Annotated in this window: 43 protein-coding genes (2 of these 43 cut by a window edge); 17 read left to right on the top strand and 26 right to left on the bottom strand. The window is 40.5% G+C overall.

Annotation, left to right across the window (positions count from 1 at the left end):
• From ACN9MR_RS05685 to ACN9MR_RS05655, 7 genes are all read left to right on the top strand, one after another.
• A protein-coding gene (locus ACN9MR_RS05685) for an MBL fold metallo-hydrolase (protein ID WP_426328638.1) crosses the window boundary here: on the top strand, nucleotides 1-571 show its 3' portion. It extends 269 nt beyond the left edge of the window; 571 of the gene's 840 nt are visible here — the last part of the coding sequence; the start codon falls outside the window, past its left edge; it ends in the stop codon at nucleotides 569-571.
• Entirely contained in the window at nucleotides 572-1,132 is a 561-nt protein-coding gene (locus ACN9MR_RS05680; RefSeq protein WP_426328637.1) for a GNAT family N-acetyltransferase, read from the top strand.
• A 113-nt stretch (nucleotides 1,133-1,245) separates the two neighbouring features.
• Entirely contained in the window at nucleotides 1,246-1,605 is a 360-nt protein-coding gene (locus tag ACN9MR_RS05675; RefSeq protein WP_426328636.1) for a hypothetical protein, read from the top strand.
• A 909-nt stretch (nucleotides 1,606-2,514) separates the two neighbouring features.
• Nucleotides 2,515-3,042, top strand: a complete 528-nt coding sequence (locus ACN9MR_RS05670) for a ferritin (RefSeq protein WP_057934873.1) — start codon at nucleotides 2,515-2,517, stop codon at nucleotides 3,040-3,042.
• Nucleotides 3,043-3,692: 650 nt separating this feature from the next.
• Nucleotides 3,693-5,141, top strand: a complete 1,449-nt coding sequence (locus tag ACN9MR_RS05665; RefSeq protein WP_426328635.1) for a circularly permuted type 2 ATP-grasp protein — start codon at nucleotides 3,693-3,695, stop codon at nucleotides 5,139-5,141.
• 10 nt (nucleotides 5,142-5,151) lie between these two features.
• A complete protein-coding gene (locus ACN9MR_RS05660; protein ID WP_426328634.1) occupies nucleotides 5,152-6,087 on the top strand; it encodes an alpha-E domain-containing protein in 936 nt (311 codons plus the stop codon).
• An 89-nt stretch (nucleotides 6,088-6,176) separates the two neighbouring features.
• Nucleotides 6,177-7,169 (top strand): transglutaminase family protein, encoded by a 993-nt coding sequence (locus ACN9MR_RS05655; RefSeq protein WP_426328633.1) that lies wholly within the window; start codon nucleotides 6,177-6,179, stop codon nucleotides 7,167-7,169.
• A 58-nt stretch (nucleotides 7,170-7,227) separates the two neighbouring features.
• Here the strand turns inward: ACN9MR_RS05655 and ACN9MR_RS05650 are convergent, their stop codons facing one another.
• Nucleotides 7,228-8,559, bottom strand: a complete 1,332-nt coding sequence (locus ACN9MR_RS05650) for a MutS-related protein (protein ID WP_426328632.1) — start codon at nucleotides 8,557-8,559, stop codon at nucleotides 7,228-7,230.
• A gap of 201 nt (nucleotides 8,560-8,760) precedes the next feature.
• On the opposite strand from ACN9MR_RS05650, the gene asnS reads away from it, so the two are divergent.
• A complete protein-coding gene (asnS, locus tag ACN9MR_RS05645) occupies nucleotides 8,761-10,209 on the top strand; it encodes an asparagine--tRNA ligase (protein ID WP_426328631.1) in 1,449 nt (482 codons plus the stop codon).
• Nucleotides 10,210-10,736: 527 nt separating this feature from the next.
• Here asnS and ACN9MR_RS05640 read toward each other — a convergent pair.
• The 4 genes from ACN9MR_RS05640 to ACN9MR_RS05625 form a co-directional block, all read right to left on the bottom strand.
• A complete protein-coding gene (locus ACN9MR_RS05640) occupies nucleotides 10,737-11,030 on the bottom strand; it encodes a GIY-YIG nuclease family protein (protein ID WP_426328630.1) in 294 nt (97 codons plus the stop codon).
• A gap of 1,114 nt (nucleotides 11,031-12,144) precedes the next feature.
• The gene (locus tag ACN9MR_RS05635; protein WP_426328629.1) at nucleotides 12,145-13,806 is read right to left on the bottom strand and encodes an FMN-binding glutamate synthase family protein; all 1,662 of its coding nucleotides are present in this window, start codon (nucleotides 13,804-13,806) and stop codon (nucleotides 12,145-12,147) included.
• Between the two features lie 10 nt (nucleotides 13,807-13,816).
• On the bottom strand, nucleotides 13,817-14,071 hold the full coding sequence (locus tag ACN9MR_RS05630; RefSeq protein ID WP_029275821.1) for a Txe/YoeB family addiction module toxin: 255 nt from the start codon (nucleotides 14,069-14,071) through the stop codon (nucleotides 13,817-13,819).
• Entirely contained in the window at nucleotides 14,064-14,321 is a 258-nt protein-coding gene (locus ACN9MR_RS05625; RefSeq protein ID WP_426328628.1) for a type II toxin-antitoxin system Phd/YefM family antitoxin, read from the bottom strand. The genes ACN9MR_RS05630 and ACN9MR_RS05625 overlap by 8 nt, the downstream gene beginning before the upstream one ends.
• Nucleotides 14,322-14,447: 126 nt before the next feature.
• Between ACN9MR_RS05625 and ACN9MR_RS05620 the strand changes: the two genes are divergently transcribed.
• Nucleotides 14,448-15,068: an L-threonylcarbamoyladenylate synthase gene (locus tag ACN9MR_RS05620; protein WP_167293758.1), complete on the top strand. Its 621-nt coding sequence runs from the start codon at nucleotides 14,448-14,450 to the stop codon at nucleotides 15,066-15,068.
• A 1,115-nt stretch (nucleotides 15,069-16,183) separates the two neighbouring features.
• On the opposite strand, the gene ACN9MR_RS05615 is transcribed toward ACN9MR_RS05620, so the two are convergent.
• Nucleotides 16,184-16,411 carry a hypothetical protein gene (locus tag ACN9MR_RS05615; RefSeq protein ID WP_426328627.1) on the bottom strand — a complete coding sequence of 76 codons (228 nt, stop codon included), beginning with the start codon at nucleotides 16,409-16,411 and terminating at the stop codon, nucleotides 16,184-16,186.
• Nucleotides 16,412-17,308: 897 nt separating this feature from the next.
• Between ACN9MR_RS05615 and ACN9MR_RS05610 the strand changes: the two genes are divergently transcribed.
• The 3 genes from ACN9MR_RS05610 (at nucleotide 17,309) to nhaA (ending at nucleotide 25,310) form a co-directional block, all read left to right on the top strand.
• On the top strand, nucleotides 17,309-22,555 hold the full coding sequence (locus ACN9MR_RS05610) for a CehA/McbA family metallohydrolase (protein WP_426328626.1): 5,247 nt from the start codon (nucleotides 17,309-17,311) through the stop codon (nucleotides 22,553-22,555).
• Between the two features lie 8 nt (nucleotides 22,556-22,563).
• Nucleotides 22,564-23,484, top strand: a complete 921-nt coding sequence (locus tag ACN9MR_RS05605) for a PorP/SprF family type IX secretion system membrane protein (RefSeq protein ID WP_426328625.1) — start codon at nucleotides 22,564-22,566, stop codon at nucleotides 23,482-23,484.
• A gap of 659 nt (nucleotides 23,485-24,143) precedes the next feature.
• Entirely contained in the window at nucleotides 24,144-25,310 is a 1,167-nt protein-coding gene (gene nhaA / locus ACN9MR_RS05600) for a Na+/H+ antiporter NhaA (protein ID WP_426328624.1), read from the top strand.
• A 1,214-nt stretch (nucleotides 25,311-26,524) separates the two neighbouring features.
• Here nhaA and ACN9MR_RS05595 read toward each other — a convergent pair.
• On the bottom strand, nucleotides 26,525-26,887 hold the full coding sequence (locus tag ACN9MR_RS05595) for a winged helix-turn-helix transcriptional regulator (RefSeq protein ID WP_426328623.1): 363 nt from the start codon (nucleotides 26,885-26,887) through the stop codon (nucleotides 26,525-26,527).
• A gap of 99 nt (nucleotides 26,888-26,986) precedes the next feature.
• Between ACN9MR_RS05595 and ACN9MR_RS05590 the strand changes: the two genes are divergently transcribed.
• On the top strand, nucleotides 26,987-27,517 hold the full coding sequence (locus tag ACN9MR_RS05590) for an NAD(P)H-dependent oxidoreductase (protein ID WP_426328622.1): 531 nt from the start codon (nucleotides 26,987-26,989) through the stop codon (nucleotides 27,515-27,517).
• 655 nt (nucleotides 27,518-28,172) lie between these two features.
• On the opposite strand, the gene ACN9MR_RS05585 is transcribed toward ACN9MR_RS05590, so the two are convergent.
• Nucleotides 28,173-29,279 (bottom strand): Gfo/Idh/MocA family protein, encoded by a 1,107-nt coding sequence (locus ACN9MR_RS05585; RefSeq protein WP_426328621.1) that lies wholly within the window; start codon nucleotides 29,277-29,279, stop codon nucleotides 28,173-28,175.
• 1,646 nt (nucleotides 29,280-30,925) lie between these two features.
• The gene (locus ACN9MR_RS05580; protein ID WP_426328620.1) at nucleotides 30,926-32,230 is read right to left on the bottom strand and encodes a hypothetical protein; all 1,305 of its coding nucleotides are present in this window, start codon (nucleotides 32,228-32,230) and stop codon (nucleotides 30,926-30,928) included.
• A 319-nt stretch (nucleotides 32,231-32,549) separates the two neighbouring features.
• Between ACN9MR_RS05580 and ACN9MR_RS05575 the strand changes: the two genes are divergently transcribed.
• Nucleotides 32,550-32,774, top strand: coding sequence for a helix-turn-helix domain-containing protein (locus ACN9MR_RS05575; protein ID WP_426328619.1), 225 nt, complete (start codon nucleotides 32,550-32,552; stop codon nucleotides 32,772-32,774).
• 231 nt (nucleotides 32,775-33,005) lie between these two features.
• Here ACN9MR_RS05575 and ACN9MR_RS05570 read toward each other — a convergent pair whose 3' ends face one another.
• The 7 genes from ACN9MR_RS05570 to ACN9MR_RS05540 form a co-directional block, all read right to left on the bottom strand.
• Entirely contained in the window at nucleotides 33,006-33,515 is a 510-nt protein-coding gene (locus ACN9MR_RS05570) for a hypothetical protein (protein ID WP_426328618.1), read from the bottom strand.
• Nucleotides 33,516-33,542: 27 nt separating this feature from the next.
• The gene (locus ACN9MR_RS05565; RefSeq protein WP_426328617.1) at nucleotides 33,543-34,796 is read right to left on the bottom strand and encodes a RelA/SpoT domain-containing protein; all 1,254 of its coding nucleotides are present in this window, start codon (nucleotides 34,794-34,796) and stop codon (nucleotides 33,543-33,545) included.
• Between the two features lie 356 nt (nucleotides 34,797-35,152).
• Entirely contained in the window at nucleotides 35,153-37,324 is a 2,172-nt protein-coding gene (locus ACN9MR_RS05560; protein WP_426328616.1) for a hypothetical protein, read from the bottom strand.
• Nucleotides 37,325-37,341: 17 nt separating this feature from the next.
• Nucleotides 37,342-38,244, bottom strand: a complete 903-nt coding sequence (locus ACN9MR_RS05555; RefSeq protein WP_426328615.1) for a BRCT domain-containing protein — start codon at nucleotides 38,242-38,244, stop codon at nucleotides 37,342-37,344.
• A gap of 207 nt (nucleotides 38,245-38,451) precedes the next feature.
• On the bottom strand, nucleotides 38,452-38,661 hold the full coding sequence (locus ACN9MR_RS05550; protein WP_426328614.1) for a hypothetical protein: 210 nt from the start codon (nucleotides 38,659-38,661) through the stop codon (nucleotides 38,452-38,454).
• Between the two features lie 80 nt (nucleotides 38,662-38,741).
• Nucleotides 38,742-40,925, bottom strand: a complete 2,184-nt coding sequence (locus tag ACN9MR_RS05545) for a DNA/RNA helicase domain-containing protein (protein WP_426328613.1) — start codon at nucleotides 40,923-40,925, stop codon at nucleotides 38,742-38,744.
• Nucleotides 40,926-41,249, bottom strand: coding sequence for a nucleotide pyrophosphohydrolase (locus tag ACN9MR_RS05540; RefSeq protein ID WP_426328612.1), 324 nt, complete (start codon nucleotides 41,247-41,249; stop codon nucleotides 40,926-40,928).
• A 191-nt stretch (nucleotides 41,250-41,440) separates the two neighbouring features.
• Between ACN9MR_RS05540 and ACN9MR_RS05535 the strand changes: the two genes are divergently transcribed.
• Complete coding sequence (locus ACN9MR_RS05535) at nucleotides 41,441-42,184, top strand: hypothetical protein (RefSeq protein ID WP_426328611.1); 744 nt, start codon at nucleotides 41,441-41,443, stop codon at nucleotides 42,182-42,184.
• A 1,732-nt stretch (nucleotides 42,185-43,916) separates the two neighbouring features.
• On the opposite strand, the gene ACN9MR_RS05530 is transcribed toward ACN9MR_RS05535, so the two are convergent.
• From ACN9MR_RS05530 to ACN9MR_RS05515, 4 genes are all read right to left on the bottom strand, one after another.
• Entirely contained in the window at nucleotides 43,917-45,323 is a 1,407-nt protein-coding gene (locus ACN9MR_RS05530; RefSeq protein ID WP_426328610.1) for a TolC family protein, read from the bottom strand.
• Complete coding sequence (locus ACN9MR_RS05525) at nucleotides 45,310-48,510, bottom strand: efflux RND transporter permease subunit (RefSeq protein ID WP_426328609.1); 3,201 nt, start codon at nucleotides 48,508-48,510, stop codon at nucleotides 45,310-45,312. Before ACN9MR_RS05525 ends, ACN9MR_RS05530 begins: the two co-directional genes overlap by 14 nt.
• Nucleotides 48,511-48,533: 23 nt before the next feature.
• Nucleotides 48,534-49,736, bottom strand: coding sequence for an efflux RND transporter periplasmic adaptor subunit (locus ACN9MR_RS05520; protein ID WP_426328608.1), 1,203 nt, complete (start codon nucleotides 49,734-49,736; stop codon nucleotides 48,534-48,536).
• 68 nt (nucleotides 49,737-49,804) lie between these two features.
• Nucleotides 49,805-50,410: a TetR/AcrR family transcriptional regulator gene (locus ACN9MR_RS05515; protein ID WP_029277998.1), complete on the bottom strand. Its 606-nt coding sequence runs from the start codon at nucleotides 50,408-50,410 to the stop codon at nucleotides 49,805-49,807.
• Nucleotides 50,411-50,590: 180 nt separating this feature from the next.
• On the opposite strand from ACN9MR_RS05515, the gene ACN9MR_RS05510 reads away from it, so the two are divergent.
• Nucleotides 50,591-51,034, top strand: a complete 444-nt coding sequence (locus ACN9MR_RS05510; protein WP_426328607.1) for a GNAT family N-acetyltransferase — start codon at nucleotides 50,591-50,593, stop codon at nucleotides 51,032-51,034.
• A 164-nt stretch (nucleotides 51,035-51,198) separates the two neighbouring features.
• On the opposite strand, the gene ACN9MR_RS05505 is transcribed toward ACN9MR_RS05510, so the two are convergent.
• The 5 genes from ACN9MR_RS05505 to trpD form a co-directional block, all read right to left on the bottom strand.
• Complete coding sequence (locus ACN9MR_RS05505) at nucleotides 51,199-51,840, bottom strand: NAD(P)-dependent oxidoreductase (protein WP_426328606.1); 642 nt, start codon at nucleotides 51,838-51,840, stop codon at nucleotides 51,199-51,201.
• Between the two features lie 333 nt (nucleotides 51,841-52,173).
• Nucleotides 52,174-52,941, bottom strand: a complete 768-nt coding sequence (gene trpA / locus ACN9MR_RS05500; RefSeq protein ID WP_426328605.1) for a tryptophan synthase subunit alpha — start codon at nucleotides 52,939-52,941, stop codon at nucleotides 52,174-52,176.
• Nucleotides 52,942-53,046: 105 nt separating this feature from the next.
• Complete coding sequence (gene trpB / locus ACN9MR_RS05495) at nucleotides 53,047-54,228, bottom strand: tryptophan synthase subunit beta (RefSeq protein WP_426328604.1); 1,182 nt, start codon at nucleotides 54,226-54,228, stop codon at nucleotides 53,047-53,049.
• 160 nt (nucleotides 54,229-54,388) lie between these two features.
• The gene (locus tag ACN9MR_RS05490; protein ID WP_426328603.1) at nucleotides 54,389-55,018 is read right to left on the bottom strand and encodes a phosphoribosylanthranilate isomerase; all 630 of its coding nucleotides are present in this window, start codon (nucleotides 55,016-55,018) and stop codon (nucleotides 54,389-54,391) included.
• The gene (trpD, locus tag ACN9MR_RS05485; protein WP_426328602.1) at nucleotides 55,012-56,001 is read right to left on the bottom strand and encodes an anthranilate phosphoribosyltransferase; all 990 of its coding nucleotides are present in this window, start codon (nucleotides 55,999-56,001) and stop codon (nucleotides 55,012-55,014) included. Before trpD ends, ACN9MR_RS05490 begins: the two co-directional genes overlap by 7 nt.
• Nucleotides 56,002-56,328: 327 nt before the next feature.
• Between trpD and ACN9MR_RS05480 the strand changes: the two genes are divergently transcribed.
• Nucleotides 56,329-57,270: an ion channel gene (locus tag ACN9MR_RS05480; RefSeq protein WP_426328601.1), complete on the top strand. Its 942-nt coding sequence runs from the start codon at nucleotides 56,329-56,331 to the stop codon at nucleotides 57,268-57,270.
• Nucleotides 57,271-57,616: 346 nt separating this feature from the next.
• Here ACN9MR_RS05480 and ACN9MR_RS05475 read toward each other — a convergent pair whose 3' ends face one another.
• Nucleotides 57,617-57,671 carry the 3' end of an alpha/beta hydrolase gene (locus ACN9MR_RS05475; RefSeq protein WP_426328600.1) on the bottom strand. The gene runs 785 nt beyond the window's last position, so the window shows 55 of its 840 coding nt (coding positions 786-840); its start codon lies off the right edge, out of view; its stop codon occupies nucleotides 57,617-57,619.

The following is a 57,671-nucleotide window of genomic DNA, read 5'->3' as shown; positions in this document are numbered from 1 at the left end:
CAGTATGGCCGATATTACCGATGTTTTCCTCACACACCTTCATTTTGATCATGTGGGTGGGGCAATAGTAAGAGAAAACGACAAGCTGATCCCAGCCTTTAAAAATGCGCTTTATTGGAGTAATGAAAAACACTGGCAATGGGCAGTGGAGCCAAATGCGAGGGAAAAAGCTTCTTTCTTAAAAGAAAACATTCTGCCGATCCAGGAAAGCGGACAGCTTAAATTTATTGATGAAAAAGAAAATATCGAATGGCAGAAAAATATCAATATCGGCTTTGTTTACGGTCACACCGATGCCATGATGTTGCCCAAAATCAATTACAAAGGCAGAACCATCGTGTACATGGCCGATCTTTTACCTTCGGTTGGTCACCTTCCCCTGCCCTATGTAATGGCTTATGATATGTTTCCTTTAAAAACATTGACCGAGAAACAAGCCTTTTTAGAAGAAGCCGTTAACAACAACTATATATTATATCTGGAGCACGATCCTGTTAACGAATGCTGCACTTTACAAAGAACAGAAAAAGGTATCCGAGTTGCCGAAACCTTTAGCCTAAGCGATATTTAGATGATCAGACCAGCCAAACCTGCAGATACAGAAGAAGTTGCACCACTGATTATTCAGGCGATGGACAAACTGGCGAAGAAATTAACCAATGTTGAAGATGATGAAATAATTAATCAGATCTTTAAACACTTCTTTCAACAAAAGGACAACCAATACAGTTACCAAAACACCTTGGTTTTTGAAGATGAGGGTAAAATCCTGGGATCTTTAAATGCCTATGATGGCAGCAAACTCCTAAAGCTTCGCCAGCCCTTTTTAGCGTACCTGGCTGAGCATTACCAGGCCAATAACACCGATCAGGGCACCGAGACCCAAAGCGGGGAATTTTACCTCGATACCATTAGTGTTAATCCACTGGCCCAGGGAAAGGGAATAGGAAAACAGCTCATTAAAGCAGGAATTGATTGGGCCGAACAACTTGGTCACCATACTGCTGGCTTATTGGTAGAACAGAACAACGACCGGGCATTAAAGCTTTACCAGAATATGGGCTTTGTTATTCAAAATGAAAAAGAATTTATGGGCGGATTATACCATCACATGATCTTTAAAATCAAATAAACACCTTCCCCCATATCGTTTTTGTACCGCCAAACGCTCCCCGCCCTGCACTTCTCAAATTTATTTTCATTTTTATTTGTATTTAATCTAAATAATACCAATTTTTGTAACCGATGGAAAAAGCGTGTATCGATATTAATGAACTGGTTAACGTATTCTCAAATACCCATGGCTCTATTTATCAATCAGATAAATTAAACTGCTTTTACGTAGATTTTGGCGGCAAATTTGCACGCTTCAATTGCCTGTCGCTTCAAAAATTAAAAAAGGTTGTAGAAGATATTGATATTGAAGCACTCCTTTTAAACACCCGCAAAGCCGATTTCGAACTGGTTACCTTTAATGGCTGCGAACACATCTATTTATTAAGTGCCTTAGAAATTATCGCTTTAAAAGATTTGTTACAAGGTACTTTTACCATGTTCAAACTAAATCACCTCATCAGCGATTGCCTTTATAGACTGGTTTATTAGTCGTTAGTTCAATGGTTCATTAGTCATTGGTCATTAGTTTATTGGCAAGTTCAGATTGGTTAATAGGTTAATTGTTTAAACCGCCTAACAGACAGTAATTCTATAATGCATGGCTCATAGCCATAATTGCACACAAACCTCACTCAAACCTTAATTTTTTTAACTTCTTAATGGTAAGAATAATTAGTTAACTATATAAATTGGTTAATCGGTCAATTGCTTAAAAAGATTAACTGCTTATATTAAACTACCAATTGAAAATTGTCAACTGTACTGTATTAATTACATCCATTTTTCGTTCAATCCATTCGGCGCGTCATACTGAACTTGTTTCAGTATCTATTATATCGGAAAGATCCTGAGATAAACTACCATTCACTGATTCTAAAAATCGGCGTCATCTCGACCGGAGCACCGCGTAGTGGAGAGATCTTTGAACTAGACTAAAAGATCTCTCCGCTACGGTCGAGATGACGATTCTTCGCGGCCTATCAATTCGCTAAAATCCCTCTCATTAATTAATATTGTTTTTATACAATAAGTTATTTCGCATGATGACAATCACGAGGTAAATTTCAATATACTATCCTATTCTCAACTCCTCAGTTATTCTCATGGACTTAATTCATTGAAAACTACAAATGAAAATTACCAATTGAAAACTGTTAACTGAAAAATTGCCAACTAAAACCGATCTTTATCCTTCTGATCCTCAAGCACTACCCGTTTGGCGTTATTCATACATTTTCCGTCATGCATCTTACATTACCCACCCTCCCTTCCTCCTTATTTAAACTGATTACAAATAACTAATTATCAGCAATTTAGACTAATTTCATATAGCAAATAAATCACACAATATGGTTAATTTGATGTTACCTTTGTATCATTAGTTAAGCAAAGAAAATTATGAAAGACTTAATGCGCATTAAATGTTTAATATCACAGGATATCGAAACATTATTAAATCAGCAGATCAAAAAAGAAGCCCACTCTTCATCACTATATTTATCAATGTCATCTTGGTGCGACCAAAATGGATTCGACTTTTCAGCAGATTATTTCTTAAAGCAATCTGAAGAAGAAAGAGTACACCAGCTTAAATTGTTCAAATATGTTTTGGATATGGGTGGAAACGCAATATCTCCGGAGGTTTCCGGTATCAAAACCGAATTTGCCGGATTTAGGGAAGTTTTCGAAGATGCTTTAGAAGCAGAAATCGCCATTACCCAAAGCTTTAAAAACCTGGCTTCTAAATGCCATAAAGAACAGGATTTTGTAACCATGGAATTCTTAAACTGGTTCCTGAAAGAGCAACGTGAAGAAGAATATAAAGCACGCAGGGCATTAGAATTATTCGAAGTAATTGGCGAAGAAGGCACAGGAAGATGGGAAATTGATAAACACGTGAACAAAATCACCTATTCAGAAGAATAACAACAACAAAACATATATTGAAAGCTATCCTGATTAAAATTAGGGTAGCTTTTTTTTTATGCACTTAGATTCCCTATGAGGAATCGTCATTGCGAGGAGGAACGAGCGCCTGCCTCGACTTTCTCGGGGAAGCAATCTTAAAGCGCATGCTAATAGCGATCGTTGTAAGATTGCTTTCCCGAGATCGGGACAGGCTGTCGGCTGAAAAAGCCTTCTCGCAATGACGACTTTTCTTTGAGAACGCTCCATTTCGCTACGCTTCATCCAATAACTATCGGATCGAGATTAACAACCTATAATAAAAAGAAAAGCTCCAGTTTTTACTGGAGCTTTCTGGTTTAGGGTGTTTGGTTTATGTTGATTATGAATAAGTCTTGATACTTTTGTAAAAAAAGCGCCGTTACCAGCGCTTTTTTTAAACCAAATATATAATAATAATTAACGAGCATTACAAAAGTACAAACTTTATTCATATTAGCAAGAATTTTTATTAAAAAATTTAAATATTTTAATATAAAATACATAAAACACTAAAATACAGACATAAAAAATAATCGAAATGGATATAAATCATATAAAAATTAATTTTTAACATAAAAACATTAGTTTTTTACTTACAAAATCATAATTTAAGGAAATATTTAAGCAAAATGATCGAAGATTTTATAAAAAATTACTTAAATCATCCCAAAACTTATGATGAAATGTTCCTAAACAGTGATCATTACCGAGATCATTATTCAAACTTCATCAACAATTTCTCTAAAGAATCGCTCGAAAACCTGAACAAAAAGGAAGAATTAGCCAAAAAGCTGTTCATGAGCCAGGGCATTACCTTTACGGTATATGATAGCGGCGAAGGCATCGAAAAAATCTTTCCTTTTGATATTATCCCGAGAATTATTACATCAGCAGAGTGGAGTTTTATAGAAAAAGGAATAAAACAACGCCTAAAAGCGCTGAATCTTTTCTTAAAAGACATCTATAGCAATCAATTTATCTTAAAAGACCAGATTGTCCCCATAAATGTAATTTATTCTTGCCCGCATTTTTTAAGAGAGATGCACAATGTAAATGTATTACACGATATCTATATCCACATTGCAGGGATAGACCTGATAAGAGATCATGACGGAACATTTTATGTATTAGAAGACAACCTGCGCACACCTTCGGGCGTAAGCTATATGCTCGAGAACAGGGAAATCACCAAAAGATTATTCCCCGACCTTATTCCGCAATGCGGCGTAAGGAGTGTAACCGAATATCCTGCCATATTATATAAAAATTTAATGAGCCTCTCTCCCAGAGCTGTTTCGAATCCAACAATTGTACTGTTAAGCCCCGGCATGTATAATTCTGCGTATTACGAACATACCACCCTGGCCCGCTTAATGGGGGTAGAACTGGTAGAGGGACGTGATCTGGTGGTTAAAAATCAAAAGGTATTTATGAAAACCACTACTGGCCTGCAACAGGTTGATGTGATTTATCGCCGTGTAGACGACGACTATCTTGATCCGCTGGTTTTTAATCCGAACAGCGTATTGGGTGTTGCCGGCCTAATGGGTGCCTATCGCAAAGGTAATGTAGCCATTATTAATGCAATAGGCAATGGCGTAGCCGACGACAAAGCCGTTTATACTTATGTACCAGATATGATCAGGTACTACCTGAATGAAGAACCCATACTCAAGAATGTACCCACTTACCAGCTCAGCAATAAAGACGAGCTCGATTATGTTTTTGAAAACATCAATACAATGGTCATAAAAAAAACCAATGGAAGTGGTGGATATGGCATGTTAATGGGGCACGCTGCCAGCGAGCAGGAAACTGACGAATACAAAATCGAAGTACTGAAAGATCCCCGCAATTTTATTGCCCAACCTACCATAAGCCTGTCGTCAGCACCGTGTTTTATCAACGGAAAACTGGCGCCACGCAGAATCGACCTTCGTCCTTTCGCCTTAAACGGACCGGATGGCATTTCAATTGTGCCGGGTGGCTTAACCAGGGTGGCTCTAAAAGAAGGTTCGCTGGTCGTAAACAGCTCGCAGGGCGGTGGCAGTAAAGATACATGGGTTTTAACTTCTTAGAATACAGAATATGTTAAGTAGAGTTGCATCAAGCTTATATTGGCTAAGCAGATATGTTGAGCGCAGCGATGGTATGCTGCGCATGTTAAAAACAAATTATGCTTCCTCACAAGATACCATACAGGAATTTACCTGGAAGCCCGTCATCAGGATTTTTTCTTCAGATGACGAAAATGAATTATTGAATATCCAGCACGATAGCCGGGCGGTAATAGAATACCTCTTGTTAAACCGCGAGAATCAAAATTCTATTTTAAACATCGTTACCCTGGCAAGGGAAAATGCACGGAGTGTTCAGGAACATATCCCTAAAGATTTATGGCAGTGTTTAAACGAATATTACCATGCGGTAAAAGACGAGAAATTATTGTGGTACGTACAGAAAGATGATCCTGTTACCGCCCTGGATGTTTTGATTAAACAAGTAATGTTATATAACGGAACTGCCGACAGTGTGATGGAGCGCGGCGAAAGCAGAAGTTTTATGAATATTGGCAAACACCTGGAGAGAAGCATACAGTCAGTCGATATTCTCGATATTAAATTCAGCTCGATAAGCAGCAATCCGGATCTGCTGACGGATATATCCTACTGGAAACATTTATTGCTATCATTAGGTGGTTATGAGCTATACCTAAAAACTTACAGGCAAGGTTTCGACGCAAAAAACATCATCGAATTAGTCATGCTCAACAATGATTTTCCAAGGTCGGCATTGTATGCGATGCATAATATCGAAAGGTATTTTAACCGGTTAAAAAGCGAAAGCAATATCGAACATTACAACAACTTATCTTTTAAAATAGGGCGTTTAAAAAGCATGATTACCTATAGCTCGGTAAATACCATGAACGAAGAGCAGCTGCATCATTACCTTACAGAGATCAGAGCTGAACTTTTCGGCATCGGAAACCTGCTAAACGAATATTATTTCGCAAATTCATAAATTTTTAAGCACAGATACTATTCTTTTATTGATTTATGATCGGTGCTTATCTTTTTTATCTGTGGTAACCTATAATAATAAAAACCAATATGCCAATTTTCAAAATCAAACATATCACCAATTACAAATACGAATTGCCTGTTCGGGATAGTGCAAATCAGATTATTTTATTTCCGATTAAGGATGATTTCCAAAAGGTGGTTAAACACGACCTGAATATCTCCGGAAGCCCGGAAATTGAAATCTTTATCGATTACTATGGCAATGAAGTAGGCACATTTACCCAAAATGAGCCACATACCCAGCTGAAAATTTTCTCTAAAGTAAGTGTAGAAACCTTCCCGAAGCCATTGCCGCAAGACGATATGTTTAGCAGTGAGCAGTGGAACAGTTTAAGCGTCCTAAAATTCGAAGTGCCATATATCGATTACTTGCGACAAGAAAGCTTCGAGGGCATCAACCAGCTGAAAGAAACTGCGCTTAAGATTAAAGATGCTGAAGATACCCCCTATCAAACCGCAATAAAATATTGCGCCGATGTTTTCAATAATTTCGAATACATTAAGGGTGTAACCGCTGTTGACACCACCATAGATGAAATTTTAAAACTTAGAGCAGGTGTTTGTCAGGATTTTGCCCATGTACTAACCGCCATGTTGCGTTTAACGGGCATCCCGGCAAGATATGTGAGCGGTTATATATGCCCCAACAGAGATGGCATGCGGGGCGAGGGCGCAACCCATGCCTGGGCTGAGGCTTATTTACCAGAATATGGCTGGCTGGGTTTAGATCCCACCAATAACTGTATTGCCAACGAAAACCATGTACGCCTCGCAGTGGGCCGTAATTTTGCCGATTGCTCACCAGTAAAAGGGGTTTACAAAGGTGGTTTCGAACATATTATGGAAGTTAACGTATCAGTAGGTTATAACGATGAAGACTTTAATGATAATGAAACTTATTTTCAGCCAAAAGAAGTGAATTACACTAAACCATCCGGAATAATAACCACTGCAAGAACACAAAACAGCTATCAGCAATATATGGAAGCGATGCAACAACAACAACAACAACAACAGTAGGCAATTTGCAGCTGGCAGTTAGCAGTTCAATTGATTAGAAAAACAAAGCAGTAGAGACTTAGCTAATGGCTCTACTGCTTAAAATTTCATCGATCTTTTCATTTTCAATAATCCACATCCCTATCCGTTCATCGGTAATCCCATCCATCAGGTTATAAGTAAATGCAGGTTTGTTATCTTTCATTTTAGTGAAAAGATATTTGAACATGATGTTTTTATTATCTTTCAGCATTTCGGCAACCTCAATAATATGAGTCGAAATCATGAAACAACAATCTTCTATTTTAGAAAATGATTTAATTACAGATAAAGACCCATCAAAAGCGTCTTTTACATTTGTACCCCTAAACAACTCATCAAAAATTACGAAAATATTTTTAGAGATCTTAATCTTCTCAGCAACATGTTTTACCCTTAAAACTTCATTGTAAAAATGACTATAGCCTTGATTCAAATTATCGGGCAAATTTATAGTCGATATTAGCCCTTGCCAAATACTCGTTTCCATGTATTTTGCAGGAACCGGAAGCCCTAAATGCGCCAAATAAACAGATATACCAACAGACTTTAAAAAAGTAGATTTTCCAGCCATATTACTCCCCGTAAGAAAGCAGATATTTTTCTCCGTTCCGAATTCAATATCATTAGCAACAGGATTACTTAAAAAAGGATGAAAAACGCCACTGATATGAAAATGACGCGCTTTTAAATTTACATTTGGCAGGGTTAATTTAAACTTTCTGGCGGCCAGAACAATAGAAAAATAAGCATCTACCTGGTAGATTATGTCTAAAAACTTCTTGATCGTTTTCAGCTCAGTTTTCTTAAAAATAAAATCAAGTTCCTCTAATTCGAATATGCTGATCTTCTTTTCTTTGCGTTCAACAATACTTTTAACTAATACCTGCTTAAATAAGGTGAATACAACATCATCAAATTCTTTCGCCAGTTCAGGTTTATCTTTATCATTCAATCCGGCAAAAACCTCGCCCAGCTTTTTAAGCAAAAAAATTATTTCTTTTATACCTTTCTCTTTTAAGTAATAACCCTGGTTTGGATAAAAGAAATAATTGACAGACTTAGCTAATGCGGATATCCTGGAATAAGACTTGATTTTAGCATATTGCATCAGATAGCTTTCAACAAAATCGATGTTGGTGCGATCAAAATTTAAATTACCCGAATAACCTGAAAGATATTTTACAACATGCTGTCGTTCGTTAATGACCTGAATATCAGTAGATGGTGTTCTAAAAATATCGATCAGTTTATCCCTGCCTTTAATTGTCGAAGTAAAATTGAATAATGAAAAAACACTTTTATCTAAACCATAAACCTCAAATATGTTTAAATCAGCCAAGGTTTGTTTATCTATATCAAACTTATTCATGGGGCGCTGTAGATGGATATGCTAAAATTGTTTTTATCTATAATCTTTTCAAGATAAGAATTTACTATAATAGTTGGCCGTTTTCAATTGGCAATTAACAGTCTGATTTTGCTTAATGCTAAAAAAACTGTCAACTGAAACCCGCAAACTGCCAACTGATAAACTTTTTTTTCTAAATTTGCGCCTTTTACAAATAACAATATGATTAAGAGACAGCAAATTAAAGATTTATTAAAGTCGACAGCATTTGACACAGAGGTAACGGTTATGGGATGGGTTAGAACTTTCCGTAATAATCAGTTTATTGCATTAAATGACGGGTCTTGCATGAGCAATATCCAGGTGGTGATCGATTTTAATAATTTACCCGATGAGCTGTTAAAAAGAATAACTACTGGTGCAGCCATTTCTGCAACAGGTAAATTGGTAGAATCTTTAGGTAAAGGTCAAACTGTTGAGATTAAGGCAACAACTGTAGAAATTTTAGGTGATAGCGATCCTGAAAAATTCCCATTGCAACCAAAAAAACACAGTTTAGAGTTTTTACGCGAAATTGCACACCTGCGTTTCCGTACCAATACTTTTAATGCCGTTTTTAAAGTACGTCATGCTTTGGCATTTGCCATCCACCAATTCTACAACGAACGTGGCTTTGTATACATGCACACGCCTGTAATTACCGCAAGTGATGCAGAAGGTGCCGGCGAAATGTTCAAGGTAACCACTTTAGATTTTGATAATACACCACGTACAGATGATGGTAAAGTAGATTTCTCGCAGGATTTCTTTGCCCGTGCAACCAACTTAACCGTATCTGGTCAGCTGGAAGGTGAGTTAGCAGCAATGGCTTTCGGACAGATTTATACTTTCGGACCTACTTTTAGGGCAGAAAACTCAAATACCACACGCCACCTGGCCGAGTTCTGGATGATTGAGCCAGAAGTTGCCTTTGCCGATTTGGAAGATAACATGCAGCTTGCAGAAGATATGATGAAGTATGTAATTAAATATGCTTTAGATAACTGCAAGGATGAATTAGAATTCTTAAACGCACGTTTGGCCGAAGAGGACAAACAAAAACCACAGAACGAGCGCAGCGAATTTAGCTTGTTAGAAAAACTCGATTTCTGTTTAGCCAACGAGTTTGAACGTTTAACCTATACTGAGGCGATCAGGATTTTAAAATCTTCTAAACCAAACCAGAAGAAACAGTTTAAATACCTGATTGATGAATGGGGTGCCGATTTACAAAGCGAGCACGAACGTTACCTGGTAGAAAAACACTTTAAAAAACCGGTAATCTTAACGGATTATCCTGCTGATATTAAATCATTCTACATGCGCCAGAATGAGCCAGATGCTGAAGGCAGACAAACTGTTGCAGCAATGGATATTTTATTCCCGGGTATTGGCGAAATGATTGGCGGATCGCAACGTGAGGAACGTTTAGACCGTTTAACTAAACGCATGGAAGATTTAAACATTCCACAGGAAGAACTTTGGTGGTATTTAGATACCCGCCGTTTTGGATCAGCTCCGCACTCGGGTTTTGGCTTAGGTTTCGAACGTTTGGTATTGTTTGTAACCGGAATGACCAACATCCGCGATGTAATTGCTTTCCCAAGGTTCCCTAAAAACGCGGAATTTTAAGAGGGTTTAGGGTTTAGGGTTTAGGGAAAACAAATAGCCCATTATCAAAGGAGTCAAGTTTAAAAAAACTTGACTCCTTTTTTTCTATAAAATTATTTCGATTTACAATGCGAGGGAACGGGTCCCATCATACTGAACTTGTGTCAGTATCTATCCTGCTACTTTCGTTATTAAGACCCTGAGCTAAACTCAGGGTGACGATCGAGAGAAGGGGTCCGTCATACTGAACTTGTTTCAGTATCTATCCCGCTATTTTCGTTATCAAGACCGTGAGCTAAACTCAGAGTGACGATCGAGAGAGGGGGCCGTCATACTGAACTTGTTTCAGTATCTATCATGCTATTTTCGTTATCAAGACACTGAGCTAAACTCAGGGTGACGATCGAGAGAAGGGGTCCGTCATACTGAACCTGTTTCAGTATCTATCCTGCTATTTTCGTTATCAAGACACTGAAAATGAATTTACTGCGTAGATTTTCGCTGCGCTACAGGTCAGGGTGACGGATTGAAGGGATTGAATTTCAACTTTATTCGAGGGTTTCAAAGAAATCCTCCCAATTTGGGTTATTTTGATTAATCAAATTTATCTTCCAAGCCCGTTTCCAGTTTTTTAACCGCTTTTCTTTTGCGATAGCTTCCTCAATAGAATCAAACTGTTCATAATAAACGAGTTTATTACAGTTATACTTGGCTGTAAATGAATCGGGATATTTCTTCTCCTTATGTTCGACTATTCTGAAATATAAATCAGATGTTACACCGACGTATAAAACCGTATGTGTATGATTCGTTAATATGTAAACGCATCCACCTCGTTCCATAAATTTTAATTCATTTAGTTTTCTTACAATAAAGATGCTGACTCCGAATGTCTGAAACAGTAAGGCGATCGTGAAAGATAAGGAACCTTAATTTATTTCCATATTCCGTCATACTGAACTTGTTTCAGTATCTATCCTGCTACTTTCGTTATTAAGACCCTGAGCTAAACTCAGGGTGACGATCGAGTGGGCGGGTCCGTCATACTGAACCTGTTTCAGTATCTATCCTGCTATTTTCGTTATCAAGACCCTGAGCTAAACTACCATTGACGTTATTTGCAAATCATTATTAATCAAAACTTTAGCTGCTTTAGTATTTCCATCCAGCTAGGCCATAGCACGATATCTCCGTTCTGCTTAAATCCGGCCTAACAAATTTTTCGGGCTGCACTGTCTAAGCCAACCCACTAGCTTCGAAAGAAAAATTTTCAGCCGGCAGTTTTTGTTTCTTTTTGATGCCAAAAAGAGAGCCCTTCGGCGGCGGCGAGCCGAGGCAAGACCGAGCAGTAGGAAAAGGGAAACGATTGTATGTCACTCATATTGATTTTTATACAATAAATTACCCCTCAGGGTGACGATCGAGAGAAGGGGTCCGTCATACTGAACCTGTTTCAGTAGCTATCCTGCTACTTTCGTTATCAAGACCCTGAGTTAAACTCAGGGTAACGATCGAGAGAGGGGGTCCGTCATACTGAACTTGTTTCAGTATCTATCCTGCTACTTTCGTTATCAAGACCCTGAGTTAAACTCAGGGTGACGATCGAGAGAAAGGGTCCCATCATACCGAACTTGTTTCAGTAGCTATCCTGCTATAAAGATCCTGAGATGAACTCAGGATGACAACCGGATTAAAACAAATTCTATCAAGCGATCGTTCCCGCCGGAACGTTTGGTGGTGTTTCGACATTAATAGTTTTTCTATCCCTGCGAAATAAACCTGATTGTAATGAAAAGCACGCAAACGAGGAACGAGTGCGGACTTGTAATGGAAAGCAGGGCTGAATGAAGCCAAGAACCACTGCCCTTGCTTTTCAAAAAAACAGCTAAAAAATTCCCTCTCCAGACTTACGAGCCCCTACTCCCGGCCTTTCAGACTTCGGAAGTCGCCCGCTATTTATCTTCCATCATCATGCATCGTATCACCATACGGATTAGCATGTGCATAATCTACCGCCGAAACCTTATAATCGGTTGGGGCAAAACTCGCCGAAGTGCTCAGCGCCATGCCCAATTCGTAACGTGTTGGGTAAGGTGTTTTTAACAAGCTGCCTGCCGGGATATATGGAAAACTCTCCAAATAACTCTGCATTACACTCGGACTCACCCTCCTATTGATATACGCCCTGCTTAACTGGTGTGTCTCTCTTAAACCTGCTGCACCCAATAATTCTACCGCACTGGCTACGGTTAAGTTATGGAAGTTTTTAACCCGAACGGTTTTATCTTCTACCACAAGGCCTTTCATTAAACTCTGATCCTGTGTAGCTACGCCTGTTGGGCAGGTATTACTATTACATTCCAAAGCCTGAATACAACCTAAAGCGAACATCATTCCGCGGGCAGCATTACACATATCGGCACCAAGGGCTATATTTTTAACCAGGTCGAAACCTGTTGCCACTTTACCCGAGGCGATAATTTTAATGTGTTTTTTCAGATCAAAACCATTCAAAACATCGTATACAAAAGCTACACCTTCGCGCAAAGGCATACCTACCGAATTCGAAAACTCCTGTGGGGCAGCACCTGTTCCGCCTTCGCCACCATCAACAGTAATAAAATCAGGATAAATACCGGTTTCTACCATGGCTTTACAAATGGCATAAAACTCGCTTTTACGACCGATACACAATTTAAATCCTACGGGTTTACCGCCCGATAAATCGCGGAGTTTCTTCACAAACTCCAATAAACCGATCGGGGTATTAAATGCCGAGTGAGCGGGTGGCGACAATACATCTTTACCTTCGGGCACTAAACGGATCCTGGCGACTTCTGGTGTTACCTTACTGGCTGGCAGCATCCCACCGTGACCAGGTTTAGCACCTTGCGAAAGTTTAATCTCGATCATTTTTACCTGGTCGGTTTGTGCCCTTTCAGCGTAAGCATCATAATTAAAGGTACCATCGGCATTACGGCAACCGAAATAACCGGTACCAATCTGCCAGATCAAATCGCCACCTGGCTGACGGTGATAATCGCTGATTCCACCTTCACCCGTATTGTGTGCAAAGTTGCCCATTTTAGCACCACCGTTTAAAGCCAGAATGGCATTCTGACTTAATGAGCCAAAGCTCATGGCCGATATATTATAGATACTCGCAGAGTAAGGTTTCTTACAATCCGGACCGCCGACCATAACACGTGGATCTAAGTTTAATTCGTGGTGAGAAATGGCCGCAATACTATGGCTTAACCATTCGTAGCCATTATCGTAAACATTTAACTGCGTTCCGAATGGAATGGTATCGTTATCTTTTTTAGCACGTTGATAGATTAATGAGCGGTTTAACCTGCTGTAAGGCGTACCGTTCGTATCGCTCTCTACAAAATACTGGTAAACTTTCGGCCTCAATTCTTCCATAAAGTATCTTAAACGGCCAAAAACCGGATAATTTCTTACGATACTGTGCTTGGGCTGATATAAATCGTATATACCAAGAATTACAAAAGGACCTGTAAAAATGAATGTCCACCACAAAAAGGGATGATACAAGCCCAACATAATGGTTAGGGCGATTAAAAATGCGGCAATCGCGACGAAAGCTTTTCTCATGTTGTTATTGTTAAGTATGATACCTGCACTGTAAAAGGATAATTTTATTATCCTCTACTTTGTAAACAAGTCTATGTTCTAAATTAATCCTCCTCGACCACCATCCAGAATATTGATGTTTTAGTGGTTCAGGTTTCCCGGTACCTTCAAAAGGTGTACGTTCGATTTCTTTTATCAAAGCATTTATTTTCTTCAGAACCGATTTATCAACCGATTGCCAATAGAGATAATCCTCCCATGCACCATCGAGAAACAATTTAATCATTATCGATCAAGTCTTGCTCCTTGGCTAAACCATCCTCATAATCTTTTAGTCCCTGCTCAAGTCTAATTGCATTTTTTGGGCTTTTTAACAAATAAAAAGTTTCCTGCATACTATCATAATCTGCTTTAGATAGCACAACAACATCTTCTCCTTTTGCCCGGGTAACAAATAAGGGGGTATGATTTGTAAAAACCTTATCTAAATAAGACTTTAAACTTTGTCTGAATGAGGTGTAATTTGTGATTTCCATAGTACTTCTTAATAATCTTCAAAATTAAAGATAATAAAAAAACTGTACAATTATTTGTACATATTTAGAATGCTTATGATTAATGTTATTTAAACAACAAACGTATTAATTTGTTATTTTTACGCTATGCTTATTAAGATCTATCCAGAAAACCCCAACGAAAGAGCCATTGAACAAGTTGTTGAAGTGTTAAAGAAAGGTGGCCTGATCATCTATCCTACCGATACCATTTATGGTTTGGGCTGCGACATTACCAATCCGAAAGCGATCGAAAAAATTTGCAGAATACGTGGCATAAAACCTGAAAAGGCCAATTTCTCTTTCATCTGTCACGATTTAAAGCACATTTCGGATTACATTAAACCGATTGATAATACCACATTCAGGGTGTTAAAAAAAGCTTTACCAGGACCATTTACCTTTATTTTCAATGCGAACAACAACGTACCCAAGCTATTGAGTTCCAATAAAAAAACGGTGGGTATCCGTGTGCCCGATAACAACATTGCCCGTTGTATTGTAAAAGAACTGGGTAACCCTATCCTATCTACTTCGATAAAGGATGATGATGATGTAATCGAATATTCTACTGACCCGGAATTGATCCACGAAAAATACGAAGACCTGGTCGACCTGGTAATCGACGGCGGTTTTGGCGATAATGAAGCCTCTACCGTAATCGACTGTACAACAGGCGAGTTCGAAGTGATCCGCGAGGGTAAAGGAAATATAGAAGAATATTTGTAAGCTTATTATCGTGTAAGCCAGATCGCCTATTTTACAGGCCTGTTAGATTGCTTTTTTTTGGAAGTGACGGTTTCAGTTCCCTGTGGCGGCCTCCAGCCCTGCTTTACACTTCAAGTCCTCCCCGATTAAAATCGGGATGCGGGCTTTCCGTTTCAATCAGGCTTAGTAACAAAGTGGGCTCTCCGAAGATGAATATTTAGTGCTTAAAACAGGTTGTATCCTATTTGTAATTTCATTCGAATTTGTCGGATTGCATTGTATCGTGCGGGTTTTAGGCACCATGCTGGCTTGCTTATCCGACATTAGGTCCAAGCCTTTCAGTTATGCCTTTGCGTTTGTTGTTTTAATGGCAGGCATGCTTTCGCTGCGCTCAGGTTTGTTACTTTTTCATCAAGGAAACCTGCGAAGCAAGCTTGAAGGCCTATAAAAACATATACACAACTGAAAAAAGCAAAAGCCCTTCGGTGGCTAACCGAGGCAAGCCTAAGCCTGGAGCAAAACCTCCCCCAACCCCTCCTGAAGGAGGGGAGTTCCCACCCATAGCTTTAAAACCCAACGATACAAAGTCCTCAAAGACAACAATACCGCTTCCCACCTGTGCGGGATCCGATAGCTATCGGATGACGACCGTATTATAGCGAGCGCCCTAAACCCCTATCGGCCTATCGGCACCTTTCCCCTGAAAGGGAAAGGACTAAAGAACAAATTACCGCACCCTGCATTGTGCACCATGCTATCGGCCTAGCAAATTTTCTTAGTAAGAATCAGGTCCAAAGATCTCTCCTCCAAAGGAGTTCCCCTGGAACACTGCGGTCGAGATGACGACCCGACATACCCCTCATAGTTTCAGCGTAATCAATCTACGGATGCCTGTCTCTGCACCTTACAATATGCTACATGCGATCTGCACCCTGCTATCCGGCCTAGCAGATTTTCGTAGGAAAAAGCACGGAAATCTGTGCACTTCCCCTCATTACCCCACAGCCCAAGGCAGGATCAAGCGGGAGCGGTGGGATAAGTAAGGGCAAGAGCCTCGATACTGCCGCAATTAAGATTTCCGTAGGTTTTTACAAGAATTGCGCAACAATCTTTTATACCTATAAAAAACAATACGATCACATAAAAAACGGATGCAAGCCTTGATTTATGCCTTGGTGTTTGTTGTTTTTAAAGGTAGTCATGCTTTCGCTACGCTCAGGTTTGGTTACCTTTTTATCAAGAAAAAGGTAAGAGCCCCTCGGCGGCGGTAGACCTGTACCGATTTCTATCGGTAGCCGAGGCAAGACCGAGCCTGGAGCAAAACCTCCCCCAACCCCTCCTGAAGGAGGGGAGTTCCCACCCATAGCTTTAAAACCCAACGACACAAAGTCCTCAAAGACAACAATACCGCTTCCCACCTGTGCGGGATCCGATAGCTATCGAATGACGACCGTATTATAGCGAGCGCCCTAAACCCCTATCCGCCTATCCGCACCTTTCCCCTGAAAGGGAAAGGACTAAAAAACAAATTACCGCACCCTGCATTGTGCACCATGCTATCTGCTCCCTGCTATCCGGCCTCGGAACTGATGGAAGGAGAAAACGTTAAAGCTTTTGCACCTCCTTTCAACCTACCACTACCCCGAGGCAGCACGCCCTCCCCGATCCTTCATCGGGGGCTTGTGCTGGCGACCCAAAAAGCTTTGACGAATTTATCCGACATCAGTTCCAAGCCTTTCAGTTATGCCTTGTTATTGTTATTGTTTAAGGTAGGCATGCTTTCGCTGCGCTCAGGTTTGTTACTTTTTCATCAAGGAAAAAGTAAAAGCCCTTCGGTGGCTAACCGAGGCAAGCCTAAGCCTTGAGCAAAGAATAGCGACCGCTTTAAGGTTCCCGCCTGCGCGGGATCCGATAGCTATCGGATGACGACCGTATTAAGAATAATGCATAAATGAAGGTAGTGGTTAATTACGCAGAGATCCTTCGCGCCTCAGGATGACAGAAAATTGTTTAGAAGCAAAAACCACGGAGCCACTGCCGTATCAATGCTCCGGTCGGGATGTTGCCGATTTGTAGTATCTGTCAATGATCGTACAGTCGACTATTTAAGCCAAAACACCAAAAAAAAGCACATTAACGTCTGAGGTATCAAAAAATTACCCCATATTATATTTATTTTTCCACATTTTACCGAATTAACACTAAGTTAATCTGATCATAAGGCAATTGCATATACATTTGTTGTAAACAAAACTTATTATATGAAAAGACCTTTACTTCTCATTTTATTTTTTCTGGTTTTCTCGAATTATTTATCTGCCCAGGTTTCATTAACGGCAATAAATACCGCTAAAACAGAAAATTTTGACGGCATGACGGCAACCGGGACTGCAACAGTTGCCGGATGGAGCGCCGTTAAAGCCGGTGGCACAAGCGGCGCAGCCGTTGGTTCGGCCTTATCATTAACGGTTTACACCGCTTCATCAAATGCTGGCGCTGCTTACAACGCAGGAACAGCCGGGGCGGCCGACCGTTCGTTAGGAAGCCTGGCTTCTGGTTCATTGGTACCAAGATTTGGTGCCGGATTCCAGAATAACACCGGAACAACTGTAACTTCAATCGATTTATCGGGTGTGATGGAACAGTGGAGAAGCGGTTCAACAGCTACGGTTAACGAAAAACTAAATTTCGAATACAGTTTCAATGCCACAGGTATTGCCGATGCATCGGCCACCTGGCTGCCACTTACCGGCATGGACCTTAACGAAAAGTTAACAACAACTACCGCAGCCGCTGGTGTTGATGGAAACCTACCTGCAAATCAAACGGCTATTTCTGGAAGTATTACCGCCGTTACCTGGGCAAATGGTGCTACATTTTACATCCGCTGGACAGATACCGATGATTCAGGAAGCGACGGTATTTATGCGGTCGACAATTTTAGCATCACCCCAAAAAGCGGCGGGCCTGCCACACCGGTTTTATCAACATCGCCAACAGGTTTGGCATTTGGAAACCAAACGATAGCAACAAATTCTACTGCACAGAGTTTTACTTTAAGCGGCAGCAATACCACAGCCAACACCAATGTGACCACAACTTTACCTTTTACGGTATCGAAAGACAACAGCACTTTTAGCACAGCCATAACCTATAGTACTTCTGAAGTTTCAGCTTCGCCAACGGTTTATGTGAGATATAGTCCAACTGTTGTTGGTCCATCTTCAGGCAACGTTCAGATTTCGAGTACCGGAGCAACTTCCATCAATGTTACCCTTACAGGTACCGGTGTTGGAGGCGACGTTACTCCGCCAATTACTGCAGCAACTTACCCGAAAACCACAACAGTTACCACTACCTCAGTCGATTTTGTGAACAACATTAACGAGGCAGGTACCACCTATTATGTTTTGGCCCTTTCAGGAGGTACTGCGCCAACACCTGCACAGGTGAAAGCCGCACAGGATGGAAGCGGATCTGCAGCTTTAAAATCAGGATCGTTTGCCAATACCGCCAATACCGATGCCAGTGCATCCATCACCGGTTTAACAATCGGCACCGGGTATACCTTATATATAGTGGCACAGGATGCAGCCGGCAATTTACAAACCACAGTTGCCACGGTTAATGCCTCTACTGCTAATCCTCCTCTGGTAAGCGCACCCATAATCATCAGTCAATATTACGAAGGCACTTCTGTAAACAAATGGATCGAACTGACCAACCTGAGCAATGCACCGATCAATACCGCATCACCACAGTTAAAATTGGCTTTATACAATATTTCGGGCGATGCGGGTAACATCAACATCACTGGTACACCTTCACAAACGGTAAACTTAAACTTTACCATTCCGGCCCATGGCTCCGTACTTTTGGGCAATACGGGCAACAGCAATACCGAAGTGCCTTACCTTAGCTCTTCCAGTGCCATATTAAACAGCAATACCGTAATCAACTTTAACGGTAATGATGGCGTGGCCCTTTTAGATGCCAATAACAACATTATCGATGCATTCGGGCAGGGTGTTAACGCCAAAGATGTTTCTTATGTAAGAAGTTTGAATGTAACCGCACCTAGTCCTACTTACGTAGACGACGATTGGACCAGAACACCACTGGCTACCGTTCAAAATGCCATAGATGACGACGATGCCAATAAATTAGGTGTACATTTCCCGCCTAACTTACCTGCCTGCGCTGCGCCAAGCAGCCCGGCAACCGCATTGGTTTTTAGCGCTGTAACCACAGGCAGCATCACCGCTACTTTCACTAAATCGGCCGATGCCAATGAATACCTGATCATCAGAAGTTTAAATGCTACCTTGAGTGCACTTCCGGTTGATGGTACCGCTTATGCCATTGGTTCTTCTTTTGGTGGGGGTACGGTAATCAATAAAATTGTAAGCAACACCTTTACCGATAACAATTTAAACAGTTCTACTACTTACAACTATTTTATTGTTCCGTTAAACAACCTTTCGTGTACAGGCGGACCAAAATATTTAACCACCAATATTTTAACCGCAGCACAAAGCACTAAAACCTTATTGCCCTGTGCCACTCCAACCGCACAGCCTACAGGTTTTACCATTACGTCTGCCAACTATAACTTTATCCAGGCTTCTTTCACAGCCGCTGGCGCAGCTGATGAATACCTGGTGGTAATGAGTACCAGTAACACCTTAACCGCAGCACCGGTAAACCAAACGGTTTATAATGTAGGCGATGCTTTAGGTGGTGGTATCGTGGTAAAAAGAGGAACGGGCACCTCATTTATCAGAAATGGTTTAACCCAGAACACCAATTATTACTTTTTCACCTATGCAGTAAACAGTGCCTGCAGCGGTGGTCCTTTATATTTAACCGCACAGCCGCTTTTAGGAAACTTTAAAACCGGTATCCTCGATGTAAACAAACTCAATTTCTACTATGGGAACCTGCACAGTCACAGCAGTTATTCTGACGGAAATAAAGACGATTTAACCAAAAAACCGGAAGATGATTATGCTTTTGCCAAAACGGCGATGAACCTCGATTTCCTTGGGATATCAGAGCATAACCATACACAGGCCGGCATGTCTTTAGCCAACTGGCAACCGGGTATCATTGCAGCCAAAAATGCAACCACTTCTACTTTTGTTGCGCTGCACGGTATGGAATGGGGCGTAATCAGTGGTGGCGGACACGTAATTGTGTACGGCATCGATTCACTGATCGGCTGGGAGCCCGGCGAAAACCAGATTTATGTACCTAAAAGTACTTATACCGGACCAGCGGGTTTATTCAGGATCATTAACCGCCATGGTTTAAATGCCGTAGCTACTTTGGCTCACCCTAATACAACCGATTTTAACAACATATCGGCCACATATGATTTAAGTGCTGATAGCGCTATTGTAGGTGCGGCCTTAGAAAGTGGTCCTGCGTTTTCAACCAATGTTACCTATTCCGATCCCGCCAGCTCAATGAGCTATTTAAGCTATTATAACCGCATGCTGGCTAAGGGCTATCACCTCGGTGCAAGTATTGATCATGATAACCACAATTTAACCTTTGGTAAGCACACCCGTGCCAGGTTAGTGGTATTGGCTCCTGCCCTTACCGAAAACGATTTATTGGATGCCATTAAAAAGATGCGTTTTTATGCTTCACAAGATTCGGCAGCCAAAGTGGTTTTCACCATTAACAAGCAACCGGTAGGCAGTGTTTTTAAAACCGCCGGTGCACCACAGATCTCGGTAAGTTCGATTACCACAAGTCCGGTAACCAGCATCCGGATTTTATACGGAACACCTGGAAGCGGTACCAACCCGGTAGAATTAACCACCAGCCCAACCGCAAGTTTAACCTATACCGATAATGCACTGGCCAACCTGGCCACAGGCTATTATTATGCTGATATTGTAGAAGCCGACGGAAGCCGGATCATTACCTCGCCCATATGGTACACCAGGGATGATGCTACCGTTAAGAAAGACCAGAATATTACCTTTGCGCCTACAAGAACTGCTACTTACGGCGACCCTGATTTAGTTGCAGGAGCGACCAGCGATAATACCGCCATTAACATTACTTATACCAGTAGCGATACCAATATTGCCACCATCAGCAATAACGATATCCACATTGTAAAAGCAGGAACGGTAACCATTACGGCCAATCAACCGGGCGATACTTTCTTTAACCCGGCAATTGCCAAACAACAGGTATTAACCATTGCGCCTAAAACCATTACGGTAAATGCAGATGCCAAAACGAAGCTAGAAGGAACAGCTGATCCCGCATTTACCTATGTTTCCAGCCCTGCATTAATCGGTACCGATGCTTTTACAGGCGCACTAAGCCGTGTGGCGGGCGAAACCGCAGGCGATTATGCCATTCAACAAGGAACGCTGGCTTTAAGTAGTAATTACACCATCAACTACAATTCTGCCAATCTTCATATTAATGCCAAACCTGTTGCCGCGCTAAGTGCCAGTGTTGCTGTTCCACAAAATGCCACTGCTCCGGTTATTACCTTTATGGCAACAGCAGGTACAGCACCGTTTACATTTACTTATAACATCAATGGCGGCAGCAGCCAAACGTTAAAGGCAACAGGCAATACCGCAACAGTAACGGCACCAACCAATGTGGTGGGCACGTTCGTTTACACCATCACCAACATTGCCGATGCTTTTAGTGCACAAGCACAAAATGTTTCAACCACGGTAACGGTTCGTCCTTTACCGGTAGCCACCATTGCAGGTAACACATCCGTATGTAACTTTGGTTCATCACCAAACATTACCTTCACAGGCTCGGTTGGCACAGCACCATATACCTTTACCTACAGTATTAATGGAGGTAGCAACCGTACGGTAACTACAAGTTCAACCACGGCAACGGTTAGCGTACCAACCAATTCAACAGGTACATTTACCTACAATTTAGTAAGCGTAACCGATGCTTATGCCACCCAAACGCAAAGCGGAACAGCTACAGTAACGGTAAATGCCCTGCCAGTGGTTTCCATCAGCAGCAATAAAGGTTTATCGATTTCTAAAGGCGACGCCATCATTTTAACGGCTACCGGCGGTACGCAATACAGCTGGACAGGCTCAGATATCGTTAGCGGCCAAAGTACTGCTGCCTTAACCATCCGACCGAAACAGAGCGGTACTTACCGTGCTACCGTAACCAATGCAAGTGGCTGTGTGAGCGATCAAAGCATTGCCATTACCGTAATAGACGATTATAAACTCGAAGCCAGCACTGTAGTTACACCTAATGGTGATGGTTATAACGATAAATTCATCGTAAAAAACATCGATTATTATCCAAACAATACCTTAAAAATATTCGATAAGGCCGGGCGGATTTTATACACCAAACATACCTATGCCAACGATTGGGATGGAACCATAAACGGCAGCCCTTTAAACGAAGGCACCTACTACTACATCATCGATTTAGGTAGCGGCATCGGTACATTTAAAGGTTTTATCAACATCATTAGAGACTAATTACAGACATGAGAGCAATTACAAAAAACATAAAGCAAATGCGTCGCGTAACGTTTCTATTTGCTGCAGGCATATTATTTTCAGGTTCGGTTAAAGCACAGATCCTTCCGTTAAATGCACAATATTTCCAGAACCGTTACCTCGTTAACCCCTCAATGGCGGGTATAAACGAAGGTTTTAACATCAACGGAAGTTTCCGCAAACAATGGTCTAACATTCCCGGCGCCCCCATTACACAAAGCGTAACCCTAGATCAGCAGGTGAACAAAGTAGGCTGGGGCGTGAATGTGTACAACGAGAAATCGGGCGGTATCCAACGCACCAAAGCCGTTGGAACCTTTGCTTACCACCTTCCGCTAAACAGCGATGACCAGAAATTAAACTTCGGGATCTCTTTTGGCGCAAGTCAGGATAAACTGGATTTAAGCAGTGTCAGGAACAGCGATATTAACGATCCATCCATCGCCCGTTTTAATGATCGCGGTTATTACCTGGATGGCGATTTCGGGATCTCTTATACCTCGAAAGGCTTAACTGTTGAAGGTGCCGTGCCCAACATGCGTTCCGTTTTCAGAAAAGACGATTTAAACTTTGCCGACAAACCCACATTTTATTCGGCGGTGAGTTATAAGTTTATGTTGGGATCGGGCATTAACGGAATCAGCCTCGAACCCAAAGGTGTTTTCAGGGGTATTAAAAATTACGATAACCTATGGGATGCCGGTTTAAATGCAAATTTTGCCAACGATAAATTATATGTAATGGCGATGTACCACAATACCCAGAACGCCACCTTTGGTTTCGGCATGAACTACAAATCGACCTTATATTTTATGGCTTATTACAATACTGCAACTTCAGCCATCAGTGGTTATACCGATGGCGATTTTGAAGTGAATATCAGGGTAAATATCGGCAAGAAGCCTTAATTTAAACGACTGTCGTCATCCGATAGCTATCGGATCCCGCGCATGCGGGGATCTTAATGCAACAAGACGAAAAGCCGCAGATTTAAGTATCTGCGGCTTTTCGTTTTATATGAATACAACAATATACCCCCCTATCCGCCTATCGGCACCTTTCCCCTAAAAGGGAAAGGGCTAAAAAAAAATTACCGCACCCTGCGATATGCTCCATGCAATCTGCATCATGCTATCTGGCCTAGCAGATTTTCGCCGAAATAAGCATTGAAATTCTTGCACTAACCCCACAGCACCTCACAGCCCAAGGCAATATACAGTCCCGATTTTTCATCGGGGCCTCCATATTGCCGCAATAAGAATTTCGATAGCTTAGTTCAAGAAAAGATGCAAGCCTTGATTTTTGGTTACCTTTTTATCAAGAAAAAGGTAAGAGCCCCTTCGGCGGCGGCGAGCCGAGGCAAGCCCATGCAATGGACAAGAAAATAGCAACCGAATTAAGGTTCCCGCCTGCGCGGGATGACGATCGTACTATCGCTTATAACCACCCCCAACCCCTCCTTGAAAATAAGGAGGGGAGCTCCCACCCTTAGTTTTAAAAAATCATCTATTTAGATTTCCTCACAAAAAACTTCCCCTTCCCCCTTCATTTCACTACTTTTACCTTCATGGCGAAACTCATCAACCTGGATACTTTTAAAAGATTTTTCCGTTCAGAACAGATCGGCGGATTTATATTGTTAATCTGCGTTGCCATTTCCCTGATTATTGCCAATTCATCTGCTAAAGATGCTTTCATCAGTTTCCTCGAAATTAAACTGGGTTTCGGCCCTGTAAACTACAGCATCTTAGCCTGGATAAACGACGCCTTAATGGCCATATTTTTCTTGCTCGTAGGACTCGAAATCAAACGCGAACTCGTAGAAGGCGAATTATCTTCCTTGAAAAGTGCAGCCTTACCCGTAATTGCAGCACTGGGCGGCATGCTCGTGCCAGCATTAATTTATGCCCTGTTTAATAAAGGTGAAGCCGCCGCATCAGGCTGGGGCATCCCCATGGCAACCGACATTGCCTTTGCCCTCGCCATTATCGCTATGCTCGGTAAAAGCGTACCCACCAGTTTAAAAATATTCCTGGCTGCATTGGCCATTGTCGACGATCTTGGTGCCATCCTCGTCATTGCGATTTTTTATACCCACCAGATCCATTTCGAATACCTGGCCATGGCCGGGGGCATCCTCATTCTTTTAGGACTAATGAATTATTTCGGCGTAAAGAAACTGGTATTCTACCTCATCCCTGGCGTATTCCTTTGGTATTTCATTCACCACTCGGGCATCCATGCCACCATTGCAGGGGTACTGCTGGCTTTCACCATCCCCACCAACGAAACGGATGAAGAATCGCCTTTAGAAAAACTGGAGCATTTTTTAACCACCCCGGTCAACTACATCATTATGCCCATTTTCGCTTTGGCGAATACCAATATCACTTTCCAGAAAGAAATGCTCGCCGGACTGGTTTCACCCCTCGGACTGGGCATTATAGTAGGTTTATTCGTGGGTAAAACCATTGGTGTAACCTTTTTCAGTTGGCTCGCCGTCAAATTAAAATGGGCCAATCTCCCTACTGGCGCCGGCTGGAAACACGTATTGGGTTTAGGCATGCTCGCCGGAATCGGCTTTACGATGTCGATCTTTATTGCCCTGCTCTCTTTTAGCGATGCACTGCACGTTTCAGAAGCAAAGTTTGCGATACTAACGGCCTCGATCCTATCTGGCGTGGTGGGTTTTGTGTTTTTGAAATCGGCGAAGAGGGATAAAGCGAATATTTAACCGCAAAGGACGCAAAGTTGAGCGCAAAGAACGCGAAGAACAAGCGTTACTTTTTAGCGCCTTAAACCCCTATCCGCCTATCGGCACCTCCCCTGAAAGGAAAAGGGCTAAAAAAAAGTACTGAGCCCTGCAATATGCTCCGTGCTTTCTGCACCATGCTATCCGGCCTAGGAAATGATGGAAGGAGAAAACGTTAAAGCTTTTGCACCTCCTTTCAAATTACCACTACCCCGAGGCAGCACGCCCTCCCCGATCCTTCATCGGGGGCTTGTGCTGGCGACCAAAAAAGCTTTGACGAATTTATCCGACATCAGATCCAAGCCTTTCAGTTATGCCTTAGTGTTTGTTGTTTTCAACGGCAGGCATGCTTTCGCTGCGCTCAGGTTTGTTACTTTTGGATCAAGCCAACCTGCGAAGCAAGCTTGAAGGCCAATAAAAGCATAAACAAAAACTGAAAAAAGTAAGAGCCCCTCGGCGGCGGTAGACCTGTACCGATTTTTTATCGGTAGCCGAGGCAAGTCCTAGTAAGAGGCAAGAAATAGCGAGCGCATTAAGATTGCTTCGTACCTCGCAATGACGATAGTATTATAGCGAGCGCCTTAACCCCCCTATTCGCCTATCGGCACCTTTCCCCTGAAAGGGAAAGGGCTAGAAAAAAAGTACCGAGCCCTACAATATGCTCCATGTTATTTGCACCCTGCTATCCGGCCTAGGAAATGATGGAAGGAGAAAACGTTAAAGCTTTAGCACTTCCTTTCAACCAACCACTGCCCCGAGGCAGCACGCCCTCCCCGATCCTTCATCGGGGGCTTGTGCTGGCGACCAAAAAAGCTTTGACGAATTTATCCGACATCAGATCCAAGCCTTGATTTTTTGTTACTTTTTCATCAAGGAAAAAGTAAAAGCCCTTCGGTGGCTAACCGAGGCAAGACTGCGCAAAGGACTACAATTCTCATTCTGAACGCAGTGAAGAATCTCAGTAAAAGATCCTTCGTGCCTCAGGATGACAAACTTCAAACGAAATGGCACACAATTCCTAGCGAGTGCTTTAAGATTCCCGCCTGCGCGGGAATGACGGCCGCATTATAGCGAGCGCCTTAAGCCCCCTATCCGCCTATCGTTTTCAAACCTTCCGCTTTACCCCTCGTGCTATTCTCTTCGAATAAGAGATAAACCTTGCGTTTTGGATGCCGAACTTAAATCAACCAGGTAAACTATTCCCCTAACAGATTTTTATGTTTTACGCCCCACTTTTCAAGTTCATTAATAATCGGCCTCAATTCGAGGCCAATGGCGGTTAGTTCATATTCCACCCGTAGCGGGACCTCGGCGTAAATGGTTCGCTTAACAATTTTATCTGCTTCTAATTTGCGTAGCTGTAAGGTTAACATTCGCTCGGTAATATTTGGCAAACGTTGTTTTAACTCTCCGAATCTGAGCTTACCGTTCATTAACCACGAACAGATCACCAAAGCCCATTGCCCGCCGATAATGTTTGCAGAATAAACTTCTAAACACTCATCAGCTAAAGCTTGTTTGTTAGCATAGTTGGTTGAGGTTTCCTTGATCTTAGACATACTTACATTTTTTATAGTACCTTACAATTGGTCGCTAATTTACAAAATAAGCGATTATGCATCTATTTTTGCGCTTTATAATCATCAAAATCCGTAAAAATGAAAACATTAGTCGTTGTAACCCATCCCGATATTAAAAGCTCCGTAATCAACAAACGGTGGATTGAAGAATTAAACAAATACCCCGAGAAATATGTAGTCCATCAACTGTATGAGGCCTATCCAGATGAAAAAATTGATGTATTGGCAGAACAAAAGCTGGTTGAACAATATGATAAAATTGTATTTCAGTTTCCCTATTATTGGTTCAATTGTCCCTCACTTTTAAAAAAATGGATGGATGAAGTACTCACTCATGGATGGGCCTATGGCAGCAAAAGCGGCTATAAATTGTCTGGCAAGAAAATCGCCCTGGCCATTTCATTGGGCGTTGAAGAACACGAACTGCGTCCATCAGAAAAGTATAAATATACATTAGCAGAATTAACCCGTCCGTTCGAACTTTCTTTTGAATATGTAAAAGCCGATTACCGCCCTCTGTTTGCTTATTATGGAATGGAGTATAACACATCGGAAAAATGGGTAGAAAAGAGCGTTCCCTTGTATTTAGATTTTTTAGATTCGTTGTAAAGATTAAGCGAATATTTAACCGCTAAGAACGCGAAGTGAAAATGACTGAAATCTATCTCGAATTCATTTTGGTGTCGTTCAGAGCAAGGTTAATACCGATAAGAAGTCTCGTATAAAAATTTCGTCATTGCGAGAAGGCTTTTTCAGCCGACGAAGCAATCTATATAGCAAGGATCACTAGCATGATAGATTGCTTCGTCGTTCCTCCTCGCAATGACGATACAACGCCCCCCTCAAATCTCCAGATGAATCAATCTACTCATGCCTGTATCTGCACCCTGCTATCCGGCCTAGGATATGATGGAAGGAGAAAACGTTAAAGCTTTTGCACTCCCTTTCGAACTACCACTGCCCAGAGGCAGCACGCCCTCCCCGATTTTTCATCGGGGGCTTGTGCTGGCGATCCAAAAAGCTTTGACGAATTTATCCGACATCAGATCCAAGCCTTGATTTTTTGGTCCCTTTTTCATCAAGGAAAAAGGACTAGCCACGGCGGCAATGAGCCGAGTCAAGGCCGAGCCAGGGACAAAGAATACCAACCGCTTTAAGGTTCCCGCCTGCGCGGGATCCGATAGCTATCGGATGACGACCGGATTAGAAAGTTTCACTATAGATCATTCTTTACGAATAACTAAGCACCGTAACCAAATCAGTCTTACTTGATCATCACCTTCTTCCCACTCTTTGCAGACATTTTAGCCGCTTCTAAAATTTTAACCACAATCAAATTATTCTCTAAAGAAGATAGGTCATTTTCAGGTACAATTTCTTTTCTCAATACCGCAGCCAGGTAGCCTAAACTACCGGCATAAGCCGGTGCAAGTGCTTTGGCCTGATACACCTTATAATCAGCCTTACCATTTTCTTTTAAACGCAACTGCCGATCGTTCACCGCCTGTATATAACCTGTTTTCCCGAATACTTCCAGATCCTTAATACTGAAAGGCCAGTTCCACGACGCTTCAATGATTCCTGTCGCATCCGGGTACTCCAGCAAAATTGTGGCATCGTCATCTACTTTCGGGTAAATGGCAGGTTTAATCTGATGGGTAATGGCCGACACAGAAATTGGCGCCCTGCCATTCATCAGCCAGGTCATTAAGTTAGCGCCATAACAGCCAAAATCGACCAGTGCACCTGCCCCGTTTTTAGCCGGATCGGTTAGCCAGCTCAAAAACTCTTTGCTCACCCCAATTTCCTTTGGTCCCTGGTGCCCGTCATGCACAATCATCTTCCGCACCTCACCAATTAAATTTTGTTCTTTTATATTCAGGTAAGCTTCCTGGTTACTCGGATACCAGGTGGTTTCATAATTCGTCAGCAGATGGATGTTGTGCTTTTTCGCCAGCTGAACCATTTTCTCTGCATCTTTAACCGTTGTGGCCAGGGGCTTTTCCACCATTACAGCAATGCCCAGGGGCGCAGCTGCCTCCACCACGGCCAAATGATCGCTGATGGCATTATAAGCCAGCACGGCATCGGGTTTACGTTTTTGCAATAAAGCCGGCAGGTCATGGAAAAATAAGCTATCGGCCAGTTTATACCGTTGCTTAAAACGCTGTATCAACTCCGGATTACTTTCTGCAATACCGATAATGTTCACCTCTCCCTTCTGATAACTGTTCATAATCAGGTAAATGTGATCATGATTCAGTCCCGCCACGGCAACATTCAGTTTGGCTTGCTGCGCCTTCGCTTCAAAAAAAACTGCAAATGTGGCCAATAATACAAATGCAAACTTCCTAATTGGTTTATGGCTCATTGTTAAACGTTTTATAAGGTATGATTAAGGTAAGCCAAGGTAAAAATTAATTCAACAGAAGCTTCAGGCACATAAAAATATTACAAATTTAACGGCATGAAACAAGTTTAACAGCATGTTTAACCGCAAAGGGCGCAGAGGGTAAGCGCAAAGCACGCGAAGTAAAATCAGTCGTCATTTCGATCCGATCGCTATCGGATGGAGCGTAGTCCGAACGTTCGGGAGAGAAATCTTTGAACGATGTTAAAAGATCTCTCCACTGCGGTCGAGATGACGACCCAACGTCCCCCCTTATAGTTTCAAAAAAAATCAATACATGAACACTATTTCCGCACCATGCGATCTGCGCCACGCTATCCGGCCTCGCAGATTTTCGCAGGAAAAAGCACGGAAATCTTTGTAGCCCCCCTCATACCCCATAACCCAAGGCAGGATCAAAGCGAGAGCGGTGGAATAAAGCAAGGGCTAAGAGCCTCGATGCTGCCGCATATAAGATTTCCGTAGCTTTTTTCAAGAATTGCGCAGCAATCTTTTGTACCTATAAAAAACAATATGATCACATAAAAACGGATGCAAGCCTTTCAGTTATGCCTTTGTGTTTGTTGTTTTAACGGTAGGCATGCTTTCGCTGCGCTCAGGTTTGTTTCTTTTGGGCCAAGCGAACCTGCGAAGCAAGCTTGAAGGCCTCTAAAAGCAAAATCACTGCTGAAAAAAGGTAAGAGCCCCTCGGCGGCGGTAGACCTGTACCGATTTTCATCGGTAGCCGAGGCAAGACTGCGCGAAGGGCAAGAAAGAACCCCTATCCTCCTATCGGCACCTTTCCCCTAAAAGGGAAAGGACTAAAAAACAAATTACCGCACCCTGTAAGATGCCACATGCTATCTGCACCCTGCTATCCGGCCTAGGATATGATGGAAGGAGAAAACGTTAAAGCTTTTGCACTCCCTTTCGAACTACCACTGCCCAGAGGCAGCACGCCCTCCCCGATCCTTCATCGGGGGCTTGTGCTGGCGACCAAAAAAAGCTTTGACGAATTTATCCGACATCAGATCCAAGCCTTGATTTTTGGTTACCTTTTTATCAAGAAAAAGGTAAGAGCCCTTCGGCGGCGGCGAGCCGAGGCATGCCCGGGCAATGGGCAAAGAATAGCGACCGCATTAAGATTAGCTTCGCTGAGCACGTAGTGGTTCCCGCATGCGCGAGAATTACGATCGTACTATAGCGAGCGCCCTAAACCCCTTTCCGCCTATCGGCACCTTTCCCCTAAAAGGGAAAGGACTAAAAAACAAATTACCGCACCCTGCAAGATGCCACATGCTATCTGCACCCTGCTATCCGGCCTAGGATATGATGGAAGGAGAAAACGTTAAAGCTTTTGCACTCCCTTTCGAACTACCACTGCCCAGAGGCAGCACGCCCTCCCCGATCCTTCATCGGGGGCTTGTGCTGGCGACCAAAAAAAGCTTTGACGAATTTATCCGACATCAGATCCAAGCCTTGATTTTTGGTTACCTTTTTATCAAGAAAAAGGTAAGAGCCCCTCGGCGGCGGCGAGCCGAGGCAAGCCCGAGCATAGGACAAAACCTCCCCAGCCCCTCCTGCAGGAGGGGAGCTCCCACCCATAGCTATAAAACAAAAATTACCCCCTACCCCCTTCTCACTTCATACCACCTCCCCACCCCCTCCACAAACCCCTCAAAAAACTCCCTATAATACCCTTTCGGTACCTGCACCTTAAAATTTACTTTACTAAAAAACCAAACCAGTTTATAATCCATTTCCGCCTCAAGCAAATACCACAAATACGTTTTAACGCGATCGCAAACCAAAAACAGCGCAATGCTATCGCTACTCAAACGCAATAGCTTCCCTTTTACTTTAATCTTCAGCTCCAGTTCATAATAATCGCCCTCATCCCTTAACACAAAACTCAAAACAGGCACCTCCATCGAAAATTCAATCGTTTTCATATCCCGCATTACAGGTTTGCCCGTAACATTGCGCAGGCCATAAGTATAAAAGTAGTGTGTAAAGCGTTGCAACATCAATAGCGGTAAAGCCTTGTTCCATAACTTTAGAAGTGCCAGCTGGTTAGCATCGTTAAGTTTATTGGTTTCAGCTGCCTTTTCGGGCAGGTGGGCATTGGCGTTAAAACGTATGGCAGCAATCTCTTTCATGGCGAAGCAAATGCTGTTTAGCTCCTCCTGTTGTGGCGAGAGGCTAATGCCATCCACATCGTTCGGATTCAAAACGAAACGTTTAAAAGATTTAACCGTTTTAAGGTAGGCCGTGGCCGCGAAAACATAGGGAATTAAAAAAGGATAATGGTTGCTGTGGAAATTTTGCAGATCGGTATTGGCGAAACAATAACCAATGCTAACCGGTGCCAAACGTGCCATGGCATGTTTATCTAAGCGCCTTTCACGCGGTACTACCGTTCGTTCCGTAACATCCGGCAAATCATCACCAGGCCTAAACAAACCGCTAAACTTTTTCTTCAATGTAATGGTGAAACCGCCAGGTTTCTTAACCACATCTACATACCTCGATCGCTTATTGCCCAAAGCAAAACATGCTGGCCAGTAATATTCCTGAAAATCGCAGTAACCGTTCCGCATCATGGCCCGCAAAGTAAGGTAAGCATAACGCCCAAGGTAGGTTTCATCCGTATCAATACTACAGCTCACCAACAGGTTATCGTATTCTACCGCGATGTAAACCCTTGCTTCTTCCCCTTCCAATTTAACGTTAACAATTAACAAACCCTGATCGAAAGAAAGCGATTGTATAACCAATGGCTCAGGCTTTTTACCTACACTAAACGTGTTATGCAATCCGATAGCGATCCGTTCCAGCACCGCTAACCTTAACACCCTGCTCCCCTTTTCAAAAGGCAGTTGATAAAACCGCGAAAGCGGTTTCCCTGCAATGGTAATGGATTTAGCTTTCATACTCGTATGATTTTACGAGTCTTGTTGGGCAGTAAAGTCCCTAATAATAAATGTGGGACTGCTACCATGGTTACAATAAAGCTCTGACCCCTTACGCTAACATGGATTTACAGCAGTCCCACATCTATTTCGACGTACAAATATATACATCTACGCATAGATATGGGCATTAATCTGCTGTCTTGCGTTAGCGGGGTCAGAGATGCAACCACAAGACTTTTATTAATACCTAATTACAATACCCTAAATATAGCAACTTATTTCTTTTGTTACAAGATCTTATAACAAAAAATGTATTTTATTTTAGTGTATTTATTGAATGAATGAAGAAAGGGATAGAAAACGTTTACAAAAGTTTGGACAGAACTTAAGGACAATTAGAGAGAAACTGGGTTTAAGCCAAGATCAGGTAGTGGCGAATTGTGACTTGACGAAAGGAAACCTAAGTAATATAGAGAATGGAAATAAAGATTTCACGTTTACAACGCTTTTAGAAATAGCAAAAGGACTGGGAATACCCCCAAAAGAGTTATTGGATTTCTAGCATTTTTAATTTATTCAATAAAATGATTGAGACAAAAGATCTATTTTATATTATAGGAATATCGTCGACAATGCTTATTGGTTTGTTCAATTATTTTATCTCAATTAAAAACCGTAGAAATAGCTTAAGGAGCTTCTATATAGTTCTAAAATTGCGTATAGAATATTCAAGAAATAACGATAAAATAAAAGCCCAATCATTGATGATTGGGCTTTTGCTTATATGAATTAGTCAAAACTTAATCTCATCGGATGGAGTCCATATACTATTTAAAGGATCTTCTTCAATATTGTATTCAAGCGCTAAAGCATCTTTCCCTATTTTATTATTTTTTAGGGTAACGTTAGCTTCAGCTGCTAAGCTGTCTAATTGCAGTAAGAACCATCGTGTTTCAAAAATGGCAACTAACTCAATATGATCTGGAAGTATTATATTCCTACATACAAAATTTTGAAAAATTTTATTATTCTCTACACTTGCTTGAGTGTCCTTCATTATCTCTTCAAATCTAAAATTATTAAGAAATTGAGGCAATCTCAACAGCACAACAGTGGTAGACTTCTCAACTTTGTCCCTAATCTGGTCTGCACATAAAGCTGCAATTACAGGAAATACACCGGAATTCAATAAGAATATTTTTCCATCCTTAGCTTTTAATCCTTCTTTTTGAATTTTCATCCAATTAGCTCCAAAAGTAACATGATAAAAGCATGCTTTAGGAAGTTCCAAAAATTTCTTCACTTGATATTTTTTATTTAAACATTTAATTTAAGACTTGAGAAATTGTGAAATAGCCGACCTACCATTTTTTTCAATCAAATTATCTAGCTGGTTTCTCATTTGACGGCCATCATTAAATCGATCCTCCAACTCTTGCAACCACTCATCTAATTTAGAATCTTCAGAGAGATAATGTTCTTCATTTCTGTTATCCATAATCTCTTTAATAGATCCGATTTCTGTCCTTAAGAGTGCCTCTTCTTCTTCCAAAGTACTTCTAAATTTTGCTACAAGAAGATTGGCATTCTTTCTCCTCTTTTCTTTATACTCCATTTCAATTTGACTAATTATTATTTCTTGCCAGTCTTTTAAGAAACCGTGTTTAATTAAGATGTAATTAGAATAGGCAATACAGAGTTTTCGAAAATCAACTTCATCCAAATGTGTTAGGACAACATTTGATTCTTTATTCTCGTTAAAGATTTGAAAATACATAGCTTCCGCTTCTACGTAATTATTATAGGATGAAATTTTCGGAGTTTTTTGCTTATCAACCGAAATGACAAAATAAGTGTGGTCAGCCTTAGCTTCAAGTTTTAACCAACTATTACGTATTATTAAATAATTTTTTGAAAATAATGCGATTAAGTTAATATAGATATTATAACTTTCCTCGATCTGAATTACCCTGCTCTTTTGACTAATATCTAAAGCATTTTTGTTTGACATTAATTTTAAAAATTCTTTAAGGTCGGTTTCATCCTCACCTTCTTTTATTTTTCTATCAAACAATACATCAATAATTTCTACAAGCGTCGACCAATTATGGCAATCCTGACTTCTTATTTGTATTTCGATTTTTTTGCTTGAATCAATCGGGCTTTCTACATATAAATGGTAAGCATTGTAACCATCTTTTTTAGGCTTCAATACATAATTATTAGAACCTTTAATAGTAAATTTTCTTTCAAGTAATTCCACTATTTTCAATACTTGGGTATCCGTTTGCACAATACACCTACATCCTGCAATATCCCCCATGGTATCCAACTGCATGGTTGGTTGTCTTCTAATTTTAGATAAGATAGATTCAATCCGTTTAATTCTAAACGTCACAACTCTGTCTTTTCTAACTCTTTTACTCGCCTCCGATAAGATATTAAATACTTCAGCAATATCTTTTTGAAAAGAAGTTCTATGCTCTTGAACGCTGATTAGCAATTCCTCTGGTATTTCGTTTGATGTATTTTGACAATCTCTTATTGATTTTCCTAATTTTTTAATTTGTGTTTTAGAGAGCATTAATATTCCTTAGTTATTTGTAGTATAAAAATTAATAATTTGGTTAAATTACAGATATAATATGAAAGTTTCTATCGTATTTTAAGTCTACTATCACTCATCTCTAACTCACTCATAGTTTTCCTAAAAGCTTCTTAAATTCTGACCATAATTCATTAGACTATCTTTATCTGATTAAAAAATTTATTAGAGATTATTTTTAAGTGGGAGAAAGAAACCCAACTATCAAAAAACAAACAAATAATTAGTTTAAAACAATTAAAGCTCGATCAGAAATGGCTGAACCTTTTGTTAATTAGGTAACAGACATCCATATAACCTATCTTAAATTAAATTTAATCATTTTGTATTCCTGACTATTTCAAATCGCCTACTTCTCTATACAAATCTATTAAATGATATACGGACATATCTATGAGCGGTTCAAACATAAACGCATTCATATGGATATTCTCAGGAGTCATCAAATTAACTTTATCCAATGTCATTAATGCACTGCTTAATGGAAATTTACTCTTATAATCTTTATATAATTCTTGTGTTTGATTAGATGTTATCTTTGTTAAATCGATACCTATAAGCCTGCTAATTAAATATTCTTCAGCTCTTAATCTGATAGCAATTGCGAGTACAATTTTATTCTCAAGTAATATTTCATCAATATTAGTTTCTTTCGATATACTATCAGCGGTGTTAAAAATCATTTGAATAAGATTTTCTTCGCCGAATGTTATTGTTTTCCCATTAAGTTTAACAAGCCGATTTTTATATATGTCAAATATGTTTTGTGCAGTTAATTCTGAACTTATTTCTTTCTTATGTAGACAATTTGTAAGTGTCAAATACTGATCACAAGAATCGGACTCACTGTATTCTATTAAATTTCTAACAAAAGTTATTAAACTTATAAAAATCTTCGGATCATTAAATTTGTCAATGAAATATGTAAAAATATGTTTTAAGTATTGACCATTATGGAGATTTATATGTTTACCTTTTGACTTTGTTGCCATATATATAACCTCTCTACGTAAGTAGAGTCTAGAGGCAACAGTTCTGTAAAAATCAAAATTATGTGTTAAAATTATGATTCTAAATGAACCTAAATTATGTAGATCCTTGATATATTCTATTATGGCAAATTTGTTTTTATAATCAAAAGAATCTGCGATGTCATCAAAAATCAGTAATGATTTATCAGCGTTTTGTTTTCTCGATTCGATCTCAAATAAAAATTGCAATATAAAATAAGCTCTCTGTTCGCCCTTACTAAGAACACTCAAAAGACTATCACGATTTTGTCTTATGGGACTGTCATCTCCATCGGAATATTCAAACTCCAAGTTTGCGGTTTCTTGTTTTAAAACTATATCTTCCTGATTTACCAAAATAACCTTAAAAGGCACATAGAATCTATCATTAAATGTTTTGATAATTTTATTCCATAGATCGAACTCTTTTTTGGCCTCTTTAATGATAGCTTCTAGTTCTTTTTTTTGTTCTTTATAATAATTTGATAATTCTTCAGCTTCAACCCTTATTTCAGACAAATAATTGACCCAAACTTCTTTTTTGAACTTATTGTAATCTTCAAGTCTAACTAGTAAAAGATTATCTTTTTCAATTATTCTTTTAAATGCTCTTAGCTCAACATTCGCACCTATTGCTTTGTCCAGTTTATCAAAGGCTTTTTGTAGTTTTTCATCTTTAAGAATATTCTGTATTTCCTCCTGAACAATCTGTTTTAGTTTTTCGTAATCATCGATTTCAGTACCATCTTCTAATACAAATTTATGCCCCGCCTTAAAAAAAGCATTGTCAGCTGTCGAATTAATTATTTCGTTTGCTTGATAGGTTCCAAAATTATTCTCTCCTGTTTGGTTAAAGAACTTAGATTTTGAAATTATATTTTTATAATCAGTAACATATTGATTGAGTGTAGCTTTATTTTTAGCAAGAAATTTTTCGACATTACCTTTTTTATCAAAAATGTCGTTGTATCTAAAAGTTACCTTTTCAAAGTTTTCTTGTAAAAGGTCTACATTAACAAGCAACAATTCAAAAAAAGATGTATTAGTTCCTTCTGAAAATGTATTTAAAAATTCACTTTCACAATCTGTACTTTGCGAAATAGTTTTTAATTTTTTTATAAATTCAACTTTACGCTCATTTAGATCTACATAAATTTCATCATAACGTTTTTTTAATTCTTTACTTGCTAAAAAAGAACTTATTTTACTAGAGGCATCAAAAGATGTATCTTCAGCATTAATTACTAATACCTTTTCAGGATCAATATCATTTCCATCTTCAAGAACTATTGCCTCTGACGGCCTCGAACTATAAACACGGTCACAAATTTTGTCAGCATTTTTTTTTGATATAAGATCAAATGTGTGAGCAAAAGATGTTTTCATTGTGCCATTGGGGGCATAAATGAGGAAAGTATTAGATTTCGTAAAATCAAACTCATGGCTTAATTTTCCGATGCCAAAGCAATTTGTTAAATCAATTTTAATTTTATCCATTTTTCGGCTTTTAAGCACTATTTCATATCATCAATAATATCGGCAAAATCGAATTCGTGGATCAGCATTATCGTATGCCCATCCTTTCTCATATTTATAGCTTTCTCTACTTTGCGCCCATAGCAAGAAAATGCCCATGCTGGGTTACCATTATCACCAACTATTAAGTAATCTGTTTTAAGCGTTATGTTATCTGTTGGTATACCTCCAAGGTCGAGGATTTTTTTCTTCAAACCCTCTCTACTAATTCTTTGTAGTATGCCTGTGATACAGAAAGTCTTGCCTTCGAATGAAACATTGGGCTCGCTCGTGCATAAACCAGAGATATTAATATGCTCGGTTTCCTTTCGAATCTGTTCATTTACCCCTTCATCCTGGAGGTTTACAAACTCTTTGAAATAAGCTTTTAAAACCAATCTTTCTTCATCATCAATTTTATTATCCGAAAGAACGGATAGTATCAAACTTCTTATCTCATCATATGGATAATATGTATTTAAATGTTCATTTTCTTCTAACCATTTGTTGAGATCAATAATTTCCTGATCATTGATTACGCCATCTGCTAGGATTCCATGGCAAAGCCCTTGTAAGGTTTGTAGGTCAGAGGTTATGGGATTATAATAAAAGCTGTCGTTCTCATATTTTTGGCACAACCAATATAAGTCTTCAATAGTTTCTTTGGTTGGAATTTGCTGACTGGATGCTTCTGCTATAACATTCATGAACTCATTAAAAGGATTTCTACCAATTAAAGCATCATGTGCATTCGCCCATTTTTGCAACTCACTAATTTCCTTTTCGTTTACTTCTCCATCTAAGTTTATTCCAAGTAAAATCCCTTTTAAAGAGCTAATCGCTTTATCGGCTTGTGCTTTAGAGGTATAGACATCTAAAATCAGTTGGTCTGGTTGTTTCATATAATCATATTCAAGAATAAGTAAAACAGCTCAATACAAACAACACTTTTGAGTTGTGAGATTCAGTGTTACAAAACAGTTATTGTAAAAAGGTTTTGAGAGAAAATACGAAGAGAATGGAGCTAGAATTATTTAGATATCGTAATATACGATGAATAACTTGAAGTTTGCAAATTCTAATACCACTTCTTAAAATATAAAGCTGAATTAACACTTACACGCACTCCTCTCAACATACGTTTTATTACCATTACCATTGTAATAAAAACAACCACCTTTAGAACCTTGGTATAATGTTTGCCCAGATTTATACGTACCACATGGCGTATAAGTTTCGGTATCTGAACCTACTTCACTTTGTTTGCTACAGGCCAGTATGCTTACACTCAAAAACAGGATATAGTAAAATCTTTTCATGTAGCCAAGATACGTGGCCATGGGACGTAAAAATTACGGGTTTCCGTAATGGAAGGAAAATTCTGCTGAAATTATATCTTTTAGGTCAGCACACTTTGAAAAATCCCTATAACCTTTAAATCAATAGTTTCTTCATCTCTTAAAACAAGGGGCTTAAAATACTCATCGGTTGATAAGGGATGTAAGGTAATTTCTTCATGCACCCAACTATCATCAGTTTGGGCTTTCTTGCTTCTGTATTCTTTAATAGTATACTGGCCACCTAAATCTTTATCATATATATTGGTTGATTCGACTAAGCAAATCAAGCCATTACGTGAGCCTCCGCTATATTTTTTAAACAATGTAATTGATCCGTTAGGAATAATTTTATTCATAGATTCGCCCACAATCTTGCAAGCAAATAGATCGGCACTTGCCCTTAAGTTTTCAGGCAACTCCAAAAAACTAATATTTTCAACTTGCTGATAATCGGAAAATGAACCCGCAGCAATATTTAAATCATAAAAAGGAATGCATTGTCCGTTGGTTTTGTTCGGATGTATGTTTAGCGACTTAACTTCAGCTAAGGTTTCTTTTAACCGCCAAAACTTTTTAAAATGGTTACGCAGTGCCGGATCGCAAACGTAAATGAAAGTTCCATTAATTCCTCTTAATAAAATGGTTTTATAAATATTAATAATATAGCTTTTTAATATTTCAGGATCTTTAATAGAGTTTTTACCATTTTTATCCTGATATAACTGATCATGAATAATTAGTTTTTCTGAAATAGGATCATAGCCAATTTCAGGCCCAATGATTACGCCAGTATAATTTAGATCATAGCCTTGAATAGTATGTATGCAACCAACTTCATTTATGGCATTTGGTGTATTTACCCAATCAACTGTTACGGCATTCCACTGCAACTTTGTATCCTCAATAACAATATCAAATTTGCTTTTATCTTTCTTTGAAATCCATTTCCAGGCAAAACCTGCAACTAATCTGGATAAGCCGAATTGCTGATCTTTTAATTTTATATCATTCACCATATCATCTAAAGATTCATAGAGATATGACTCATAGTTTAAACCGGGGGCGTAAGGCTTTAATGCCTTATTTTGCTCGGTAAACAAACCTTGAATAAATTTTACGTATTCCGCACCACCTTTTACCCTGAATTGAGTTTTCAATATTTCGTAACGGGTATCAGCTTTTTGTTTTAAATTATTAAACGCAATTGCCGATACATCTGAAGGTTTTATGCTTTGCTGTTCATCATAAAACAGGATACTTTTATTGCCTTGTTTTAAAACCCAGTCCAGCTCAGAACTCGTCATTTTATCGAAACCTAGTGCCTTACAGTTTTGATCAAAGGCACCAAAATAAGCGCCCAAATTCACTCTTTGCCTTAAACGATGTGATTCATCAATAATTAATAAATCATATTTCTTTTTAGCCACGTCAGCAGGCCCAATAACCATATTCGATTTTAAACCTTTAATCCCTTTAAAAACTTTTTCTATTGTTTTTCTAAAGGAGGACATAGGCACCACTAAAGCCATTTCTAAATGACCGTATTGTTCTTTAACTTTTTTAAACAAATCAAAAAGTTCCAGATCATTCTCGTCAAAATCAGTTAAATTAAAATCTTCGGTATCTGTTTTTAAGAGTTTAAATAAAAATATAGCTAAAATACTCTTTCCTGTTCCGGCACCACCTTCAACTAAACTCACCTTTGCCCGATCATCCAACAAACAGTTAAGTATCGTTTTTAGACTGGTAACCTGATCATCCGACAAACTTTTATAAGGTGAATATTTAAAAAGATCACTATTATCTATATATTCTAAAGAATGTCTGGTAACACCAAGCGTTCGGAGTTCAGACCAGATATCTTTAAAAATATCCCAATATAGCTCCTTCTTTTGGTAAAAATGATGGTCAGTGATACCTAAATTACCATTTTGTAACTGGTAGCGACCATCGGCAGCTATGTATTTTATTAAATTCGATTCAATATCTAGCGTTGCAGATTTGTTAAAAAGATCACTTGAAATTAAATGTACTGAGTTAAGATTTTTTTTACGATTGCTTTTTAAATGGGCTTTCATCCTACTAACAAGGTCGGTAGTCTCCCCAACGTAAGCTTCATACTCATTATTTTCACTTAAAAAGTAAACTAATGGCCAGGATAAAAAATTCTGATGTTTTAAACTTATATCTGTTAAACTTTCTTCAGAAAATTCAGAGGTGCTAATTAGATAACGTTTACTCATTTATAGTTCATTATACTTTTTAGCCGTGCCTTTAGCTTTATCTACCGGATACTTGGCATCATTAAGCTTAATCTTATCAAGAATGATTTGCTTCACATCCAGGTTATATTTTTCAGCTAACAGTAACGCATAAGAGAAAACGTCAGCAAGTTCCTCCTTTATTTTATCAACATTGGCATCTTCAGCATTTTTCCATAAAAATAATTCGAGTAGCTCTGCTGCTTCAATATTCAAGGCAAGTGCTAAATCTTTAGGATTATGAAACTGCGCCCAATCGCGCTCGTCTCTAAATTTTATTAATGCTGCTGTTATCTCTTCGGTCATAAGGCTAATGATGCCCAATTTAAGAATATAGTGTTGATTTGGGAAATATGATTATAGAAATTACGATGTTGATTCTTTAAAGTTCTACCCTCCCTTCAAAAAAATTTTAACCTATTCTTTTAGTTGTAAAGAAAATAATATTAACTTAATGCCAATTAATCTATTTTATTTACTTTTTAAAACTACAAATTATGTCTAAAACGAATGAAACCGGCCACGCCAAAAACGTAGCCAATTTCGAAACCCTCTTAAGTTATGTAACTGGTTATGGCGCGGTGTACAACCCCAGCAATGCTAACATCCAGCTGAGCAGTTTAACCGAAAAGGCCACCGCAGCCAAAACCATTAACGAGCAGGTGCACGATGCTGCCGCTAAAAACAGCAACGCCATAGCCCTGCGCGATCTGGCTTTTAAGCCTTTAAAACAATTGAGTACTCGTGTGCTGAGCGCCGTTAAGGCCAACAGTGTAGCCCAACCGGTATTGGATAATGCCGTAAGCCACCACCGCAAAATACAGGGGCAAAGGGCAACGGCCAAACTCACCGCCGAAGAAAAGAATAACCTGGCCGCCAACGGAACGGTAGTTAACCAGGTTTCGGCCTCGCAACAGAGTTACGATAACCTGCTCGATACGTTGGATAAGCAGATTAAACTGCTGGCCACCATACCGCAGTACGCCCCTAACGAGGTAGATTTGCAGCTGGCCAGCCTCACCACTTTATATAACGATTTATTGCAGAAAAACCGCGATGTGGTAGCCAACACCTCGCAGTTGAGCACCCTGCGCATTAACCGCAATAACGCGCTGTACGATGCAGAAACCGGTATAGTTGCCCTGGCGCAGGATGTGAAAAACTATGTGAGATCTGTTTTTGGCTCAACCAGCCCCCAATACAAACAGATTTCGGGTATCCCGTTTCGCCCCCTGACCTAAAATACCCATAATACCCTAAAAAAATCATCCCTATTTATTTCCTCATTCCACTTTAACAGATACCAAAACGGGTTGCTGTTTCTCTTTTATGCAATGCTTAACCGTAAAACGGCTCATTGCAACGCCTGAAGTGTCGACTGCCCCCTCTGAACTGTCGACTACAACATCTGAACTACCGACTGCAAACCCTGAACTGTCGACTGCAATGTCTGAACTACCGACCGCAACACCTGAACTACCAACTGCAACGGCTGAACTAACGACCGCAACGTCTGAACTACCGACTGCAACGTCTGAACTACCGACCGCAACCTCTGAACTATCGACCGCAACGTCTGAACTATCGACCGCAACCTCTGAACTATCGACCGCAACCTCTGAACTATCGACCGCAACCTCTGAACTAACGACTGCAACGTCTGAACTAACGACTGCAACGTCTGAACTACCGACCGCAACGTCTGAGCTACGCATTAAGATTCCCGTCTGCGCGGGAATGACGACCGTATTATAGCGATCGCCTTAGCCTGCAATATGCTCCACGCTATTCTACTCCATGCGATCTGCTCCCTGCTATCCGGCCTCGCAGATTTCCGCCGGAAAAAGCACGAAAATCTTTGCAGTCCCACTCATACCCCATAGCCCAAGGCAGGATCAAAGCGGGCGCGGTGGGAAAAGCAAGGGATGAGAGCCTCGATACTGCCGCAATTAAGATTTCCGTAGCTTTTTACAAGGAATTGCGCAGCAATCTTTTATACCTACAAAAACAACATGATCAGATAAAAAACGATGCAAGCCTTGATTTATGCCTTCTTAGTTGTTGTTTTTATAGGTAGTCATGCTTTCGCTGCGCTCAGGTTTGGTTACCTTTTTTATCAAGAAACCTGCGAAGCAAGCTTGAAGACCTTTAAAAACAGAAATCACTACTGAAAAAAGGTAAGAGCCCCTCGGCGGCGGCGAGCCGAGGCAAGACTGCGCAAAGGAAAAGAATAGCGACCGCTTTAAGGTTCCCGCCTGCGCGGGAATGACGATTATGTTAATGTTACTGTAAAAATAATGGTAGTGGTCAATTGTGCAGAAATCCTTCGCTGCGCTCAGGATGACAACATTGCCTACAACCACGAAGACACTAGGAACACCAAGCAATACCTGGTAATCTTAGTGTCTATGTGACTTGGTGGTTAAAAAACATTACTAATTAGATTTCTCCATTGCGCTGCGCTCCAGTCGAAATGACGGATTGGTCTCGATTGAGATATGGTAATTGATTCTCTGCGCCCTGCTATCCGGCCTGGCAGATTTTCGCAGGAAAAAGCACGGAAATCTTTGCAGTCCCCCCCTCATAACCCCACAGCCCAAGGCAGGATCAAAGCGGGAGCGGTTGGATAAGAAGGGTAAGAGCCTAAATACTGCCGCAATTAAGATTTTCGTAGGTTTTTACAAGGAAGGATGCAAGCCTTGGGTTTTTGTTTCTTTTGGGCCAAGCCAAAAGAAAGAGCCCCTCGGTGGCGGCGAACCGAGGCAAGCCGGAGCCTTGGACAAAGATCTCTCCGCTACGGTCGAGATGACGGATTTTTCGTGACAACGGCAATTAAAAGATCCTTCGCTGCGCTCAGGATGACAGCGTCAAACAAAAAAGCACCAAGAACATCGCGCTCTTAGTGCCTAAATTTATACACAAGCCTATAAAATCTTAAAGATGTTATAGGCTCAGCTATAGTATTTTACAAAATTAATTCCAGCCGCCACCTAACGAACGGTACAAACCAACAACTGCATTTAACTGCTCTGTTTTAATCGTGGTTAACTCCAGTTCGCTCTGCAATAAATTGCCTTGTGCGGTAATCACCTCTAAATAATTAGCCATACCACTTTTAAACAACAAACTTGCATTTCTTGAGGCCTGTTGTAAAGTCTGTGCTCTTTTTTCGGCAATGCTATATTGTGTTTTTAACTTCTCTACTTTCGTTAACTCATCAGACACTTCGCCAACCGCATTTAATACCGACTGGCGGAACTGGATCACCGATTTCTCACGGTCGATTTTAGCCAGCTCTAAATTACTTTTTAACTGACCACGTTGAAAAATAGGCTGGGTGATGCCTGCGCCAACCAAACCGAACAACGATGCCGGTACATTAAACCAGTTGCTGGCTTTAAATGAGTTGATGCCTCCGCTTGCGGTAATCACCAGCGATGGGTATAAACTGGCTTTCGCCACCCCAACCCTTGCATTGGCAACGGTTAAAGCCAGCTCTGCACTTTTAATATCAGGCCTGCGGCTTAACATCGATGAAGGGAAACCTGCATTCAGGTCTTGCGGGATAGTCATATTATCCAAACGGCTCTCGCGCTTAATGGCTTTAGGCAAAGTACCAATCAGTACACTTAAAGCATTTTCCTGTAAGGTTACACTCTGCTCTAAACGGGGGATCAACTGTGCCGCATTTAACTGCTGTGCCTGCGCCTGCTGTATCGCCAATGAAGTTACCTGACCGGCATCAAACTGTAAATTGATAATCCGCAATGTGCTGTCGTTCAGTTTTAAGTTCTTTTTCGCGATTTCCAATTGTGCATCGAGCATTAACAGGTTGTAATAACCTTGTGCAACATTAGCCACCAAACGGGTTTGAACGGCTTTACGTGCCTCTTCTGTCTGCAAAAAACTGGCTAAAGCGCCAGCTTTTTGATTACGGATTTTGCCCCAGATATCGGCTTCCCAAACCAAACCCAGATTGGCATTATAATCTTCGATGTGTGTGGAACCTGTAAATTGGTTAAGGCTTAAGCCATTTAAACTGTTATCGCTCGGGCGGCTCGAATTTGCCGACACCTGTAATTTCAATTCAGGTAAGTAACCCAGTTTTGATTGTTTAAACAATACTTCGGCTGCATCGATATTTTTCAATGCAATCTGCATATCGTAATTTTTAACCAAAGCTGTATCAATTAAATTCTGAACAGTAAGGTCGTTGATAAAACTCTTCAATGGCATACCGCCAACACTCGAAGAATCTTTAGGCAATGAATTTCTGAATAAGCCTGGCGCAATATTGGGCAAGGCTGTATCTTTCGAAACCGAACATCCGCTCCAGATTAAAGCAAGGAGCAGGATGGTAATGATATTAAACCGTTTCATAAACTACATGATTATTATTTACAGGTTCTCCATGGTGGTGAACAACCTCATTTCTTGATTTTTTTGATATTTTTTCCTGTAAAGCCTGGAAGATGACAAAGAGTACCGGAATGATGAACAAACCTAAAATTACGCCCGATACCATACCACCTGCTGCACCGATACTGATGGAGTGGTTACCCTGTGCCGATGGACCTGTTGCAATACTCATCGGGAATAAACCAAACACAAAGGCCAGTGAGGTCATAATGATCGGTCTGATCCTCAATCGCGCGGCTTCTATAGCCGAATCAACCAAACTGAGTCCTGCCTTTCGTCGCTGCACGGCAAACTCCACAATCAGGATGGCGTTTTTAGCCAGCAACCCGATGAGCATAATCAGCGCTACCTGTACATAAATGTTATTTTCGATACCGGTTAAACCCAATACCACAAACACACCGAATACACCTGTAGGGATAGATAATATTACCGCCAATGGAAGGATGTAACTCTCGTACTGTGCTGATAATAAGAAGTAAACAAACACCAGACAAAGCAGGAATATCACTGTCGACTGTCCGCCTGAAGAAATCTCTTCACGTGTTTGTCCCGAGAATTCGTAAGCATAACCGGTTGGCAATTGTTCTCTGGCGGTTTCTTCTATCGCTTTAATCGCATCACCAGAACTGAAGCCTGGTTTAGGGATGGCATTTACCTCGATAGAGTTAAACAGGTTATAACGCGAAGCCGTTTCCGAACCATATACACGGGTTAATTTAACCAGGGTACTGATCGGCACACTTTCTCCGTTTTTGTTCTTCACAAACACACGGTCGATACTTGCAGGATCGGTTCTGTCGGCCACATCAGCCTGAACCACCACACGATAGTATTTACCAAAGCGGTTAAAATCTGAAGCCTGTGCAGTACCAAAATAAGTCTGCATCGTTTGCAGGATATCTTTTTTGCTTACGCCCAACTGATCGGCTTTTTCGTCGTTAACATCCAGTTGCAACTGCGGATAATCTGCTTTATAAGAAGTAAAAGCATAAGCGATAGCCGGTTTGGTCATTAACTTGCCGATAAAGTTATTCGCTACACCACTAAATTTATCCAGCCTGCCATTCGTTTTATCCTGTAACATCACGTTCATGGCCTCCACATTACTAAAGCCCGGAACCGTAGGGAAACTGAATACAAAGAAGGTACCGGCAGATATGGCTGCCATTTTAGCCCTTACAATATTTTGGATCTCATCGATATTTTTTACCGCTCCTCTTTCCTCATTTGGTTTTAACAATAAGAAAATCTGACCAGCTGAAGGACTGTTTGATGCGGTTAAAAAGTTATAACCAGCCAACGACATCACAAATCTTGCTGATGGCATGGCACGTAACTCTGCTTCTGCCTGTTTTAATATTTTATTGGTATTGGCTAATGATGTACCTGATGGACTGGCAACCGCGATTGCCACAAAACCCTGATCCTCTGTCGGAATAAAGCCTGTTTTTGTTCTGCCTACCAGGAAAATAGTAACCAGAACGATTAGGGCCAGTCCGCCCATGCTGATCCATTTATTGCGGATCAGCACTTTCAAACCGCCAACATAACGGTTGGTCATATAATTGAAACCACCGTTAAAACCTGCATAAAACTTTTCTACAAAACCTTTTTTAGGCGCGTTATGACCACCTTCGGCATGTTTGTTCTTTAAAAATAAGGCCGCCAATGCAGGGCTTAAAGTTAAGGCGTTAACAGCCGAAATAATGATGGCGATGGCCATGGTTAAGGCAAACTGTTTGTAGAAGATACCTGTTGAGCCCGTCATAAAGCCAACCGGTAAAAATACTGCCGCCATAACCAGGGTAATCGATATAATGGCCCCGGTAATTTCATTCATGGCCTCGGTGGTTGCTGCCCTCGGACTAAGCGAAGGGTTTTCTTCCATTTTGGCATGCACCGCTTCTACCACCACAATCGCATCATCTACCACAATACCAATGGCCAGTACAAGCGCGAACAGGGTTAAAAGGTTAACAGAGAAGCCGAACAGCTGCATGAAAAAGAAGGTACCGATAATCGCCACCGGAACCGCTATAGCCGGAATTAAGGTAGACCTGAAATCCTGAAGGAAGATAAATACAACGATAAATACGAGTAAAAAGGCTTCTATCAAAGTGTGCTCCACTTGGTTGATGGATTCATCAAGATCGGTTTTGGTACGGTAAAACTGGTTGAACTTAATACCTGCAGGGAAATCTTTTGAGAGTTTTGCCATCAGTTTATCAATGGCAATCTGGATTTCGTTGGCATTAGAGCCTGATAACTGGATTATACCAATGGTAATACCATCATGTCCGTTTAAACGGTTTACACTACCATAACTGTATGCACCCAATTCTACACGGGCCACATCTTTTAAACGTAATATAGAACCATCTGAATTTGAACGGATCGCAATATTCTGATATTCCTCTGGTTTGGTCAGTTTACCTTTATATTTAATGATATATTCAAAAGCCTCACTACTTCTCTCACCAAAACGACCGGGTGCTGCTTCCAGGTTTTTGTCCTGGATGGCGGTGATCACTTCATTGGGTGTAATTTTGTAAGTGGCCAATTGACTCGGGTTTAGCCAGATACGCATTGAATAATCTTTAATACCGCCGAATACACTGGCCGAACCTACCCCCGGGATACGTTTAAGTTCGGGAATGATATTGATCTGCGCATAGTTGTTTACAAAAACGGCATCGTATTTTTTTGTATCTTCTGAATAAACACCAATAGCACCAATAAAGCTGTTTTGCTGTTTGGTAGTGGTTATACCATATTGTACAACCTCTGCAGGTAACTGGCTTGTAGCCTGCGAAACCCGGTTTTGCACATTAACCGCTGCCTGGTCGGGGTTAGTACCCTGTTGAAAGTAAACGGTAATCGCCAAGGTACCGTCGTTACTGGCGCTGGAGGTCATGTAGGTCATGTTCTCCACACCATTAATTGCTTCCTCCAATGATGGAGTTACCGAACGTAAAATCGTTTCGGCATTGGCCCCTGGGTACACTGCGGTTACCAATACCGACGGAGGTGCGATATTTGGAAAGCGCTCTAAGGGCAACTTTGTTAAGCCCAGTATACCAACTATTACCAATAAGATGGAAATAACAGTCGAAAGTACAGGCCTGTCTATAAATTTCTGAAACATGACTTTTTAGATTTTAGGTCTTATTAATTTTTTGTTTTTGCAACAGCTACTTTATCTGTTGCTTTTTGTGGCTGGATCACCATGCCCTCCTGTAATTTATCAACGCCGCTCAATACAATCTGGTCGCCAACTTTTACGCCGTCTTTAACCAGGTAATTTTCGCCGGCTTTGCCAACAATGGTAATGGATTGTTTTTTCACCTTACTGCTGTCGCCTACGGTAAATACAAATACTTTATCCTGCATTTCTACTGTCGATGACTGCGGTACCAGAATGGCATTATCGTGCTGTAAACCTAAACGGATCTTACCGGTATTACCCGAACGAAGGATGCCGCTGGCATTAGGGAAACTTGCCCTTAAAGTAATGGCACCTGTGTTTTTATCAAACTGACCATCGATCATATCGATCTTACCTTTAATTGGGTAAGCAGAATTGTCGGCCAATAAAAGCTCTACTGCCGGTAAATGTTTAATCCTGTCGGCAGGTGTTTTACCTGGGTAGTTTGCATTAAAGTTGTTGAAGTCGTTTTCTGCAAGGGAGAAATAAACATGTACTTCGTGGATATCTGATAACTGTGTTAAAGCAACCTGATCTGTCGGAGAAACCAAACTTCCCTGTTTCTTAGGGATACGGCCGATGTAACCGCTTACGGTAGCCTTAACATTGGTGTAACCTAAGTTAATCTGTGCCGAAGCAACACTGGCTCTGGCTTGCTCGGCATTGGCCTGCGCAATTTTATAAGCCGTTTTGGCTGTTTTTAACTGAAAATCAGAAACTACCTTATTCTGAACAAGTGGTGTTAATTTATCAACTTCCAATTGAGCGTTTAAAATAGCCGCTTCTGCAGCATGTAAACTTGCTTTGGCATTGTTTAAAGCCTCGCGGTAAGGGTTTTCGTTAATTTTAAACAGGGTTTGTCCGGCAGTTACATAAGCGCCTTCGTTAACCAAAACGCTTTGTAAATAACCACTAACCTGCGGACGGACATCGATATCAACAGCACCCTGAATGGAGGCTGGGTATTCGATATACGTAGTTTCTGTACTCGAGCCAATCGCGCTTACAGGTAAAGCCGGTGGCGGTGGTGCAGCTGCAGCCTGATCAGGAGACGACTTACAACTCACCAGAATTATAGATAGAAGAGAAATTGTTAACAATAACTTAATGCTATTAAACTGTTTAACAGTGTTAAGTAAAGGGTACAAGCGATGTAGAGATTTCATATGATTAAATTTAATTGGAATTAGAGTGTATAATAATTTAACAGTGTTAAATTACGTTGTAAAAAAAATTAACTATTAATAGATAATGTAATGCCCTTGATGGCATCTTTTAAAATCTGTTGGTTTAACTCGTCTGTTGTTCTTCCATTCGGGCGAACCAGGTTAATGGAAATCAAACCATGGATGATAGACCAATAAGTGTAATACTTCATGCAGATATCATCTTCAGAAACGGGTTGCTTCTCAAATAACGATTCAATTACGTCGCCTAACATACTACCTACGTTTTCGGCTTCGGGCATTGAATTTTTAACGGTACAACAAACCATATCCACACCGTACATCAATTGATAAAATTCTTTATGGGTAAAGGCGAAGTTCCAGTAGGCAATCCACATGGCTTCCATTTTATCTTCCGGAGATTCGTGTTTATCCCTGGCCTCGCGGATATCTTTCGCCAACATTAAATATCCCCTTCTGGTGAGTTCCAGTAAGATGCCATCTTTGTTAGAAAAGTATTCGTAAATAATTGGTGCAGTATATTCAATCTGGTCGGCAATTTTACGCATACTCAATGCCTGCCAACCCTCTGTTTGCACAATATTCAAGGCAGCATCCAGAATTTTTGTTCTGGTTTCATCTTTTAAACGTAGAATTCTTTCTTTACTTCCCATGACTGGAATATTAGGTGTAAATAATCTAACACCGTTAAGCAAATGTAGAACCAATTCCAGAATTGACAATCATTCATTTGTCATAAACATTTTATTGCTTAGTTTTACAGCTGATAATCAACGATTAAAGTGTTTAAAAGCACATTCCGAATAAATTAATTTTCTCAAAAAATATAAAAAATGATTTTCCGCGAAGCAAAAACGACTGACATAGCTGCGATACAAATTGTCAGACATACGGTAAACGAGAACACTTTGTCAGATCCGGCACTGGTTACTGACAAAGATTGCGAAGAATTTATTACACAACGCGGCAAAGGATGGGTTTGCGAAGTAGGTGGATCAATAGTTGGGTTCTCCATAGTAGATTTAAAGGAGCATAATATCTGGGCGCTATTCCTTCGTCCGGAATTTGAAGGCAAAGGCATTGGCAAAGAACTACACCGGTTAATGATGGATTGGTATTTCGATCAAACGCATGAGCCGGTTTGGCTGGGCACATCGCCCAATACCCGCGCAGAAGAATTTTATACCAGGCAGGGCTGGAAAAAAGTAGGCATGGTAAACAAAGGTGAAGTGAAATTTGAGATGAGTTATGAGGATTGGGTGAAACGAAACGTATAAATAGTTACCACTAAGAGTCCTCCTGACAGATTTCAATAAAAAGGTCGTCATCTCGACTGAAGCACAGCGAAATGGAGAGATCTATCTAGGTAGATTTCTCGACTGCGTTACACTCCGCTCGAAATGACGACACTCAAGAATCATCTTAAGTAATGATTAGTATTTTAACTATTCCAGATAAAAGGTGCCTGTTTTACAAAGGCCTTCTCCCTTAAACGCTCAATTATAAACTGTGCTAAATTAGCCGCATTAATCTGCTCTCCATTACAATTAACCAAACTTGTACCTACAGGCGTTTGCTCGTCGGTTTGGATAATCATGGGCAACCGGATTAAAGTCCAATCGAGATTGCTTGCAGTTAAGTGCTCGTACTCCTTTTGTTTATCTGCAGTGGAAACCGGATAGTTATCGTACATCCATTTGGTGGCAAATTGAGTTTTAGCATCCTTTTCATCGGCAGGGGTATCTACATTAATCCCGGTAATTACGATGTAACGTTTCAGATCAAAGGCCTGCATGGTCTTGATAATATTACCTGTCGATTGCGTAAAGATTGTTTTTTCGCTGGCAGGCTGTCCCATCCCCAACGCACTGATTACGATATCGCATCCTTCTATAAACGCGTGTACTGTTTCGGCATCTTTTACGTCGCCAATTACGATTTCCAGCGAAGCATGACGGGTTTGAAGCTTTTCAGAATTTCTGATAAGGGCTTTTACCCTGATTTTTTGCGCCAGTAACGCTTTTAAAATATAAGCACCAGCTTTACCTGTGGCACCAATTAAAGCAATTTTTAAATCTTGCATGATGTTCTTTATAAAATTTTAGAAAATAATAGTTTATCCCTTGATCAGAACGATAAGGGAATGTCAGAATTGAATTCTGTTTGAGTTATATTTTATAAAGAGATTTTAATGGCACTAATTTAGGAAAAAAATATCATTTCGACTTAAGTGCAAACGGAATGGAAATCATTCGACTACGCTCAGGATGAGAATTAATTAATAAACATCGTCATCTCGATCGGAACGCAGTGAAGCGGAGAGATCTATCTAGTTAGATTTCTCCGCCAAAGGAGTTCCTTTGGAACACTACGGTCGAAATGACGAGCCGACTGAATGTGTTTTTGTGGTCAAAAACTAAGCTTTGAATTTCTTCATAAACGTACTCACACTTTCTTCCAAATTCCCATCAGCAATGGCTTTAACGAAAGCCGTACCGATAATTGCCCCGTTGGCATACGAACAGGCCTTATCGAATGTTTGTTTATCACTGATCCCGAAACCGATCATGGTTGGGTTTTTCAGGTTCAGATTTTTAATCCTGCTGAAGTAAGCCTCGGTAGTATTACCAACTTCGAGGTTTTTGCCGGTTGTAGCCGACGATGATAACAAATAAATAAATCCATTGGTTAAACCGTCAATTTTATAGATACGTTCTTCAGCAGTTTGAGGGGTAATTAAAAACACATTGCTCAGGTTATGTTTTTCGAAGCAATCTTTATAGAACTCCTCATACTCTACCATCGGCAGATCGGGAACGATACAGCCATCTACCCCTACTTCAGCACAGGCTTCGCAGAATTTTTCTACACCAAACTGCAAAACAGGATTTACGTAGCCCATTAACAAAACAGGAATGGTAACCGTCTTACGCAAGTCTTTCAACTGTTCGAAAAGCAGCTTAAGTGTCATGCCCTGATCGAGCGATTGTTTGCTGCTGGCCTGAATTACCGGTCCATCTGCAACAGGATCTGAATAAGGGAAGCCTATCTCCAGCATGTCTGCACCTGATTTTTCCAGTGCTTCGGCAATTTTAATGGTATCGCCGGTATTTGGATAACCAGCAGTATAGTATATTGATAGTATATTTTTCTTCTCCTGGAAGAGTTGTTTAATTCGGTTCATGTTTTTGAGATATAAGATGTGAGATTGGAGATATGAGATTGGAGATTAGGTGCTTATCAGAAAGCCCATCGTCTCATGTCTCATATCTATTGTCTCAAATCTATCTTAAAGATTAAAATATTTAATATAAGTATCCAGATCCTTGTCGCCACGGCCTGAAAGGCAAACCACTACGTTTTCGCTACCTTTAAATTCCATTTTTTCTAAGTAAGCCAAGGCGTGTGCACTTTCAATCGCCGGAATAATTCCTTCCAATTGGGTGCAAAGCAAACCCGCTTCTAAACTTTCTTCATCGGTGATGGAAACATATTGGCCACGGCCGGTTTTAAACAAATGTGCATGCTGTGGGCCAATACCAGGGTAATCCAATCCGGCAGAAACCGAATGCGGCTCAACAACTTGTCCATCTGGCGTTTGCATTAAAATGCTTCTACTGCCATGCAAAACACCTTCTTTACCTAAATAAGTGGTTGCAGCAGAAAATCCGCTCGACACCCCTTTTCCGGCTGCTTCAACAGCAATCAGTTTTACATTTTCATCATCCATAAAATGGTAGAACATACCCATAGCGTTACTGCCACCACCTACGCAGGCCAACACATAATCAGGTTGATCGCTACCTGTTTGCTCCAATAACTGCTTTTTCGTTTCCTCAGAGATAATCGATTGGAAAATGGCCACCATATCGGGGTAAGGGTGTGGACCCACTACCGAACCAATAATATAATGTGTATCAACAGGATTATTGATCCAGTCGCGCATGGCCTCATTAGTGGCATCTTTTAGGGTTTTACTTCCGGAGCTTGCCGGAACAACCTTTGCGCCCAACATTTTCATGCGGGCCACATTTGGTGCCTGACGCTCGATATCTACCTCGCCCATGTAAATTACACACTCGAGGTTACGCAGCGCGCATACGGTTGCAGTAGCTACACCATGCTGACCAGCGCCGGTTTCGGCAATGATTCTTTTTTTACCCAGTTTTTCGGCCAGTAAGATCTGTCCGATGGTATTGTTGATCTTATGTGCTCCGGTATGGTTTAAATCTTCCCTTTTTAAGAAAATATTGGCACCATATCTTTCCGAATATCTTTTGGCCAGGTATAAAGGTGAAGGGCGGCCAACATAATCTTTTAACAATTGATGAAATTCCTTTTGAAAATCGGCATCATCAATAATCTTTAAATAGTTTTGACGCAATTCCTCTACGTTTGGATAAAGCATTTCGGGGATGTACGCACCACCAAAATCGCCATAATATCCTTTTTCGTTTACTTTGTATTTCATAATATTTTTATCAAATCGTTTGTCACATTGATAGCTGCCAGAGATAAGTCGTCATCTCGACTGAAGTGCAACGGAATGGAGAGATCTATATTTACAATGCAGATTTCTCGGCTGCGCTCGAAATGACGATCTGTCGCTGGCCAGACCGCAGCATAACAATCTATTTATTCATTTCTTTAATAAATTCTTTAATCTTCTCCGCATCCTTTAAACCCGGCTCAATTTCGAACCGGCTATTGATATCGAGGGCATACAGGCGCTCATCATTTATTTCTTTTATGGCCGGTACATGTTCTAAATCGATGCCGCCACTTAAAAAGTAGGGTTTGGTGTAAGTATATCGGTCTAAAACAGACCAATCGAATGTTTTTCCAGATCCGCCATGTGTTTTGGTTTTGGTATCGAACAGGAAATAATCCACCACATTTAAATAAGCTTCGAGACCTGAAAAATCAAAATCTTCATCTATTCCAAAAGCTTTAATCACTTCTAACGAAGCAAATGCCGATTTTAATGCTGCACAGTACTCCGGCGATTCGCTGCCATGTAACTGAACAGCCTTTAGCTTCAATGTGTTTGCTTTATCTTTTACTTTTTCAAGGTCTTCATTTACAAAAACACCTACGGTTTTAATCTCAGCGGGAATGTATTTGATCAATTCGGCAGAAACATCGCTGATCAACCTTGGCGATTTTTCATAAAAGATAAAACCCAGGTAATCTGGCTGCAGCTCGGCAACCACAGCAATATTGGCTGCCAAACGCATGCCGCAAACTTTTAACTTTAACATGCCAATAGTTGTTTAAAACTGTTAAGTGCTTTTTTGCTCATTAACGATTCTTCTGCTTCGTAAAAACAATCAGCAAAAGATAACGTAGGTTTTATGGTTTTAATGGCCAGTGCCGAATTGCACAATACCACGTTGTTCTGCACATCGGTGGCTTTGCCATTTAATACATCCATAAATATTTTGGCAGATGATTCTACGGTATCGCCACCTTTAATCGCATAGGTATCAACCTTATCAAAACCCATATCCTGAAGCGTTAAAATCTGTTCGCCTTTATTCGAGAAGGTTTTCACATCGCAGGTTAACGAAACCTCGTCGTAACCTTCCAGTGCATGTACGATGGTATAACTTTTATCGGTATCCTGGTATAAATAAGCATATAAACGGGCCAGCTCCAGGCTGAACACGCCTACCATCTGGTATTTCGGCTGTCCGGGGTTAACCATCGGGCCTAGCATATTGAAAAATGTTTTCACACCCAGTTCTTTACGGATCGGCGCCACAATTTTCATCGCCGGGTTAAACAACGGCGCATGTAAAAAACAGATCCCAGCGGCATCTAAATTACGCCTTAAAGTATCCTCATTATTGGTAAAGGTATAACCTAAATATTCCATTACATTAGAAGAACCGCAGCCCGAAGAAACGCCATAGTTACCATGTTTGGCCACATGATGACCGGCACCTGCCACCACAAACGAGGATAAGGTAGAAATATTGAAAGTATCTTTACCATCACCTCCGGTACCGCAAAGATCAATCAGTTCGTAACCCGATAAGTTTACTTTAACGCACATATCAAGCATCGCATCACGAAAGCCCTGCAGCTCTTGCACGGTAATATTACGCATGGCATAAGCGGTAATAAAAGCGGCAATCTGCGAAGAATTAAATGCGCCTTCCGAAATGGAGATTAAAATGTTCTTTGCCTCTTCCCTGCTAAAACTCTTGTTTTCGAATAAATGGTTTAATATTTTTTTCATGTCTTGTATCACTCTTATCGTCATTCTATCTCCGTGGTCTGTGTCTCCACAGACCACTTAATATTTTATAAATCTTATCTTATAGCTGCTGATCCCGATTAATCGGGACAGCATGACGATCCTTCAAAAAATTGCATAAAAAAAGGATTGCTTTTTGGGCAATCCTCTTCGTTGTGTTTAAAATATTTTAAAATATATAACAATAGAATTTGCCTAACGAATTTCGTTATGCCACCACCAATTGTTATTTAAGTTTTTAATTATCATGTTTGTATAAAGCAAATATTGATATAGTTTTTTAATATTCCAAAATCTTTCTAAAAATATATGGTTTTCTTTAAAAGAAAAGTACAGTTTAATGATGATTTCGGTTTCGGATCGAATCCTGTAACCAAAAACCAGCGCATGCTCAACCCCGATGGTTCGGCAAATATCGAACGGACAGGCCTGCCCTGGTTTAAGTTTGATGATACCTACACCCGTTTGGTTACCATGAGTTGGCCGCGCTTTTTCTTTGTTATCCTTGTAGCCTACCTCATTGTAAATACCATATTTGCGGTTCTATATAATGTGGTGGGGATCGAAAACCTGGAAGGTGCTAAAGGTTTAACCCTTCGTGATCAGTTTTTTGATGCCTTTTTCTTCTCCGCCCAAACCATTTCTACCGTGGGTTACGGTCATATTTCGCCACAGGGTTTTATTACGAGTATCCTGGCTGCTTTCGAAAGTATGCTGGGTTTATTGGCTTTTGCCTTGGCTACGGGTTTATTGTACGGCCGCTTCAGCCGGCCAACCTCTAAAGTGAGTTTCAGCAAAAAAATGGTGATAGCCCCTTACGAGAATGGCCATGGTTTAATGTGCCGCCTGGTAAATCTCCGCCGTAACCAGCTCATTGAGGTTGAGGTGCAGATGGTAATGTCGTACAACGAAACGGTTGATGGCAAGCATGTCAGGAGGTTTTACCCCCTGGCACTGGAGCGCGATAAAATCGGCATCCTGTCTTTAAACTGGACTTTGGTACACCCCATTACCGAGGAAAGTCCGTTTTATGAAAAATCGTTAACAGAGTTGCAACAGGCAGAGGTTGAAATTTTTGTGATGCTTAAGGCTTTTGATGATACTTTTTCACAACACATTCATACCAGGACCAGCTATCAGGATGAAGAAATAGAAATGGATGCTAAGTTTGAGAAAATGTATTACCATAACGAGGAGGGTAAAATGGTAATGGATTATAGTAAGCTGGATAAGATTACGCGGACGGTGTAAAGATCTTTCTTATTGAAAAGTTTTTTCGCCTTTTTAGGAGAGCTTTTTATTTCTTTTGGAAAGCAGGTTTCTTGCTAATCGGTTGCGGTAGTCCCGCCATACGCTGCAATCTTTTTGTGGTCCTGTCATCCTGAGGTACGAAGGATCTGTTTCATAGGCTGCAGATGAAAGGCCATTTAAGGCTGCTGCAAACAAAAAGGATTTTCGCTGCTGTCGGGTTTAGGTGGGTTCGGTAGGTGCGATGAATAGAACCACCCCGCCTTTCAGGCACCTCTTCATAAGAGGGGAATTAAAAACTGATTCGTTGTCAACTTTAATAGCAAAGAGGCAAGAAAGTTGACAACGCTTACGACGATGTCTTTTGTATAAAATCCAAAATATCCTGATACAATTGATTCCCA

The organism is Pedobacter sp. R-06 (assembly GCF_049913135.1).
GTDB lineage: Bacteria > Bacteroidota > Bacteroidia > Sphingobacteriales > Sphingobacteriaceae > Pedobacter.
Note: the sequence above shows the minus strand (reverse complement) of the source record. Positions and strands in the feature narration are given on the sequence as shown.

Bases quoted from the DNA above. Each gene is read 5' to 3' on its own strand.
- ACN9MR_RS05680 (WP_426328637.1), top strand. From the start codon at position 572: ATGATCAGACCAGCCAAACCTGCAGATACAGAAGAAGTTGCACCACTG.
- ACN9MR_RS05675 (WP_426328636.1), top strand. From the start codon at position 1,246: ATGGAAAAAGCGTGTATCGATATTAATGAACTGGTTAACGTATTCTCA.
- ACN9MR_RS05670 (WP_057934873.1), top strand. From the start codon at position 2,515: ATGAAAGACTTAATGCGCATTAAATGTTTAATATCACAGGATATCGAA.
- ACN9MR_RS05665 (WP_426328635.1), top strand. From the start codon at position 3,693: ATGATCGAAGATTTTATAAAAAATTACTTAAATCATCCCAAAACTTAT.
- ACN9MR_RS05660 (WP_426328634.1), top strand. From the start codon at position 5,152: ATGTTAAGTAGAGTTGCATCAAGCTTATATTGGCTAAGCAGATATGTT.
- ACN9MR_RS05655 (WP_426328633.1), top strand. From the start codon at position 6,177: ATGCCAATTTTCAAAATCAAACATATCACCAATTACAAATACGAATTG.
- ACN9MR_RS05650 (WP_426328632.1), bottom strand. From the start codon at position 8,559: ATGAATAAGTTTGATATAGATAAACAAACCTTGGCTGATTTAAACATA.
- asnS (WP_426328631.1), top strand. From the start codon at position 8,761: ATGATTAAGAGACAGCAAATTAAAGATTTATTAAAGTCGACAGCATTT.
- ACN9MR_RS05640 (WP_426328630.1), bottom strand. From the start codon at position 11,030: ATGGAACGAGGTGGATGCGTTTACATATTAACGAATCATACACATACG.
- ACN9MR_RS05635 (WP_426328629.1), bottom strand. From the start codon at position 13,806: ATGAGAAAAGCTTTCGTCGCGATTGCCGCATTTTTAATCGCCCTAACC.
- ACN9MR_RS05630 (WP_029275821.1), bottom strand. From the start codon at position 14,071: ATGATTAAATTGTTTCTCGATGGTGCATGGGAGGATTATCTCTATTGG.
- ACN9MR_RS05625 (WP_426328628.1), bottom strand. From the start codon at position 14,321: ATGGAAATCACAAATTACACCTCATTCAGACAAAGTTTAAAGTCTTAT.
- ACN9MR_RS05620 (WP_167293758.1), top strand. From the start codon at position 14,448: ATGCTTATTAAGATCTATCCAGAAAACCCCAACGAAAGAGCCATTGAA.
- ACN9MR_RS05615 (WP_426328627.1), bottom strand. From the start codon at position 16,411: ATGGGTGGGAACTCCCCTCCTTCAGGAGGGGTTGGGGGAGGTTTTGCT.
- ACN9MR_RS05610 (WP_426328626.1), top strand. From the start codon at position 17,309: ATGAAAAGACCTTTACTTCTCATTTTATTTTTTCTGGTTTTCTCGAAT.
- ACN9MR_RS05605 (WP_426328625.1), top strand. From the start codon at position 22,564: ATGAGAGCAATTACAAAAAACATAAAGCAAATGCGTCGCGTAACGTTT.
- nhaA (WP_426328624.1), top strand. From the start codon at position 24,144: ATGGCGAAACTCATCAACCTGGATACTTTTAAAAGATTTTTCCGTTCA.
- ACN9MR_RS05595 (WP_426328623.1), bottom strand. From the start codon at position 26,887: ATGTCTAAGATCAAGGAAACCTCAACCAACTATGCTAACAAACAAGCT.
- ACN9MR_RS05590 (WP_426328622.1), top strand. From the start codon at position 26,987: ATGAAAACATTAGTCGTTGTAACCCATCCCGATATTAAAAGCTCCGTA.
- ACN9MR_RS05585 (WP_426328621.1), bottom strand. From the start codon at position 29,279: ATGAGCCATAAACCAATTAGGAAGTTTGCATTTGTATTATTGGCCACA.
- ACN9MR_RS05580 (WP_426328620.1), bottom strand. From the start codon at position 32,230: ATGAAAGCTAAATCCATTACCATTGCAGGGAAACCGCTTTCGCGGTTT.
- ACN9MR_RS05575 (WP_426328619.1), top strand. From the start codon at position 32,550: ATGAATGAAGAAAGGGATAGAAAACGTTTACAAAAGTTTGGACAGAAC.
- ACN9MR_RS05565 (WP_426328617.1), bottom strand. From the start codon at position 34,796: ATGCTCTCTAAAACACAAATTAAAAAATTAGGAAAATCAATAAGAGAT.
- ACN9MR_RS05560 (WP_426328616.1), bottom strand. From the start codon at position 37,324: ATGGATAAAATTAAAATTGATTTAACAAATTGCTTTGGCATCGGAAAA.
- ACN9MR_RS05555 (WP_426328615.1), bottom strand. From the start codon at position 38,244: ATGAAACAACCAGACCAACTGATTTTAGATGTCTATACCTCTAAAGCA.
- ACN9MR_RS05550 (WP_426328614.1), bottom strand. From the start codon at position 38,661: ATGAAAAGATTTTACTATATCCTGTTTTTGAGTGTAAGCATACTGGCC.
- ACN9MR_RS05545 (WP_426328613.1), bottom strand. From the start codon at position 40,925: ATGAGTAAACGTTATCTAATTAGCACCTCTGAATTTTCTGAAGAAAGT.
- ACN9MR_RS05540 (WP_426328612.1), bottom strand. From the start codon at position 41,249: ATGACCGAAGAGATAACAGCAGCATTAATAAAATTTAGAGACGAGCGC.
- ACN9MR_RS05535 (WP_426328611.1), top strand. From the start codon at position 41,441: ATGTCTAAAACGAATGAAACCGGCCACGCCAAAAACGTAGCCAATTTC.
- ACN9MR_RS05530 (WP_426328610.1), bottom strand. From the start codon at position 45,323: ATGAAACGGTTTAATATCATTACCATCCTGCTCCTTGCTTTAATCTGG.
- ACN9MR_RS05525 (WP_426328609.1), bottom strand. From the start codon at position 48,510: ATGTTTCAGAAATTTATAGACAGGCCTGTACTTTCGACTGTTATTTCC.
- ACN9MR_RS05520 (WP_426328608.1), bottom strand. From the start codon at position 49,736: ATGAAATCTCTACATCGCTTGTACCCTTTACTTAACACTGTTAAACAG.
- ACN9MR_RS05515 (WP_029277998.1), bottom strand. From the start codon at position 50,410: ATGGGAAGTAAAGAAAGAATTCTACGTTTAAAAGATGAAACCAGAACA.
- ACN9MR_RS05510 (WP_426328607.1), top strand. From the start codon at position 50,591: ATGATTTTCCGCGAAGCAAAAACGACTGACATAGCTGCGATACAAATT.
- ACN9MR_RS05505 (WP_426328606.1), bottom strand. From the start codon at position 51,840: ATGCAAGATTTAAAAATTGCTTTAATTGGTGCCACAGGTAAAGCTGGT.
- trpA (WP_426328605.1), bottom strand. From the start codon at position 52,941: ATGAACCGAATTAAACAACTCTTCCAGGAGAAGAAAAATATACTATCA.
- trpB (WP_426328604.1), bottom strand. From the start codon at position 54,228: ATGAAATACAAAGTAAACGAAAAAGGATATTATGGCGATTTTGGTGGT.
- ACN9MR_RS05490 (WP_426328603.1), bottom strand. From the start codon at position 55,018: ATGTTAAAGTTAAAAGTTTGCGGCATGCGTTTGGCAGCCAATATTGCT.
- trpD (WP_426328602.1), bottom strand. From the start codon at position 56,001: ATGAAAAAAATATTAAACCATTTATTCGAAAACAAGAGTTTTAGCAGG.
- ACN9MR_RS05480 (WP_426328601.1), top strand. From the start codon at position 56,329: ATGGTTTTCTTTAAAAGAAAAGTACAGTTTAATGATGATTTCGGTTTC.